Origin of the sequence: Kitasatospora sp. NPDC048365, from assembly GCF_043200835.1 — a bacterium.
Taxonomy (GTDB): domain Bacteria; phylum Actinomycetota; class Actinomycetes; order Streptomycetales; family Streptomycetaceae; genus Kitasatospora; species Kitasatospora terrestris.
Genome location: NZ_JBICYJ010000024.1, coordinates 54,579 through 107,387, shown reverse-complemented (window position 1 = coordinate 107,387; position 52,809 = coordinate 54,579). Strand labels below are relative to the sequence as shown.

Below are 52,809 nucleotides of genomic sequence, written 5' to 3'. Positions count from 1 at the left end.
TGGCTGCCCACGCCCTGAGCAGCGTGCTTCGGGGGGTGCCGCTACGGCGTGCTGTGCAGGGTGCCGTCCAGCACGGTGACCGCGTGGCCGGAGAGCAGGACGCGGTCGCCGAGCAGCCGGCACGCCACCAGGCCGCCGCGGACCGACGCCTGGTAGCCGGTCAGCTCGGTGCGGCCCAGGCGCTCCGCCCAGAACGGGGCGAGCGCGGTGTGCGAGCTGCCGGTCACCGGGTCCTCCGGGATGCCGACCGACGGGGCGAAGTTGCGCGACACGAAGTCGTAGCCGCCGCCCGCCGGGTCGTCCGCCCGGGCGGTGACCACCACGCCCCGCAGCGGCAGCAGCGCGAGCGCGCCCAGGTCCGGGGCGAGCGCCCGCACCGCGTGCTCGCTCGCCAGCACCACCAGCAGCTCGCCGAGCCCGGGGACCGCGTACGCCTCGGTGACCGGCCGGCCCAGCGCCTCGGCCAGGCCCGCCGGCGGCTCGGCGGCTACGGCGCCGTTGGCGGGGAAGTCCAGGGTGATCGAACCGTCCGGCTCGGTCCGGGCCCGCAGTTCGCCGCTCCGGGTGGCGAACCGCACCTGCCCGTCCGACCCGTCGAGCAGGCCGTCGCCGCGCAGCGCGTGCACCGTGGCCAGCGTGGCGTGGCCGCACAGGTCCACCTCCTCGGTGGGGGTGAACCAGCGCAGCGCCCACGCGCCCGGCTCGCCGGACGGGCGGGCGAAGGCGGTCTCCGGCAGGTTCATCTCCGCCGCGACCCGGCGCAGCCAGCGCTCCTGCGGCCACTCGGGCCCGTCCAGCAGGCAGACGGCGGCCGGGTTGCCGGCGAACGGGCGGTCGGTGAAGGCGTCGATGATCCGGAGGCGCATGCTTCGAATCTAACGCCCGGGCCCACCGGGCCGTCAGCCCACCCGGCACAAGCGGCCCGCGGCGGGCGGGCGGCGCAGCAGCCGGTCGACGTGCCACCTGAGCAACCCCTGCCCCGGGTCGACGGGCACCAGCAGCCGGTCGCGGCGCAGCAGCGAGTTGCGCACCAGCCGTGGCGGGATGCAGTCGTCGACCCAGGCGAACGGCCGCCCGGCGGCGTACCGCAGGATCGGCGCCCACTTGCGGGCCGAGAACAGCTCCATCAGCGGCACCCGCGGATCGCCGGGCTGCGGCACGTACCCGGTGAAGCGGACCACCGGCAGCTGCGGCAGGCCGAGCAGCGGCGCGACGTGCGCGTTCGCCTGCTCCTCCCAGGTGGTCGCCCACACCAGCTCGTAGCCGTCCGCGAGTTCGCGCAGCCAGTCGCCGTGCCGGCCGGAGAGCAGGACGGTGTAGCCGAGCAGGCTGTGGCTGTCGAAGTCGGCGTCCGGATGCGGACAGACCGGGTTCAGCACCCCGTCGATGTCGAGGAACAGCAGTGGTTTGGGCATGCGGTCTCCCCCGGAAGACGACCTTGTCATCTGGTCCGACGATTCTGCGGCGGAGACGGTTGCCCTCTGTCACCCGGAAGTGACGGATTCCGCTTCCGGTACGGGGGTCGGGGCGGCCGGGGCCTGTGGGGTCTCCGGGGTCTCCGGGACGGCACGGGTCAGGCGCCGCACCTCGGGAGCCGCCAGCACCGCCGCCGAAAGGGCGAGGATCACCGCGGTGCACGCCCACAGCGCGCCGGTCAGACCGAGCGCGTCGGCCGCCGGACCGGCCAGCGCGGTGCCCAGCGGCAGCAGCGCGAACGACCCCAGCGAGTCGTACGCGGAGATCCGCGACACCAGCTCGGACGGGATCTCCTGGTGCAGGGTCACCATCCAGCCCACCGAGAAGACCGTCACCCCCACGCCCGACAGGAACATCGCGGCGACGATCACCGGGACCGGCGCGGTCAGCGCCAGCGCGACCGCCGGCAGCGCGAACAGGAACACCCCGTTGTTGCCCGCCAGCAGCAGCCGGCGCGGCTGCCAGCGGGTCATCAGCACCCCGCCCGCCAGCATGCCGACGCTCAGGGCCGCCATCGCCAGACCCCAGTCCCCGGCGCCGCCGAGCCGCTGCTCGGCCACCACCGGGCCGTACACCGCCTCGTACGCGAGCACGCACGCGTTCACCAGGCCGAACTGCACCACCACCGCCCACAGCCAGCGGCGGGATCGGAACTCGTGCCAGCCGACCCGCAGTTCGTGCACCATGCCGTGGTCGGCCGACGGCCGGTCGGCGGGCTCCACCCGCAGCAGGACGCGCAGCGCCGCGGCCACCGCGAAGCAGCCCGCGTCCAGCGCCAGCACCCAGCCCGGACCGACCAGGCCCACCAGCGCGCCGCCCAGCGCCGCGCCGCCGATCTGCGCGGCGTTCACCGCCATCTTGAACACCGAGAACGCCTTGCCCGCGTGCTCGGTCGCCACCGACTGCAGGATCAGGCCCTCGGCCGCCGGAGCGTAGAACGCCTGCCCGGCGCCACCCGCCGCGGACAGCACCATCAGCGGCCACAGCGCGTCCTGACCGCTCAGTACCAGGGCCGCCAGGCCCGCCTGCGACAGCGCGTTGAACGCGTTCGCGCCCACCATCACCCGGTGGCGCGGCAGCCGGTCCGCGAGCGCCCCACCGAGCAGCAGGAACAGCACCAGCGGCACGCTGCGCGCCGCCGTCACGTACCCGACCTCGGCCGCGCCGCCGCCCTGCCCCAGCACCGCGAACGCCGTCGCGATCGGCGCGGCGGCGTTGCCCAGCCCGCTCACCACCGTCGCGGCCGTCTGGATCCGGTAGTTCCGCCCCGCCCAGGGAAAACGCTGCGTACGCTGCTCACTCACCGCGCGACTATGCGCCGCCCGCGCGCCGCCTGTCGACCCATTTACTCCACGAAGGGACGAGCCGGCTTCGTCCACTGCCGGAGCCCCGCCACCCGGTCGACCCGGTCCGTGCCGGCAGCCTAGGGGCGGGCGCGCCGGGCGAGCCGGCCGTACTCCATGCCCCAGGACCAGCCGGCTTGGTTCTCGGTGCGGCCGGTGAGCTTGATGCCGCCGGTCCGGTGCTGCACCGAGGTCAGCCGGATGATGTCGCTGCCGTAGTTGTGCGAGAGCTCGACGATGTCGCCGGGCTGGAGGTCTTCGGCGGGCACGTCGTCAAAGATCATGTCGGCGATGGTACCGGCACGCGGCAGGTCCTCACGGTCAACCCAGGTGGGCCCAGAGGAAGGCGAGGGTGCGGCGCCAGGCGGTGTCGGCCTGGAGGGGGTCGTAGGTGGAGGGCTGCTTCTCGTCGTTCATGAAGGCGTGGCCGGCGGGGTAGAAGTGGATCTCGGGCCGGCGGTCGGTGGCCTCGCCGATGCGGATGGCGGCCTCGTCGACGGTGGCGGCGGGCAGCGAGGCGTCGTCCTCGCCGAAGTGGCCGAGGACGTGGGCGGTCAGGCCGCGGTAGTCGAAGTCGGGGTCGTCGGGCAGGCCGTAGAAGGGGACGACCGCGGCGATCCGGTCGCCCTGCTGGGCAGCCAGGCGCAGGGCGAGGCCGCCGCCCATGCAGAGGCCGGTGGCGCCGATCGCGTCGCCGACGGTCTGCGGGTGGTCGAGGAGGAAGCCGACGGCCCCGGCGAGGTCGCGGGCGGCCTGCTCGGCGGGCAGCTCGGCCTTGAGCTTGCTCGCCTCGGCCGGGTCGTGGGTGGTGGTGCCGCCGTACAGGTCGGGGGCGAGGGCGACGAAGCCCTCGGCGGCGAGGCGGTCGGTGAGGTCGGCGATGTGGCGGGTGAGGCCCCACCACTCCTGGACGACCAGGACGCCCGGGCCGAGGCCCTTGGGCGGCAGGGCGAGGTAGCCGTGCGCGGTCTGCCCGTTGCTGGGGAAGGTGACGTTCTGGCGGCGGGTGCCCATGGCCTCTCCGTCGGCTCGTCGGGGTCGGGCGGTGGCGGCCCGGTCAAGGCGATGCTAGAGCGTGACGGGCCGTCAGCCCATCTCTTCCAGGGCACGACCCTTGGTCTCCCTGATGCAGAACGCCACAAAGGGGATGGACAGGAGCGCGAAGCCCGCGTAGATCGCGTAGGTGGCGGAGAGGTTCCAGTCGGAGAGGTTGGGGAAGCTGACGGTGATCGCCCAGTTGGCGATCCACTGGGCGGAGGCGGCGACGGACAGGGCGAGCGCCCGGATGTGGTTGGGGAACATCTCGCCGAGCAGCACCCAGACCACCACGCCCCAGGAGAAGGCGAAGCAGAAGACGAAGACGTGCGCGGCGACCAGCGCGACGGTGGCGTAGGCGTCGTCGAGGGTGGCGGTGTCGCCGGTGCCCTGCCGGAAGGAGAAGGCCCAGGCGGCGACGCCGAGGGCGACCGCCATGCCGGCCGAGCCGGCCAGGGCGAGCGGCTTGCGGCCGATCCGGTCGACCAGGGCCATCGCGACCACGGTGCCGATCACGTTGATGATCGAGGTGGAGAGGCTGATCAGCAGCGAGTTGGACTCGTCGATGCCGACCGACTGCCACAGGAAGGACGAGTAGTAGAAGATCACGTTGATGCCGACGAACTGCTGGAACACCGAGGCGCCGATGCCCACCCAGACGATCGGCAGCAGCCCGAAGCGGCCGCCGAGCAGGTCCTTCGCGCGCGGCTTGTGCGAGGTGTCGAGGACGGCGCGGATCTCGGCGATCCGGGCGTCCAGGTCGACGTCGGGGCCCTCGACCTCGGACAGCACCTCGCGGGCCTGCGCGTCCCGGCCGTCGGCGATCAGGTAGCGCGGCGACTCCGGGATGGCGAGCGCCATCAGCCCGTACACCAGGGCCGGGACGGCCTCCACGCCGAGCATCCACTGCCAGGCCTGGACGCCGCCCAGGTGGTTGGTGGACTCGCCGCCGGCCGCCTGGTTGAGCGCCCAGTTGGCCAGCTGCGAGACGGTGATGCCGAGCACGATGGCCAGCTGCTGGAAGGAGGCGAGCCGGCCCCGGTACGCGGTCGGGGCGACCTCGGCGATGTAGGTGGGGGCGATCACCGAGGCGATGCCGATCGCGATGCCGCCGACCACCCGCCAGAAGCCGAGCACCTCGATGGTGGGCGGGAACATCGAGCCGACGCCGCTGATCGCGAACAGCACCGCGGCCAGCAGCATGGTCCGCACCCGGCCGAGGTGGTCGGCGAGCCGGCCGGCGATCACCGCGCCGGCCGCCGAGCCGAGCAGCGCGATGGCGACCACGAACGCGGTCTCCCCGTTGCCGACCCCGAAGTGCTCCTGGATGCCGGTCACCGCGCCGTTGATCACCGCGCTGTCGTAGCCGAAGAGGAAGCCGCCCATCGCGGCGGCCGCCGAGATGAAGACGACGTGGCCGAGGTGCTCCTGCGCGGCCGGCGCGGCGGCGGGGGACGGTGAGGAGGACAGCGGGTGCTCCCGGGAGGACGGCGGCCCACCTGCGCGGCCGGGCGGACGGAGATCACCTCACATTCCATCAGCAGACCGGACGAACCGGGGCGATCCGCCACGCCGGGCCGACGATTCGTCAGTCGATCGGACAACCCGCCGCCCGGGCCGCGTTGCGCCGCATCACCTGGGCCCTGACGGCGGCGTCCAGGCCCTGCCCTCGCTCGGCCAGCCGTTCGGCGATCGCGGCCTGCTGCTCGGGGGTCTTCTTGTCGTCGTACTTGAACTTCGCCCGCACCCGGTGAACGGTCAGCCGCAGCCCGCGCAGGCCGGTCAGCAGCGGGCCGTACGGCTCGGCGCCGGGTTCCACCCGGTCCTCGGGGTGCTCGGGCTGGAAGTGCGCGAGCTGCCGGTTGAGGATCTCCGCCTTGCCGGCCGCGTCCTCGACCACCTCGGCGGTGCAGGAGAACTGCACCGAGGCGTAGTGGCTGGTGGGCACGCCGCCGCGCCAGGGCCCGGGGATGAAGGCGTAGTCGTCGGTGACCGCCAGGGTGACCCGCGGGTCGGCGCGTACCGCGGCCAGCAGCGGATTGGGTGCGGCCAGGTGGAGCAGGACCTCGCCGCGGTCCGGGTCCAGCAGGAAGTGGGTGGGGACCAGTACCGGGCCGTCCGGCCCGTTGGCGGCGAGGGTGCCGAAGTCGCGCCCGGCCATGAACGCGCGCCACTCGGCCTCCGAGCCCCGGTCCCAGCCGCGGACGAGCACCGGTCAGCCCTCCAGGTAGGCGGGCAGCGGGACGGTGGTGTGCGGGGAGGCCTGCGGCGCGCCGTACGCGGGGGCGACCGGGACGACGCCGGCCCAGTACGGCAGGTCGAGGTCGTCCTCGTCGTCGTTGACGCCGCCGGTGCGGGACTTGGCGGACACCTCGTCCAGTTCCAGCCGGATCACCCGGGTCGCCGCGCGCTCCTTGGCGTTGGCGGGGCGGGTGTCGCCGGAGCGGCCTCGGACGGCCTGGTCGACCAGGGCGTTCAGCGCGAGCGTCAGCTCGTCCGGGTCGGTGACCTGGTACGCGGTGCCGTGCGCCACCACCGAGCGGTAGTTGACGGAGTGGTGGAAGGCGGACTTGGCCAGCACCAGGCCGTCCAGGTGGGTCACCGTGACGCAGACCTGCAGGCCCTCGTCGTCGGCGGCGCCGCGCATCGGGCGGCTGCCGGTGGAGCCGTGCAGGTAGAGCGCCTCGCCGACCCGGGCGTAGATGGTGGGCAGGACGACCGGCGCGCCGTCGGCGACGAACCCGAGGTGGCAGAGGTAGCCGGCGTCGAGAATGGCGTTGACCGCGTCCTTGTCCCAGCTGGCGCGCTCCTTGGAGCGGGTGGGCGTGGTGCGGTCGTTGCGGGTGTAGGTGGCGGTCGACATGGCATCCCCCTCTGCACTAGTGCATAATTGGCTTTGTGCTAGGAGAATATCGGATCACTGGTCGGCGCGCCAACGAGATCGCCGCCGACATCGAACGCGCGGTCGGCGCCGGCGAGCTGGAACCCGGCACCGCGCTGCCACCGCTGCGCGACCTGGCGACCGAGCTGGGCGTCAACCCCAACACCGTCGCCGCCGCCTACCGGCTGCTGCGCGAACGCGGCGTCATCGAGACCGCCGGCCGCCGCGGCAGCCGGATCCGGCCCCGCCCCGCCACCACCCCGCGCGACGAGGTCCGCATCCCCGTCCCGCCCGGCGCCCGCGACCTCTCCCAGGGCAACCCCGACCCGGCCCTGCTGCCCCCGCTCGGCCCCGCCCTGGCCGTCGCCGCGGCCGGCGAGACCGTGCTCTACGGCCACCCCGCCGCCGACCCCGAACTGCTCGCCCTGGCCCGCGCCGCGTTCCGCGCCGACGGCGTCCCCGACGGCGCGCTCGCGGTCTGCTCCGGCGCCCTCGACACCATGGGCCGGGTGCTCTCCGTCTCGCTGCGCCCCGGCGACCTGGTCGCCGTCGAGGACCCGGGCTGGGGCAGCGTCCTCGACCTGCTGCCCGCCCTCGGCCTGCGCACCGCCCCCGTCGGCGTCGACGACCAGGGCCCGCTGCCCGGCGCCGTCGCCGCCGCGCTGGAGGCCGGCGCCCGCGCCCTGATCGTCACCAGCCGGGCGCAGAACCCGACCGGCGCCGCGCTCACCCCGCACCGCGCCGCCGCGCTGCGCGCCGTCCTCGCCGCCCACCCGGACACCCTGCTGATCGACGACGACCATGGCCACGGCATGGTCGACCAGCCCTTCCAGCCGCTGGCCGCCGGCCCCGACGGCGCCGCCACCGTCCGGCGCTGGGTGCTGGTCCGCTCCTTCGCCAAGGCCTACGGCCCCGACGTGCGGGTCGCGGTCGCGATCGGAGACGAGGAGACCGTCGGGCGGGTGCTCGGCCGCCAGCGGCTGGACGCCGGCTGGGTCAGCCACCTGCTCCAGCGCGCCGTCGTCCAGCTCTGGCGGTCCGGCGCCGCGCCGGTCGCCGAGGTCGCCGCCGCCTACCGGGCCCGCCGGGACGCCCTGCTCACCGCGCTCGCCGCCCGCGGCGTGACCGCGCACGGCGAGAGCGGCCTGAACGTCTGGCTCCCGGTCGCCGACGAGACCGCGGTCACCGCCGCCCTGGTCCAGCGCGGCTGGGTCGCCGCCCCCGGCGCCCGCTTCCGCCTCCAGTCGCCCCCCGGCATCCGCCTCTCCGTCGCCACCCTCCACCCCGGCGAGGCCCCCGCCCTCGCCGCCGACGTCGCCGCCGTCCTCGGCCCCCAGGGGGGAACATCGCGCCTGGTGTGAGCAGTCGGCGGAACGCTGTGTCACCACGAACGGGCCTTGATTACCAAGGGTGTTGGGGGGACTCCCAGCAGCTGACGCGGTGCTTCGTCGGGGTCAGTCTGGAGGGGAGGGGGGCCGTTCCGAAGCAACTCGGGGACTCGCCATGAACAACCCGAACCATCCCGACTGGACCCTCACCGAGGAGCGGCCGGCGCAGCCGCCGGAGCGGAAGAAGCGCCGGGTCTTCTGGTGGGTCTTCCTGGCGATCCAGCTCCTCTTCCTCGCCTGGGTCATGGCGGGCTGCGCGTCCTCCGCTGGCACCCCGACCGACTGCGAGTCGCTCGACCCGGCGACGTGCAACGACGTGGAGAGCGTCGGCACGGCGATCGGCGTGGGCGTGGTCATCGCGCTCTGGGTGGCCGTGGACGTCATCGTCGGCGCCACCTACGCGGTCTACCGGTTCACCCGGCGCGAACGCTGATCGAACTCGGCGGTAACACAGGGAGAAGGGTGGTGACGCTGCGAATTAGGCGTGTGAGATACCTAGCGGTAACAACCGTGCGCATGTCACATTCTTCGCGCCACCGGCCGGCGGCATCACCCTCACCAGTGCCTCGCGTGCCCACACGCGCGGGGCCGTTCGCAGGAGTTCCGCCGTGCCCAAGAGCCGACGCACAACACCGAGAACACTCGCCCTGCTCACCGCAGCGGCGCTCACCCTGCCCGCGTACGCCCTCGCCACTCCCGCCGTCGCCTCCTCCGGGAGCGGGACGACCGCGACCGTCTCCATGGGCGACAGCTACATCTCCGGCGAGGCCGGGCGTTGGAAGGGCAACAGCGACACCACCAGCGGCAGCCGGGACGGCACCGACCGCGCCTGGACGGGCAGCGGCTACGACGGCAGCAGGGTCTACGGGACCACGTTCGCGAGCGGGTGCGACCGCTCGGACGTGTCCGAGGTCCGCAGCGCGCCGACCGTCAACCAGGCGCAGATCAACCTGGCCTGCTCCGGCGCCGTCTCCCAGAACGTCTTCCGCGCCGCCAGCGGCGGCCAGTCGTTCAAGGGCGAGGCCCCGCAGGCGGACCAGCTCGCCTCGGTCGCCGCGAACTACGACGTCAAGCTGATCACCCTCTCGATCGGCGGCAACGACCTGGGCTTCTCCGACGTGATCTCCACCTGCGTGCAGGACTACATGGTCTGGTGGTCGTACTGCAACGACGACCAGCAGGCCGCGGTGGACGGCAAGATGGCCGGGGCGATGGCCGGGGTCGGCAAGTCGATCGACGAGATCCGCGCGGTGATGGCGAACGCCGGGTACGCGTCCGGCAGTTACCGCATCGTGCTGCAGTCCTACCCGTCGCCGATCCCGCGCACCGCGGAGAACCGCTACCCGGAGAGCGGCTGGTCGCGCACCAACACCGGCGGCTGCCCGTTCTGGAACCAGGACGCCGACTGGGCGCGCGACTCGCTCGTCCCGCAGATCTCCAATGCGCTGGCCGGCGTCGCCGCCGCGAAGGGCGTGCAGTTCCTCGACCTGCGGGACATGCTGCAGGGCCGCGAGGTCTGCTCCAAGTCGACCCGCCTGGCGACCCCGACCACCGCGCCGTCGGCGACCACCAGCGAGTGGGCCCGGTTCCTGGACTACGGCACCACCGTCCAGGGCGCCACGCAGGAGTCGTTCCACCCGAACTACTACGGCCAGCTGGCGCTCGGCCGCTGCCTGACCCTGGTGAACGCCAAGACCTCGGGCAACTGGGCCTGCCGCAACACCGCCGGGCAGGACGCCACCGGGATGTACCTGACCGCCAAGTAGCGGGCGGCACACGGCGCTCCCGCCCCGACCCGGGCGGGAGCGCCGCGCGCGCCGCGGTGCGGCGGGTCAGCCCTTGGCGAGCAGCGCCTGGGCGTGCTCGCGGACCTGGTCCTTGGTGAGGTACACGTCCGTGTACTCGAAGTCGCGCAGCCGGGCGGGCTGGCGGGCCAGGAAGCCGGTGCGGACGAAGTCGTCGCCGGCGGTCGCGTTGAGCAGCCAGTTGGCGGCCGTCCGGTACTTGGCGGCGTTGGTCCGCATCGCCATCACGTGGTAGCCGCGGGCCACCAACTGGGCGGGGACACCGTGCAGTTCGATGCCGACCGGCTTGGAGACCGCGTCCTTGCCGCCGAGGTCGACGACCAGGCCGAGGTCCTTGTGGAAGTACGGCTGCAGCGGCTGGCCGCGCAGCGCGGCGACCAGGTTGTCGGCGACCGCCTTGCCCTGCCGGGCGGAGTGCTGGGCGGTGGGCGGGCAGACCGCGCCGTCGCCCTTGGCGAGGTCCGGGACGGCGGCCGCGTCGCCGAGCGCGAAGACGCCCTCGAACTGCGGCACCCGCATCTCCGCGGTGACCGCGATCCGGCCGCGCACCGTCTCCGCGTCCAGGGTGCCGATCAGCGGGCTGGCCGCGACGCCGGCGGTCCAGATCAGGGTGCGGCAGGGGAGGGTCCGTCCGTCGGTGAACTTGACGCTCTCCGCGCCGACTTCGGCGACCGAGGTGCCGAGCGAGACGTCCACGCCGCGGGACCGGAGGATCTTCATCGCGGTGTCGCCGAGCTTGTCGCCGAGTTCCGGCATCAGCTTCGGGGCGATGTCGATCAGGTGCCACTTGATCTGCCGGGCGTCGAGGCGCGGGTAGCGGCGGGCGGCGGCGGTGGTCAGCCGCTGCAGGCAGGCCGCCGTCTCGGTGCCCGCGTAGCCGCCGCCGACCACCACGAACTGCAGCCGCGACTCGCGCTCGCGCTCGTCCATCGACGTGGACGCCAGGTCGAGTTGGGCGATCACGTGGTCGCGGATGTAGGTCGCCTCGGCGAGTGTCTTCATGCCGCGCGCGTAGTCCGGCAGGCCGGGGATGTCGAAGGTGCGGGTCACGCTGCCCGGGGCGAGCACCAGGTAGTCGTACCGCTCGGCGGTCACCTCGTCGGTGATCTTCCGGACCACGGCGACCTTGGAGCGCGGGTCGATGCCGATCGCGCCGCCGGGCACGATGTGGGTGCGGCGCAGCGACCGGCGCAGCGAGATCGCCACCGACTGGGGGGTGAGCACTCCGGCCGCGACGTGCGGCAGCAGGGGGAGGTAGAGCTGGTAGCTGAATGGCGTGACCAGCGAGATCTCCGCCTCCGCGGGCGCGAGCTTGCGCTCGAGCCGGCGGGCGCACTCCAGGCCGGCGAAGCCGCCGCCGACGATCAGGATCCGAGGTCGCTCCATCGTTCATCCCCTACCGTGGATGGTCCGTGCCGTGTCAGGACACGTGTCAGGACAACTGCTCGCCACACTCGCACGGCCCAAGCACGGTTGCCACCGGAGGGGCCCGATAGGCTTTCCGGATGCTCCCCGAGGTGACGGCGGTCCGGTACGTGACGCCACTGCGTGAAGGCGGCTCCATGCCGGGCCTGGTCGAGGCCGGCGACCGGCGGCTGTACGTGCTCAAGTGGTGCGGTGCCGCGCAGGGCCGCAAGGCGCTGGTCGCCGAGGTGCTGGCCGGTGAGCTCGGACGCGGTCTCGGGCTGCCGGTGCCGGAGCTGGCGCTGCTCGACCTGGACCCGGTGCTGGCACGCAGCGAGCCCGAGCAGCAGATCCAGGAGCAGATGCGGGCCAGCGGCGGCGCCAACCTCGGCATGGCGTTCGTCGGCGGGGCGCTCAACTTCGACCCGCTGTGCTTCGAGGTGGACCGCGAACTGGCCGCGCGGGTGCTGTGGTTCGACGCGCTGATCGGCAACGTGGACCGGTCCTGGCGCAACCCCAACCTGCTGGTCGCGGCGGGCGGGCTGCGGCTGATCGACCACGGCGCCAGCCTGATCTTCCATCACCACTGGGCGGGCGCGGCGGGCTGGACCCGCAAGCCGTACGACGCCTCGGACCACGCGCTGGCCCGGGCGGTCGACGACCTGAAGGCGGCCGACGAGGAGCTGGCGCCGCTGGTGCCGGAGGCGCTGGCGAGGGCGGTGGCGGCGATCCCCGAGGTGTGGCTGGTGGACGAGCCGGGCTTCGAGGCGCCCGACGCGGTGCGCGAGGCGTACACCGCGCAGCTGACGGCCCGGCTGGCGGGCCCGCGCGACTGGCTCCCGGAGGTGGGCGGCTGATGGACACCACGGCGAAGGACGGCACGGCGACGGACGGCGGGTCCGGGGAGCCGCACGACTACGAGTACGCGGTGATCCGGGCGGTGCCCCGGGTCGAGCGCGGGGAGTGCGTCAACATCGGGGTGCTGCTGTACTGCCGCTACACCGGGTACCTGGGCGCCCGGACCCACCTGGACCAGGCGCGGCTGCTGGCGCTCGACCCGGTGGTCGACGTCGCCGGGGTGCGGCGGGCGCTGCACGGCATCGAGGCGGTCTGCGCGGGCGGCGAGGCCGCCGGGCCGGCCGCGCAGGACGGCGCGGGGCAGCGCTTCCGCTGGCTGACCGCGCCGCGCAGCGCGGTGGTGCAGCCCGGGCCGGTGCACACCGGGCTCACCGCGGACCCGGAGGGGGAGCTGCGGCACCTCTTCGACCAGTTGGTGCTGTGAGGGTCCGGTGCGGGTGAGGTAGTTGCCGGGGTCAACACTGGAGGCACTGAACCATTGGGCGTAACCTGGACGTCATGGGCACCACAGGGATCGGCACCGCGCCGACGACCGCCGAGCTGATGGAGACGGTCGCCGCCGTCGGTACCGCGTACTTCCAGGACTTCGCCGCCGCCGCGGCCAAGCACGGGCTGAACTCCTCGCAGGCCAAGGCGCTCAAGTCGGTGCTGGAGCCGGTCCCGATGCGGGCGCTGGCCGGGCGGCTGGGCTGTGACGCGTCGAACGTGACCGGCATCGTGGACCGGCTGGAGGCGCTCGGCCTCGCCCACCGCGAGGCGGCCGCCGCCGACCGCCGGGTCAAGATCGTCACCATCACCGACGAGGGCCGGAGCGTGCTGGAGCGGATCCGCCTCGACATGACCCGCGCCCAGGCCGCCTTCGACAGCCTCGACGAGCCGCAGCGGATCATGCTCGACCGGCTCTGCCGGCAGGTCCTGCCGCTGCTCGCGGTTCAGGACCGCACCACCCCGTAGCCCCGCCTCCGCTGTCGGTGCCCCCGGATAGGGTCGGCGGACGGAGGTGGTGTGCGGGTGTGGACGGTCACCGGGCTGCGGTGGGTCGACGGCCAGGCGTTCCTCGCGGCCGGTGACGGGCGGCGCGAGCACGTCCGGGCGCTGAGCGCCGGGCTGCGGGTCGGCTGGCGGATCGGCGGCCCGCGGCGGTGCGTCGGCGTGTGGAGCGCCGGCCGGCAGCGCCCCTGCCCGTACGGCGAGAGCGTCGCCGCGGAGGCCAAGAACGCGCAGTGCCCGACCTGCCAGAGCGCCGACCGGGGCCTGGCGCTGGCCCGCGACCAGATCTTCGACGACGGGCGGACGTACCGGCTCTACCTGGCGTGGTTCGGCGAGGGTCTGCGCAAGGTCGGCCTGACGGCCGAGGAGCGCGGCACCGCCCGGCTGCAGGAGCAGGCCGCGCTGGCGTACACCTTCGTCGGGCGCGGCCGGCTGCCGGCCGTCCGGCGGGCCGAGCTCACCGTCGCGCAGGCCGGGCTGGCGCGCGAGCGGATCCCGTCCGCGCTCAAGGGCGCCGCCTGGTGGTCGCCGGCCGAGGAGGCGGAGCGGCGGGCGCAGATCGTCGCGCTGCGCGCCGAGGTGCTGCGGCTGCTCGACGGCCACGGCCTGGAGCTGCTGGCGGACGGCCCGGTCGTCGACCAGGTGGCGATGTACGGCCTCACCGGCGGGGTGCCGGATGCGTACGGCGAGGTGAAGGTGCTGGCGGACGGCGCGGTGCTGGCCGGGGCGCTGCGCCCGGCGATCGGCGGGCACCTGTTCGTCGATCCGCTCGACGGCGGCGACGGGGAGAGCGGCGGGCCGCTGCTGCTGGACAGCCGGCTGCTCACCGGGTGGGCGGTGAGCGCCGTCCCCGCGCAGCGCTGCGCGGGGATCGAACCGGTGCCGCGGGCCCGCCCGGTGGCGGAGGCGGAGCAGGACTCGCTGTTCTAGCGGCCTAGTTGCCGCCGCGCTCGCGCTTCTGGCGGGCGCCGAGCGGGGCCAGGGAGAGGTCCTGGGCGGTGGAGCGCAGGTTCTTGTACCCGTAGCCGCGGTCGGTCAGCCACAGCTCCGCGGCGGTCTCGGCGCGGACGGTCGCCGCCGCGATGTCCTCCTCCCGCTCGCCGTGCTCCAGCACGCGGAAGGTGAAGAACGGCCGGGCGGCCAGGTCGTAGCTGAGGTGGCCCTCCTCGGTGAACGCGGCGGTGAGCACGTCGTGCTCGGCGGCCTCGGCGAGCAGCTCGGCGCGCTGCCCGTCGGTGAGGGCGTCGAAGGAGCCGCGGACGAGGATGCGGAAGGTGCGCTGGGTCATGCGCCCGACGGTAGCCCGCGGGCCGGGGTGCCGCGTACCGGTTTTCCGCGACCGGCCCGCGCACCCGATCTTCACCGGGCGGCCTCGCGGAGTTCTGCCTGACCTCGACTGTTAGGCTTGCGAAGCGTGAGCGCGAAGCCCAAGATCCCCAATGTCCTGGCCTCCCGGTACGCCTCGGCGACCCTGGCCCAGCTGTGGTCCCCCGAGCACAAGGTGGTCCTGGAGCGCCACCTGTGGCTCGCCGTCCTGAAGGCGCAGAAGGACCTCGGCATCGAGGTTCCGGCCGACGCGGTCGCCGACTACGAGCGCGTGATCGACCAGGTCGACCTGGAGTCGATCGCCGCCCGTGAGCGGATCACCCGCCACGACGTGAAGGCCCGCATCGAGGAGTTCAGCGACCTCGCCGGCCACGAGCAGATCCACAAGGGCATGACGTCCCGGGACCTCACCGAGAACGTCGAGCAGCTGCAGGTGCGCCAGTCGCTGGAGCACGTCCGCGACCGCACCGTCGCCGTGCTGGTGCGCCTGGGCCGGCTCTCCGCGCAGTACTCCGAGCAGGTCATGGCCGGCCGCTCGCACAACGTCGCCGCCCAGGCCACCACCCTCGGCAAGCGCTTCGCCACCGTCGCGGACGAGGTGCTGGTCGCCTTCCGCCGCCTCGAGGAGCTGATCGCCCGGTACCCGCTGCGCGGCATCAAGGGCCCGGTCGGCACCGCCCAGGACATGCTCGACCTGCTCGGCGGCGACGCCGGGAAGCTCGCCGACCTGGAGCAGCGGGTCGCCGGCCACCTCGGCTTCGACAACGTCCTCGTCAGCGTCGGCCAGGTCTACCCGCGCTCGCTCGACTTCGAGGTGGTCAGCGCCCTGGTGCAGCTGTCCGCCGGCCCGTCCAGCCTGGCCAAGACCATCCGCCTGATGGCCGGCCACGAGCTGGTCACCGAGGGCTTCAAGGAGGGCCAGGTCGGCTCCTCCGCGATGCCGCACAAGATGAACACCCGGTCCTGCGAGCGGGTCAACGGCCTCGCCGTCATCCTGCGCGGCTACGCGTCGATGACCGCCGAGCTCGGCGGCGACCAGTGGAACGAGGGCGACGTCTCCTGCTCCGTGGTCCGCCGGGTCGCGCTGCCGGACGCGTTCTTCGCCTTCGACGGCCTGCTGGAGACCTTCCTGACCGTGCTCGACGAGTTCGGCGCGTTCCCCGCCGTCATCGAGGCGGAGCTGGACCGGTACCTGCCGTTCCTCGCCACCACCAAGGTGCTGATGGGCGCGGTGCGGGCCGGCGTCGGCCGCGAGACCGCGCACGAGGTCATCAAGGAGCACGCGGTCGCCTCCGCGCTCGCCATGCGCCAGGGCGCCCGGGAGAACGCACTGCTCGGCCGCCTCGCCGAGGACGAGCGGATCCCGCTCGACCGGGCCGCGCTCGACGCGCTGCTCGCCGACCGGCTCTCCTTCACCGGCGCGGCCGGCGCCCAGGTCGCCGAGATCGTCCGCCGGATCGAGGCCGTCGCCGACGCCTACCCGGCGGCCGCCAAGTACGCCCCCGGCGACATCCTCTAGCTCCACCCCCACCGACAGGGGCGCGCGGGATCCCGCGCGCCCCTGCCGTGTTTCCCGTCTACCGGGTGTCGTGCTGCCCGGGCTGTTCCTCGGGGGCGGGGTGGCAGGTCGGGCATTCGTGACCGGGGTCCAGGGGCGGGGTGGTGGGGGCCGCGTGCCAGTCGCAGTCGGGTTCGGCGAGGGGCTCGGTGTGGTCGAGGACGTTGCCGTGGACGGTGGCGACGGCGATCAGGCCGCCGCCGGCGAGCAGGGCGGCGCAGATGAGCATCGCGGTGTGGAAGGCGTCGTCGACCTCGGCCGGGACGCGGTAGGCGTCGCCGGTGAGGCCGGCCAGGGCCGGGAGGGCCGCCACGGCGAGCAGGCCGGCGGCGCGGGCCGCGGCGTTGTTGACGCCGCTGGCGATGCCGGCGTGCCGGACCTCGACGGCGGCGAGCACGGTGGCGGTGAGCGGGGCGACCAGCAGCGTCATGCCGCAGCCCAGCACGACCACGGCGGGCAGCACGTCCGTCCAGTACGAGGCGGTCGGGCCGATCCGCAGCATCAGCAGTACGCCCACCGCGCAGATCATCGGACCGAGGGTGAGCGGCAGCCGCGGGCCGATCGCCCGGCCGAGTTTCCCGGCGCGGCTGGAGAACGCCAGCATCAGGAGGGTGATCGGGATCAGGGCGACGCCCGCCGTCAGCGGGCTGAAGCCGGAGACGATCTGCAGTTGGACGGTCAGCAGCAGGAAGATGCCGCTGAACGCCGCGTACACGCACAGCGTCACCAGGTTGATCGCGGTGAACAGGCGGGAGCGGAACAGCTCCAGCGGCAGCATCGGGTTGGCCGAGCGGCGCTCGACCAGGACGAACCCGACCGCGCAGAGGACGCCCGCCACGCCGGTGACCGGGGCGAGGACGCTGCCCGGTTCGGTGAGGGTGTAGGTCACCCCGGCGAGGGCGAGGGCGGCGAGCACCGCGCCCGGGACGTCGAAGCGGCCGGTGGCCTCGGGGTCGCGGGTCTCCGGGACGTGCCGGGCGGTGACGACGACGACCACGGCGGCGAGCGGCACGTTCAGCAGGAAGATCCACCGCCAGCCGGGCCCGTCGACCAACCAGCCGCCCAGGAACGGCCCGATCGCCGCCGCCACCCCGCCCAGCCCCGACCAGGCGCCCACCGCGCCGGCCCGGTCGTCCGGATGGAACACGGCCTGCAGCATCGCCAGCGAACCCGGCGTCAGCAGTGCCCCGCCGATGCCCTGCAGCGCCCGCGCCGCCACCAGCACCCCGACGGAGGGCGCGGCCGCGCAGGCCGCCGACGCGACGGCGAACCAGCACACCCCGATCAGGAACACCCGGCGCCGCCCGTACCGGTCGCCGAGCGAACCGCCGAGCAGGATCAGCGCCGCCAGGGTCAGCAGGTAGGCGTTGACCGTCCACTGCAGGTCGGCGAGCGAGGCGCCGAGGTCCTCGCCGATCCGGGGCAGGGCGACGTTGACCACCGTCCCGTCCAGCATCGCCATGCCCGAGCCGAGCACGGTGGCCAGCACCACCCACCGGCCGGGCGCCGTCCCCAGCCGGATGCCGCCGGCCCTGCCCGCGTCCACCGTCGCGTCCACCCCCCGATCGTCCGCCCGCGGCGCGCCGAATGCCAGCGGCCGTGCCGGACCCCGGGCGAGCCGCGGCGACCGGGGACGGCAGAATTGATCCATGGCCGCACCCCACCCCGACATCAGCAGCCGTGACGTCACCGGCCGCCCGGCCGGACGGACCGACCGGTGGTGAGCCCGGACGGCGCGCAGGGCGCCGGATTCGGCTTCGTCGGGCGCCAGCGGGAGCTGGACCGGCTGGTCGAGGCGATGGTCGGCCCGCCCGCCGTGGTGCTGGTCGAGGGCGAGGCCGGGATCGGCAAGTCCCGGCTGGTCGCCGAGGCCGCCGCCGCCGTCCGGGGCCGCCCGGTGCTCACCGGCTACTGCCACCCGCTGCGCGAACCGCTGCCGTTCGGCCCGGTGGTGGACGCGCTGCGCGCCATCGGCCCGCTGCTGCCCCCCGTCGACCGGATCCCGCCCAGCGCCGGGGCGCTGGCACCGCTGCTGCCCGACCTCGCCGACCGGCTGCCCCCGCCGCCACCCGTCGCCGGCGCCGCCCCGAACGACCGCCACCGGCTGGTGCAGGCCGTACGCGCCGTGCTCGGCGCCATCGGCGAAGCGGTGCTGGTCGTCGAGGACGTCCACTGGGTCGACGACGCCACCCGCGAGCTGCTCCTGCTGCTCGCCCGCGACCTGCCGCCCGGCCTGGCCCTCGTCCTCACCTACCGCGGCGAGGACCTGCCGCCCGACACCCCCGTGCTCGGCGCCGCCTACCGGCGGCCGCCCGGCGTCGGCGGCGCGCTGATCCGGCCCGCGCCGCTCGCCGAGGCCGAGGTGCACGAACTCGCCCGCGCCGCCCTCGGCCCCCGGGCCACCGCCGCGCTCGCCCGGGTGCTCTTCGACCGCAGCGAAGGCCTGCCGCTGGTCGCCGAGGAGGACCTGATCACCCTCTGCGAGGAAGGCCGCCCCGGACTCACCGACGCCGCCGACCTCGCCTCGGACCTGGAGCACTCCGAAGTGCCCCGCGGCCTGCACGACGCCGTCACCGAACGGCTTGCCGCGCTCGGCCCGACCGCCGGCGCGGTGGTCGAGGCCGTCGCGGTGCTCGGCGTCCCCGCCGACGAGGAGCTGGTCGCCGCCGTCGCCGGACTCGACGGCGCCGCCGCGGCCGAAGGCCTGATCGAGGCGCTGCGGGTCGCCGCCCTGCACGAGGCCGCCCCCTCGCGGTACGCCTTCCGGCACGCCCTCGCCCAGCAGGTCGCGTACCGCAGGATCCCCGGCCCGCAGCGCGCCGCGCTGCACCGGCGGGCCGTCCGCGCGCTGGAGACGCGCGAGCCGCGACCGCTCGTCCAGATCGCCCACCACACCCAGGCCCTCGGCGACCGGCGGGCCTGGCAGGTGGTCGCCGAGGCCGCCGCCGACCAGGCGGTCGCGCTCGGCGACACCGGCAGCGCCGGCGCGCTGCTGCGCCGGCTGCTCGCCGAGCCCGACCTCGACGCCGAACAGCGCGGACGGGCCGCCCTCGCGCTCGCCCGGATCGCCGCCAACGGCGTCGACCTGCGGGAGAGCGCGCGGATTCTCAACAGCATCATCGCCGACCCCCGGCTGTCGACCGCCGACCGCGGCGAGATCCGGTTCAGCCTCGGCATGCAGGTCGCGGTGCACGGCGGCGACCGGGCCGGCTTCGCCGAGATCGAACGGTCCGCCGAGGAGCTGCTGGCGGACCGGCCCGCCCGGGCCGCCCGGGCCCTCGTCGCGCTGGCCATGAACGAGCGCGACGGCGGCGGCGCGCGCGCCCGCGGCCTGCTCGACCGGGCCGGCGCCCTGCTCGCCGCCAGCCCCGAACCCGAGGTCGCCGCGGCCGTCCTCGCCACCCGGCTGACCATCCTCGCCCGGGAGGGCGACCCGGCCGTCTGGGCCGAACTCGAACCGCTGCCCCGCACCTCCGACAACCCCGAGATCGTCCGGCAGACCACCCGGGCGCTGTACAACGTCGGCGACATCGCCGTCGACCTCGGCCACGACGCGCGGTCCGGCCTGCTGCTCGCCGAGAGCCGGCGGCTCGCCCGGCTCGCCGTCATCCCCTACCTCGAGTGCTACAGCCGGATCGTGCTGCTGCGGCTCGACGGGCTGGCCGGCCGGTGGGACGGCATCGAGGAGCGGTTCGCCGCGCTCGGCGCCGAGTTCCCCGACCTGGCGCTCGCCGGATCGGAGCGGGCCCTGCTGCTCGGGCGGCTCGCCGCCGCCCGCGGCCGGCTCGCCCTCGCCCAGGAGGAGTACGCGGCGGCCGCCGAGTACGGCGAGCGGGAGTCGCAGGTCACCACCGCGCTGCGGGCCGCCGCCGGGCTCGCCGCCCTGCGCCTCGCCGAGGGCGACGCGGCGCGGGCCGCCGAGGTCGTCGTGCCGGCGGTGCGGGCCCTGCGGGACGCCGCCGCCTGGGCCCGCTCCGGGGAGCTGCTGCCGGTCGCGGTCGAGGCGCTGCTCGCCGTCGGCGACCTCGCCGGCGCCGAGCGGCTCGTCGCGGACGCCGCGACCGGGCTGGCCGGCGTCGACGCGCCCGCGGCGTTCGCCGCGCTGGCGCTCGCCCGAGGCCTGCTCCTGGAGGCGGGCGGCGAGACGGCCGACGCCCCCCTGGACGGGGCGGCCACGGGGTCGGCCGGCTTCGGGGCGACGGGCGCGCCTGCGGCGGAGCGGGAGGGCCCGGCTGCTCTGCCTGAGGGGGTGTCCGCGGGAGAGTCCGGCCGGTCCGGTGACGGGGCGACGGACGGGCCCGGGGATGCGCGTGCGGCGGGGCCGCAGGAAGTCGGCCAGGAGCCGGGCGGCCGTTCCGGTGCCGCCGGGCGGGCGGCAGGGCCGCGCGGGGCCGATGCGCGCGAGGCGGCGGCGCTGGAGGCGTTCCGGGAGGCACGGGACCGGTGGCGCGGGATCGGGCGGCCGTACGAGGCGACCCGGGCCGAGGAGCGCGTCGCACGGGCGCTCGCGATGACCGACCCCGCCGCGGCGGCGGACCGGCTGGTGGACGTCGAGGACGCGTACACCGCGCTCGGCGCGGCCTCCGACGCGGCCCGGTGCCGGCACGCCCGGCGCGACCTCGGCCTCGGCCGGACCGCCTCGCCCGGGCGGCGCGGCTACGGCGAAGGGCTGTCGCCCCGCGAACGCCAGGTCGCCGAACTGGTCGCCCAGGGCGCCAGCAACCAGGACGTCGCCCAGGCGCTCTTCCTCTCGCCGCGCACCGTCGAGCACCACGTCGCCAACGTCCTGCGCAAGCTCGGCGTCGGCCGCCGCGACCTTCGCGACGCGCTCGCCCGCCACCCGGCCGACGGCGCCTGACGGCGGACGGCGGCCCACGGCGGCGGGGGCCCGGCCGCGGGTCAGGACGCCGGTCCGCCGCCGGGGGCGAAGGTGGTGCGGGCGAACCAGGACCGGGTCTCGTCGGCGGACAGGACGCGGGTGAGTTCGGCCGTGCCGGGGAGCAGGGGGAAGAACCGGTCGGCGTTCCAGGAGCGCCGGTAGGCGGGTGTGTCCAGGACGAGCAGGCGGCGGCCCTCGACCACGGGGATGTCGTCCGGCAGGCCCTCGTTCCAGATCCGGTCGCCGTTCGGGGCGAGGAGCTCGAAGGCGCCGGTGGCGACGGCTCCGCTGCCGCCCCGGGCGGGTGCGGGATCGGTGGCGAGCCGGACGCTCTCCGCCGAGGGCGCGGCGCCGGGCAGGTGGCCGCCGCCGACCAGGACGTGGGCGAGCAGGGTGTGCAGCTGGAAGTTGTCCGCGACGGCGCCGATCCGCAGCTCGAAGCCGCGCCCGGTCGGCCGGTGCAGCACGACCACCGGCTCGTCGTCGAGGAGCGCCAGCGCGTACGCGAGGCACTTGAGGTCGTGGTGCCCCAGGGCCGCCAGGTCGCGGCAGGCGGGAAGGAGCGCGGCCGCGTGGCGGCGGCGGACCTCGGCGCTGCGGCACAGGACGGCCAGCGCGGGGGCCTGCCACTCCTCGACCGCGCACCAGGCCAGGGCCAGCCGGGTGGCGTGCTGCGGCTCGCCGCCCAGCAGCGTCAGCAGGGCGTCGTCGATGTTCGCCTCGTCGGGCTCCGGCGGTTCGGCGCCGGCGGCGGCCAGGCGGCGGGCGAACTCCAGGGCGTCGCGCAGGTCCTGGTGGACCGCGTCGAGGATCGGCCCGGCGCAGGCGAGCGGGTCGGCCCCGCGCTCCACGCAGAAGCCCGCCGCGGTCGCCAGGGTCGGCCGCGGTCCGGTCGGCGGGAAGCCCGGCAGCAGGGCGGCCAGCCGGGGGCCGGCCTGGACGAGGTCGCTGTCCTGCGCCGACCGGAGGGCCTGGAACACGGCGTCGAAGGCCTGCCCGGTGCGGCCGCCGTCGCGGGCGGCGACGCCCTCCTCCAGCTCGGTCAGGGCGGTGCCGAGTGCCGCGGCCTTGGGCTTTCGCTTGAAGATCATCGGCACACCATAAAACCCCGGTCCGGGTACCCAGTGTTCGGGGGCGGGGATGGGTAGCGGTACGGATTGATCATGGGGGGCGTCGGCGGGTTTGCTGGTGGGCACGCCAGCCCGTGCGATTAGCGGAGGTTCGCCGATGAGACTACGAGTGCTGTCCGGGATGCCCGAGGCCGCGGAGACGGTGCCGTACGGGCTGCCGGGGGCGGCGGGGCGGCGGGAGCGGTTCCGACGGTACGCGCGGGAGCACTTCGTGGACGCGGGGGAGGCGGGCGCGACCCTGCGCCACCTGGTGCCCGCGCCTCGGTGCGGGGGGCGTCCGGTGACGGCGTCCGGGGAAGTGGCGCGGGTGCGGCCGGCCCGGCGGCGGGCCGCGGGGCGTTCGGTGGCGCTGGTGCGCCTGGCGAGGTTGAGCCGCCTGTCGGCCGGTGCGGTCGGCTGACGGGCTTCCCCACGGGGGATCGCCGTCCGGTGGCCGTGCCGTCACCGCCGCCGCCCGCGGTCTCCGCCGGGCGGGCGGGGCGGGACGGGGAATGCGCGGTGCGGCCGTCGGACGGTACGGGGAGACGGGCCGGCGGGCGGCGAGGTGGTGTGGGCCCCTCCCGTCCGCCGGCGCCCCGGAGCGGGGTGACGGCCCGTCACCCGGTCGGCCGGGTGCGTGCTGCCGGGGTGCGGGGCGGGGCGGCGCTAGCGTGGGGCGGCATGGACGCGGGTGATCCGGCGGCGGGGCCGGACTGGGCGGTGTGGGCGCCCGAGTGGGATCCGGCGGGGCGCAGCGCGGAGGACGACGCGCTCGCCGAGGAGGAGCTGGCGGCGATCGGCCGGACAGCGGGCCGGGTCGCGGGCGGCGGGATCCGCGCGGCGGTGCTCGGGGTGAACGACGGGCTGGTGACCAACCTGTGCCTGATCCTGGGCGTGGCGGGCGCCTCGGTGGACGCGGGCACGGTGCGGCTGTCGGGCGTGGCGAGCCTGGTGGCGGGGGCGCTGTCGATGGCGGCCGGCGAGTGGGTGTCGGTGCGCAGCCAGTGGGAGGTGGCGCACGGCATGGAGGACGCGCTGCACCGGGCGTGGCACCGTTCGCCGCCGGTGGTGATGACGCAGTTGGCGCGCCGGATGCGCGAGCGCGGGCTGGACGCCGCGACGGCGGCGAAGGCCACCCGGGGCGTCGTCCAGCACCGGCGGACGGCGCGTGAGACGAGTCTGCGGATCCTGTACGGGGTGAGTGCGAGCGACGCGGGGTCGCCGGTGGTGGCGGCGGTCAGTTCGCTGCTGCTGTTCGCGGTGGGGGCGCTGGTGCCGCTGCTGCCGTGGTTCTTCACCGAGGGCGGTACGGCGGTGGCCTGGTCCGCCGGGGTGACGGCGGCGGCCTCGCTGGTGGTGGGCGCGAGCCTGGGGTACGGCTCGGGCCGGGGCGCGGTGTGGACGGCGGTGCGGCAGCTGCTGATCGTGGCGATGGCCTCGGCGGTGACGTACGGGGTCGGTGAGGTGGCGGGCACGGCGGTGATGTGACGGCGTGCGGCCTCGCGGTGGGTCGGCGTCAGCGCAGCAGGGAGGCGCGCCGCCACATCTTCTCGACGGTGTGGTCGATGACGCCGAGTTCGGTGAAGAACTCGACGGCCTTGCGGGCCCAGTCGATGCGGGCCTCGCGCCAGTGCGGGTTGGCGGCGGCGACGCGCTGCGCCTCGCGCGGGTCGAGGCCGGCCAGGGCGTACACCCGGGGGTGGACGATCTCCAGGACGGCCTGGTTGGCGAGGACGGCGAGGGCGCGGCGGAACAGCGCGCGGCGCGGGGCGCCCATCGCGGCCCAGCGGCGTTCGAACTCGGGCTTGGCGTAGCCGATGTGCCGGGCCTCCTCGATCACGTGGATCCGGGCGACGGAGCGGGCGAGCGGCTGCAGGCTGTCGTCGCGGATCATCTCGCGCTGCATCGCGTCGGTGAACTCCTCGACGAATATCGCCCCGGCGAAGGTCATCGTGGTGTCGTTGATCAGGAAGTGCAGCTTGCCGAGCCGGTCGGCGCGGCGGGTGGGCCGGGCGGACGGGTAGCCGGTGGCGCTGATGTACCGGGCGAACATGGTGGAGTGCCGGCACTCGTCGGCGACCTCGGTGAGCGCGTACTGGGCGTGCCGGGTGGTCAGGTCGCCGGCGTAGACGTGCCGGATCAGGCCCTCCATCAGGACCAGCTCGAACCAGATGCCGGCCGAGGTGGTGCTGGCGAACTGGTGGACGCTGAACCGCGCCTGCTGCCGGGGCGTCAGGCGCTCCCAGAGCGGCGTGCCGTAGAGCGAGAGCCGGTGCGGGGCGACCGCGAACTGGTCGGGGTCGACGGGTGCGTCCCAGTCGATCTCGGTCAGCGGGTCGTAGGAGTGCTTGGCGGAGGCGCGCAGCAGGCGGGTGGCGTTCTGCTCGCGGTCGGCCAGGCGGTCGGCGGCGGCCGTGGTGGGGGCGGTGGGCTGCGGCATGCGGGCTGCTCCGGAGGGCGCGAGGGTGAGGGCTCCAGGAGGAGTAAAGCAATTAGACCGCGTGTCAACAAGGCCCCGGGCGCGATTCGCCCGCAGCGCGCCCCCTGCCGTCCGCGGCGAGACTGGCCGCATGGACCCGGTCACCGCGCTCGAACGGATCGCCTTCCTGCTGGAACGCGAACAGGCCTCCCCGTACCGGGTGAAGGCCTTCCGCACCGCCGCCGACGCGGCCGCCCGCCTGCCCGACGGACCGGTCGACGCCGCCCGCGCCGAACGCCTGCCCGGCATCGGCAAGGTCACCGCCCAGGTGGTCGCCGAGGCGTCGGCCGGCCGGGTGCCCGCCTACCTGACGGAGGTCGCGGCGCGGGCCGTGATCGAGCCGCCGACCGGCGCGGCGGGGGAGCTCCACGCCGCGCTGCGCGGCGACTGCCACCTGCACTCGGACTGGTCGGACGGCGCGAGCCCGATCGCGCTGATGGCCCGTACGGCCCGCGAGCTGGGACACGAGTGGGCGGTGCTGACCGACCACTCGCCGCGGCTGACGGTCGCCAACGGCCTGAGCGCGGAGCGCCTGCGCGGGCAACTGGAGGTGGTCGAGGCGCTGAACGCGGACCTGGCGCCGTTCCGGCTGCTGACCGGGATCGAGTGCGACATCCTCGACGACGGCTCGCTGGACCAGGAGGAGGACCTGCTGGCCCGCCTGGACGTGGTGGTGGCCTCGGTCCACTCCAAGCTGCGGATGGACCGCGCGGCGATGACCCGGCGGATGCTCGCGGCGGTCCGCAACCCGCTGGTGGACGTGCTGGGCCACTGCACCGGCCGGCGGCTGGGGGACAAGCCGCGGCCGGAGTCGGCGTTCGACGCGGAGCAGGTCTTCGCGGCCTGCGCGGAGGCCGGGACCGCCGTGGAGATCAACTGCCGGCCGGACCGGCAGGACCCGCCCGAGCCGCTGCTCGCCCTGGCGGTGGAGGCGGGCTGCCTGTTCTCGATCGACACCGACGCCCACGCGCCCGGGCAGCTGAGCTGGCAGGACAACGGCTGCGTCCGGGCGGCGCGGGCGGGGATCGGCGCGGACCGGGTGATCACCACCTGGGAGGCGGAGACCCTGCTGGACCGCTAGCCGGACTCCCGGGGACGGTCAGGAGGTGAGGCGCTCGCGGAGGCTGTCGAGGGTCTCGTCCTTGAGGCCCAGTCCGGCGCGGGCGTAGCTGTCGACGTCGCCCCAGTACTCGGTCATCGTCTCGATCGCCGCCGCCAGGTAGGCCGGGCGCACCGAGAACACCGCCTCGGCGATCGCCGGGTCCCCGCCCGCCGCCACGAACGCGTCGGTGAGCGGTGCGAACTCCGCCCGCACCGCCGGGTTCACCGCCAGGTACTCGGCCTGGACGGTCTGCACGTCCGCGCCGAGCAGCAGCAGCACCAGCGCCGCGCCCCAGCCGGTGCGGTCCTTGCCCGCGGTGCAGTGGAACAGCACCGGTCCGCCGCCGCGGTGCGCCAGCGCGGTGATCAGCTGCTTGTACGCCTGGCGGGCGGACGGGCTGGTGACGAACGCCCGGTAGTCCTCGACCAGGGCGCGTTCGGCGCCCCCGTTGCCGAGCAGCAGGTTCGCCGTGCCCGGGTCGGCCATCGCCGAGGCGAGCGCGGCGGTCGCGCCGCTGCCGGAGGCGTCCGCCAGCACGTCCGCGACCAGCAGGTGCGCCCCGCCGGGCACCCGGTCCGGCCGGGCGGAGCGCTCCGCCTCGGTGCGCAGGTCGATCACCGTCCGGATGCCCAGCGCGGTGAACAGCGGGTCGCCGGACGCGTCGAAGCGGTCCAGCTGGCCGGAGCGGAAGGCGATCCCGGGCGTGACCCGGGCGCCGCCCGGGAGGTCGATGCCACCCAGGTCCCGGAGGTTGGCGACGGTGGCGGACTCCACGATGTGTGCGTACTGCATGACGACCTCCGGCGGCGACGGACCCTACCGGAACGCTAGGCGCGGCCCGGGCCCGGCGCCCGTGGAGCGCGTCCGCTCGGGGCGCGCTCTCCCCGGGGGCTCCGCGCGCCCTATTGCCCGACGGCTCGTCAGGCGGCAGGGTGGCACGCGGCTCCCCTCGGGGTGCCGGGGATCATCGGGCGGACGAAGGGACGGAACCACCGGTATGGCAGCACGGATTCTGATCGTCACCGGCGACGCGGCCGAGTCGCTGGAGGTCTTCTACCCGTACCAGCGCCTCGTCGAGGAGGGCTACCGGGTCGAGATCGCGGCGCCCAGCCGCAAGCGGCTGCAGTTCGTGGTCCACGACTTCGTCGAGGGCTTCGACACCTACACCGAGAAGCCCGGCTACACCTGGCCCGCCGACCTGGCCTTCGCCGAGGTGGACCCCGCGCAGTACGCGGCGCTGGTGCTGCCCGGCGGCCGCGCCCCCGAGTACCTGCGCAACGACCCCGAGGTGCAGCGGATCGTCCGGCACTTCTTCGAGGCGGACAAGCCGGTCGCGCAGATCTGCCACGGCCCGCTGATCACCCTGCGCGGCGGCACCCTGTCCGGCCGCACCACCTCCGCGTACCCGGCGCTGGAGCCGGACGTCGAGGCGGGCGGCGCGGTCTTCGCCGACGGCGACGCCGTGGTCGACGGGCTGCTGGTCTCGGCCCGGGCCTGGCCGGACCACCCGGGCTGGATGCGCGCGTTCATCGAGGTGCTGCGCGAGAAGGCGCCGATCGACTAGGAATCGGCTGCGGGGCGGAGGCGGGGGACGGCGGAGTCGGCGTCCCCCGCCTCCGCCGCGTCCTGGGCCGCCATCACCTCGTCGCCGTGCTCGAAGCCCCAGGCGCCGACGGCCCCGATCGGCGTCAGCAGGGTGCGGCCCAGGTCGGTGAGGCGGTACTCGACGTGTGACGGCCCGTCCGGGGCCTCCCAGCGTTCCACCAGGCCGTTGAACCGCAGCCGCCGCAGCGTCTCGGTGAGGACCTTGGAGCTGATCCCGCCGATCCGCTCCCGCAGCTCGACCGGGCGCCGGGGGCCGTCGCGCAGCGCCCAGAGCACCACGGCGTTCCAGGTGTTGGCGAGCAGGTCGAAGGCGAGGCGGGCGCGGCAGTCCGCCAGGTATACATCGGTCGGCACGTACCACATGGTGCCCGAACGGCCCCCTAGCGTCGGTGCGAACGGTCGAACCGGCACGGATGAGGGAGCACATGATGAGGATCGGCGTCCTGGGCACGGGCAGCATGGCCGACGCGCTGGCCGGCCACTGGGTGCGGGCCGGGCACGAGGTGACCGTCGGAGGGCGGGACGCGGACCGGGCGGCGCGGCTCGCGGCCCGCCTCGGCGGCGGCGCGCGGCCGGCCGGACTGCGGGCGGCGGCCGAGGGCGCCGAGGTGGTGCTGGCGGCGCTGCCGTTCGCGGCGGGGGCGGACGTGGTGCGGGGGCTGCGCGCGGAGCTGGCGGGCACGGTGCTGGTCGACTGCTCCAACCCGGTCGGGCCGGGGTTCCGGCTGCTGACGGACGGTGGGCCGTCGGCCGCCCGGCTGCTCGCCGCGGCGGCGCCGGAGGCGCACGTGGTCAAGGCGTTCAACCTCTGCCACGAGGACGTGTGGCGGATGCGCCCGCCGGTGTTCGGCGGGCGGCCGCTGGCGGTGCCGGTGTGCGGGGACGACGCGGCGGCCCTGGCCCGGGTGCGCGGGCTGGTGCGCGACGCGGGGTGCGAGCCGGTGGCCGGCGGGGGTCTCGACCGGGCGGGGCTGCTGGAGGCGACCGCCGCGCTGTTCATCGGGCTGTGGGTGGGGGAGGGGGCCGACGCGCAGGCGATCGCCCCGCCGCTGGCGTACGCCACCGGTCCGGCCCGCCGGTAGGCACCCGGTCGGTGCGGGTCCTTGGGCCGTCCGGGGGGTGGCGGTTGCCGCGGCCGGGGATGGGGGGAAGCGTGGAGCCATGGCACGAGGAAGCAGTGAGGACGAGCAGGAGCTGCTGCGGCTGCACGCCGGGGCGCTGGAGCGGTTCGGTCGGCTGGTCGCGGAGGCCGGCGCGGGGCAGTGGGAGGACCCGACGCCGTGCAGCGACTGGACGGTGCGGGACCTGGTGAACCATGTGACGGTCGAGCAGCTGTGGGTGCCGGCGATGCTCGCCGGGTCGTCGGTGGCCGAGGTCGGCGACCGGTACGACGGCGACGTGCTGGGTGACGACCCGGCGGCGGCCTGGCGGGCGGCTGCGGCGGCGGCGCTGGCCGCGTTCGCGGAGCCCGGCGCGCTCGGCCGGACGGTCCACCTCTCGTACGGGGACCGGCCGGCCGAGGGGTACTGCCGGGAGATGACGGTCGACGCGGTGGTGCACGGCTGGGACCTGGCCGTCGGGCTCGGCGCGGACGCGCGGATGGCGGCGGACGCGGCGGAGTTCGCGCTCGCCGAGGTCACGCCGTACGCCGACGCGCTGGTCGCGTCGGGCCTGTTCGCGCCGCCCGTCGCGGTGCCGGTCGGGGCCGACGTGCAGACCCGGCTGCTGGGGCTGGTCGGCCGGGACGCGACGGACCCGTTCGGCTCGGACCGGTGATCACGCTGCGGGGCCGGACGGTGGCGTTCCTGACGGCGCCGGCCGGGGTCGAGCAGGTGGAGCTGACGGCGAGCTGGCAGGCGGTGCTGGAGGCCGGCGGCACGCCCCGGCTGCTGTCCACCCGGCCCGGGCGGGTGCAGGCCTTCCGGGGCCTCGACCGGGCGGACACCTTCGCCGTGGACACCGTGGTCGCCGAGGCCGAACCCGCCGGGTACGACGGGCTGGTGCTGCCCGGCGGGGTGGCCAACCCGGACCGCCTGCGGACAGCGCCCGAGGCGGTCGACTTCGTCCGGGAGTTCGTCGGCCTCGGCCGGCCGGTCGCGGTGATCTGCCACGGCGGATGGACGCTGGTCGAGGCGGGCGTGGTGCGCGGCCGGACCATGACCTCGTGGCCCTCGATCCGCACCGACCTGGAGAACGCGGGCGCCACCTGGGTCGACGAGCCGGTGCACGTCTGCACGGACGGGCCGAACACGCTGGTGTCCAGCCGAAAGCCGGCCGACCTGCCGCAGTTCTGCGACACCTTCGTCAGCCGCTTCGCCCGGCCCGGGGCCTGAGGACGCGGACCGCGCGGTCAGCAGTCGCGGAGTTCGGGGCTCTGGTTGAGGAGTTGGGCCCGGACGGAGGTGAACTTCCGGTAGGTGGCGGTGGTTTCGGCGCCCGGGCGGAAGACGGCCACCCGGTGGCAGTTCTGGAAGGCCAGCTTGACGGAGAAGTGCCGCTCCAGGGCGCCGCGGATCGCGTCGCTGGCCAGGGCGCGCAGCAGCTGGGCCCGCTCGGGTTCGCTCGGGGCGAGCGTGTTGTCGGCGAACTCGGCTTCGGTGGTGGCGAGTTCGCCGGTGAGGGTGTCGATCAGGCGGTAGGCGTACGGCAGTGAGGTACGGACGGCGTCGACGAACTCGGTGTCGGCGACCTGGTCGAGTTCGGCCTTGGCGAGCAGCGCGGGGGAGACGTCGAGGGACATGGGGGTGCGGCCTTCCTGGTCGGCTTGATGGTAGTGAAATTCGTTTCCACTTGTGGTGGTGTCCGCGATGTTCCCCGCCGGCCTGACGGGATGTCAAGCCGGTGTCGGCCGTCCGGGTGGGTGCGGGCGTGCCGCCGCTCGCGCCGGGCCGGGGCGGTTCCTAGAGTGGAAGGGGAGGTGCGCCGTGGATGACCAGGGCAGGACCGCAGGAGGCGCCGACCGCCGGATTCTGGAGCGGATCGGCGAGATGGTCGACGAGGAGCGCAGGCTGCGCGCCGCGCTGGCGGAGGGCCGGATCGACCCGGAGACCGAGCAGCGCGAGCTGAAGGGCATCGAGGAGCAGCTCGACCAGTGCTGGGACCTGCTGCGACAGCGGCGGGCGCGGGTCGAGGCCGGCGAGGACCCGGACCGGGCGTCGGTGCGCAGCGTGGCGGAAGTGGAGCGGTACGAGTCCTGAGCGGGCTCGTCAGACCGCCGCGTCGAGCGCGGTGGTGACCCGGTCGAGCAGGGTGCGCAGGGTGCGGACGTCGTCGAGCGGCAGGCCGGTGGCGGCCATGATGCGGCGCGGGACCTGCAGTGCCTCGGTGCGCAGCGCGGTGCCGGCCTCGGTGGGGGTGACGGTGACCGAGCGCTCGTCCTCGGGGCTGCGCTCGCGGCGGACCAGGTCGGCCGCCTCCAGGCGCTTGAGCAGCGGGGAGAGGGTGCCGGAGTCCAGGCGCAGGTACTCGCCGATCTGCTTGACCGGCAGCGTGCCGTGCTCCCAGAGCACCAGCATCACCAGGTACTGCGGGTAGGTCAGGCCGAGGTCCTTGAGGATCGTGCGGTAGACGCCGCCGAAGGCCCGCGAGGCGGCGTTCAGCGAGAAGCAGATCTGCAGGTCCAGGCGCAGCAGGTCCTCGTCCGGCACCTCGGGGAGCGTGGTCATGCCTCCCAGGGTATCGGGCCGTCGTGCGGACCATTTAGTTGTGCGCAATTGAATTGTGTGCTCTACTTCTGGGTGTAGGGCGGCCCCGTGGCCGCCGAGGCGAAGAAGGGATTGCTCGCATGGACGCGCTGTACACCGCCGTGGCCACCGCCAACGGACGCGAGGGCCGCACCGTCAGCTCCGACCGCCAGCTCGACCTGGCGCTGGCGATGCCGCCCGCGCTCGGCGGCAACGGCCAGGGCACCAACCCGGAGCAGCTGTTCGCGGCCGGCTACGCCGCCTGCTTCGCCAGTGCGCTGGGCCTGGTCGGCCGGCAGGCCCGGGTGGACACCGGCGACATCTCGGTGACCGCGGAGGTGACCATCGGCAAGGACGAGACCAGCTTCGGCCTGGCCGTCGTGCTGCGGGTCGAGCTGCCGGACGAGCTGGACGGCGAGACCGGCCGGCTGCTGGTGAAGCAGGCGCACGAGGTCTGCCCGTACTCCAAGGCCACCCGCGGGAACATCCCGGTCGAGCTGATCGTCGAATAATCGGGGACCGGAGAACGCGCGAGCGGGCCGAACCACGTGGGGGTGGTCGGCCCGCTCGCGTCCGTACGTCCGGGGTCAGAGCGGCAGCAGCTCCGGGCGCTTGGCCTCGACGTGGTCGCCGGAGGACTCGCCGCGCAGCCGGCGGCCGACCCACGGCAACAGGTAGGTGCGGGCCCACTGCAGGTTCTCGCGGCGCTGCTCCGCGGCGGTCGGCTCCGGACGGGCCGGCCACGGGGCCTCCGGGTCGGCCGCGGCCGGCAGGCCGAGCGAGCGGGCGGCCAGCAGGGCGACCCGCTGGTGGCCCTCGGGGGACAGGTGCAGCCGGTCGTCGCTCCAGGCGCGGCGGTCGTGCACCGAGCGCAGCGACCACAGGTCGGCCACCTGGCAGTCGTTGCGGTCGGCGATCGCCCGCAGGTGCGCGTTGTAGGTGGCGATCTTGCCGCGCAGGTGGCGCAGCACCGGCACGTCCTTGGTGTCGAAGCCGGTGCAGATCAGCAGGGTGCCGGTGTGCTCGCGCAGCTCGACGACGGCCGCCTCGAAACGCTCGGCGGTCAGGTCCGGGTCGCTGCCCGGACGCAGGATGTCGTTGCCGCCCGCGCAGAGGGTCACCAGGTCGGGCTGGATCCGGCGGATCTGCGGGACCTGCTCGGTCGCGATCTGGTCCAGCAGCCGGCCGCGGACCGCCAGGTTCGCGTAGCGGAAGTCGCCGTCCGGGCGCCGCGCGGCCAGCATCCCGGCCAGCCGGTCGGCCCAGCCGGCGAACGCCCCGTCCGGGCCGGGGTCGTTGAGCCCCTCGGTGAAGCTGTCCCCGAGGGCGGCGTACGAGCTGAAGTCAAGGGTCTCCTGGTAGTCAGCCATGCAGGAGATACTTCACTGTCTGAAGTGACCTACGCCACCGTAGGTGGCCGGTCGCGGTGGGTGATCTCCGCCACGGCCCGGCCGCGCGGGGCCGGGCCGTACGCTGGTGGGCATGACCACGGACGCGGTGACCGAGGAGAAGACCCGGCGCAGGGCGATGATGGTCCGGGCGACGATCTACATCGCCGGGACGCACCTCTTCGCGGGCTTCGTCATCCTGCTGTTCGCGCTCGGCGGCCGCGGCAAGTAGCCCGCGGGCCCGGGGGAGCTCAGCCGGTGGGGCGCAGGACGAAGACGCCCCAGCCCAGGTACGGGCGGCGGTAGGCGAGGTGGCCGTGGCGGCGCTCGGCCAGGTAGCGGTGCAGTGCGGGGGTGTCCGGGTCGTCCGGGTTGGCCCGCAGCCAGTCGCTCAGGGTGCGCCACTGCGCGGCCTCGTACCGGTCCCAGCTGTCCGGGTCCGCCAGCACCATCTCCAGCAGCTCGCAGCCCGCCTCCTCGAAGCGCGGCAGCAGGCCCGGCAGCGTGGTGAAGGTCTCGGGCGTGGCGCCGAAGTCGGCGTACGCCTCCGCCGGGGGCTCGGCGTGCAGGAACGGCTCGCCGACCAGCAGCAGACCGTCCGGGGCGAGCGCGGGCTTCATCAGCTCCAGGGTGCCGACCAGGCCGTCGCCGATCCAGGTCGCGCCGATGCAGCTGACCAGGTCGAAACCGCCCGGCTCGGCCCCGTACGCCGCCGCGTCCCCCTGCACGAACTCGATCCGGTCGGCGACCCGCAGCTCGGCGGCGCGCTCGCGGGCCGCGGCCAGGAACACCTCGCTCAGGTCGACGCCGGTGCCGCGGGTGCCCCAGCGGGCCGACCAGGAGGCGAGCAGCTCGCCCTTGCCGCAGGCCAGGTCGAGGATCCGGGCGCCGGGCCGCAGCCGGCAGAGCTCGCCGAGCAGGGCCAGCTTGGCCTCGGAGAACGGGTTGAGGATCCGGTGCGAGGACTCGGCGATCTCGTGGAAGCGCAGTGACATGCCGCGCAGTCTCGGCCCAAGTCGGCCTCGCGGCAACCGGATTAACGCTCGGTGCCGGACCGGTCGACGCGGGACCGGTCGGCGCGGGACCGCTCGGTGACCGCGTCGAGGTGGGTGCGGAAGCGCGCCGCCGGGTCCGGGTCGATCCGGGCCAGCGCCACCATCGCGGAGACGATCACGTCGCAGAGCTCGGCGGAGACGTCGTCCCAGGTGTGCGACCGCCCCTTGCGGGGGTTGGCCCCCAGTGCGCCGATCACCGCCTGCGCGGCCTCGCCGGCCTCCTCGCCGATCTTCAGCACCTGCAGCACGCGCTGCATCTCCGGCGGCCGCGAGCTCCCCTCGGTCAGCCACGCGTTCAGGCCGGCCACCGCCTGCCAGACGTCCTCGTCCACGGCTCTCCCCCCGGGTCGTCACGGATCTGGTGCGACCGTACAGGGCGGATCGGGCCTTTGGTCCCGATTCGTGGAGAATCGGGCCTGGCCCGGGGCGGCGGCGGTCGGTGACCATGGACGGACCGGCGGCATCCTCCCCTGGCCCGTCGGCCGAGCACCAGGAAGAGCATGTCGCAGCAGAACGCCCCCTCCGCAGGCCATGCGCTGGTCGAACAGCACGGCGTCGACACCATTCCGGAGGCGGAGCGCACCAGCTCGCCGAGGGACGTGCTGTCGATCCTGGTCGGCTCCAACCTGGCCTTCGGCGTGGTCGTCTTCGGCTGGCTGCCGGTCTCCTTCGGGCTGTCGTTCTGGGCGGCGGCCACCTCGGTGCTGATCGGGACGGTGCTGGGCATCGCGCTGACCGCGCCGCTGGCCCTGGTGTCGCTGCGTACCGGGACCAACCTGTCGACCAGCTCCGGCGCGTTCTTCGGCGTCCGGGGCCGGCTGATCGGCTCGGTGGTGGGTCTGCTGCTCTCGCTCGGCTACACCGCGCTGGCCCTGTGGGTCGGCGGCGACGTGGTGGTCGGCGCGCTGAACCGGATGCTGGGGCTGCCGACCGGCGGCGCCGCGTACGTCGTCACGTACACCGTGCTGGCCGGGCTGAGCGCCACGGCGGCGGTGTTCGGCTACCGGCTGCTGCTGAAGCTGGAACGGGTCCTGATGTGGGCCATGGGCGGGCTGCTGCTCGCCGGGCTGCTGGCCTTCGCGCCGCACTTCGACGCGGGAGCGCACGGCGAGTACCTGCTGGGCGGGTTCTGGCCGACCTGGCTGCTGTCCGTGGTCGCCGCCGGGCTGAGCGGGCCGATCGCCTTCATCACGCTGCTGGGCGACTACACCCGGTACGTCTCGCCGGTGCGCCACTCCGGGCGGCGGGTGCTGTGGTCGACGGCCGGCGGGCTGTTCCTGGGGCTGCTGATCCCGCAGCTGTTCGGTACCTTCACCGCGGTGGCGACCGGCGTCGGCGACGACTACGTGGGCGGACTGATCGCCGGGGCGCCGGTCTGGTTCCTGCTGCCGCTGCTGCTGAACGGGCTGCTGGGCAGCGCCGGCAACACCGGCCTGATGCTCTACAGCATGGGCCTGGACCTGGACGCCATCCTGCCGCGCGCCAGCCGGCGGCAGGCCACCAACGTGGTCGCCGCGGTCGCCGTCGCCCTGGTGTTCCTGGGGCACTTCGTGTGGAGCGCGCAGGACGCGGTGACCTCCTTCGTCCTGGTGCTGACCGCGATCGGCACGCCGTGGGCGGTGATCACCCTGATCGGCCACCGGCGGTGCCGCGGCGACTACGACCGCAGCTCGCTGCAGGTCCTCAACCGCGGCACCCGGGGCGGCGTGTACTGGTACCGGGGCGGGTGGAACGTGCCCGCGACCACCGCCTGGGCGGCCGGCAGCGCCGTCGGACTGCTGGGGATCGACACGCCCGTGTACCGGGGGCCGCTGCTGGCCGCCACCGGCGGGATCGACGTCAGCTTCCTGCTGGCGGGCGGGGTGGCCGCCCTGCTGTACGTCGGGCTGTCGCGGCGCACCCGGGGGCTGGCCGGGCCCGAGCTGGTGCCCGCCGCGGCGGACGGGCAGCGGGTCGGCTGAGCCGGCGCGGCACTCAGTGCAGGTGCTGCTGCCAGTCGGCGGGGACGCGGTCGCGCGGGCCCGGGGCGGGCTGGTCGACCGGATGGGCGAGCGGCGGGTGCAGCGCCGGGCCCCGGTAGTACTGCTCGGTCTCGACGTTCCACAGCCAGTCCTCGCCCGGCTCGAAGCTGGCGAAGAAGGGATGGCCGGCGGTCCGGGCGTGCGCGGTGGCGTGCTGGGCCGGCGAGGAGTCGCAGCAGCCGACGTGGCCGCACGCCGCGCACCGGCGCAGGTGGAACCACCAGCCGCCCGCGGACAGGCACTCGGCGCAGCCGTCCCCGCTCGGCGGGACGTCCGGGTCGATGCCGGGAACGGTGTCGTCGGCCATGGGGACCACCTCCGGTTCGCATGCTAAGCGGGGTGGCGGGGGCGGGCGAGAGCAAGCGTGGCCCGGACGGTCTCAGCGGGGGCCGACGACGGGGTCGTGGGTGTCGCAGGGCACCCGCCGGGGCGGCACGCGATAGGCGGACCGCTCCCTCAGCCGCCCCGCCCAGGGCTCCGACCCGGAGGGCCGGCGGATCATCACGTGGCCGCTGGTGCCCGCTCCCAGCCCGGCCCGGTACTCGGCGAGGAGCTCGGGCCGCTCGCCGAGCAGGGCCCGCAGCTGCTCCTCCACCAGGCAGAACCGGCACTCCGCGCCCGGCAGCACCCGGTACTGCCGCAGCGCGGACGCCTCGAACGCGTCGGCGGCGGTGACCATGAGCACGCCGGTCGGCAGCACGGACAGGCCGATCCAGGCGGCTCCGTCGCTCGCCGCCGCGGCCGCCACCAGGGCGCGCAGCCCGGGCGGATCGAGCCGCCCGATCCTGGAGGCGTCGTACCGCCGGCCGACGCCCGCGCACAGCACGGACACCGCGATCCCGGCGGGCAGGGCCCAGCCGGGGCCCTTCGAGAGCTCCCAGAGGAAGAACGCGTTCATCGCGAGCGTGTACACCGCGACGCTGCCCGGCCCCAGCCCGCGGATCAGCCGCGGCGGCAGGTATGTGGCGGCCAGCAGGCAGAGCAGGACGGAACTGTGGACCCACGAGGACGCCATGCCCCACCCCTCGGTCGTCGTCGGCGCCGTCCGCGAGCATGCCCACTGCGGGGTGCCGCCAGTCCTGGAGCGGTCGTGATCGTGTTGCCAGAAGAAGTACGATTTCGTAATATCCGAAAGCGTGAAATCCGAATCCGTATCACCGGGCGGGTCGGTGCTGCTGTCCCTGCAGCGTGCGACCCATGCCACCCTGCAGCTGATCGCCGCCGAACTCGTCGATCTCGACCTGACCGCGTCCGAGATCAACGCGCTGGCCAACCTCGCCGACGGCCGCGGCCGAACCGTCTCACAGCTGGGGGCCGCGGTCGGTACCCGGCCGACCACGCTCACCAGCGTGCTGGACCGGCTGGAGCGCCGCGGGCACATCACCCGCGGGACGCGGGCCGGCGACCGTCGGTCCGTCCTGATCGAGCTGACCGACTCGGGGCGGGCGGCGGCCGAGGTCATCACCCTGACCCTGGCGGGCATCGAGCGCCGCGCGCTGGACGGTCTGCCCGCCGCGGCGGTCGCCGACTTCCACTCCGTGTTGGACGCCTTGGTGAAGGAGGGGTCGTGACGGCGCCCGGCGACGGTCCGCACGGCGGGTCGGCGGTGTTCGACGGGCTGCTGGCGGAGGTCATGGCGACCGCCGAGCGGTTCGGGCACCGCCAGCACGTCCAGCTGACCTGGCTGGCCGTCCGGAACCACGGTACGGCCGCGGCGATCGACCTGATCAGCGACGGCATCCGGCGCACCGCCCGGTACGCGGGTGCCCCGCAGAAGTACAACGCCACGGTCAGCCGGGCCTGGGTCGAACTGGTCGGCCACCACGTCGGGCGGTCGGACGCCGCCGACTTCGACGCGTTCGCCGAGCGGCACCCCGCGCTGCTCGACAAGAAGCTGCTCACCCGCTTCTACCGTCCCTCGACGCTGGCGGGCGACCCGGCCAGGACCGGGTGGGTCGAACCCGACCTGGCTCCGTTCCCCGGATAGCCGCCCGGCCGGTCAGCGCTTGGAGGCGTCCACGATCACCGGTGCGCCGCCCTGGCCCGAGCCGCACGGGCTCGCGTAGACCGGGTTCTTCTCGGCGGCGGCCCGGAAGGCCTCGTAGCACTGGCTCTGCAGGATCCGGTCGGTCAGCGAGTTGGCGATCGTGGTGTTGGCCGCCGCGGTGCTCTCCGCCTCGATCCGGCGCTTCTCCGCCTCCGCCTTGGCGGTCAGCACCGCTGCCTCGGCCTGCTGGGTCGCCTGGTCCTGCTGGATCTTCTGGTCGATCGCCTTCTGCAGGACCTCGCTCGGCTTGACGTTGCGCAGGTTGACGCTGTTGACGACGATCCCCCGGGGGGACAGCCGGTCGGTGATCAGCTTCTCCATCTCCGCGCTGATCGCCTCGCGCTGCGAGGCGTAGCCCTCGACGCTGGTGTGCTTGGCGAAGACGTTGCGGACGATCTCCCGGGTGTCCGGGTAGACCAGGCGCTGCTGGACGTTGGCCGCGCTGCCGGAGAGCTTGTACAGCGCGAGGGTGCGGTCGGGGTCGATCGCCCACTTCACGGTGAGGTCGACGTAGAGCACTCCGCCCTCGGAGGAGCGGACCTCCACGGTGTCGTCCCCGGTGAGGTTGAGGTCCGAGGGCCGGGTGGAGAAGGTCGTGACCTCCGTCAGCGGCGACTTGAGGTGCAGGCCGGGCTGCCAGGTGTCGCCCACCGAGCCGAGCGAGGTGGGGACCCCGACTTCGTAGGGTTCGACGACGTAGGTGAAGGAGCCCAGTGCGAACAGCAGCCCCACGCCGCCGACGAGCAGGCCGGTGAGGGTGGCGAAGCGGAAGTCGACGATCGAGCGCCGCTTCAGCACGAGCAGCGTGACGGCGGCGATCAGGAGCAGGACGGAGAAGTAGAACACGGTGCGTCCCCCCGGACGGTGGTGCCCGGAAGGCTTTCCGGGCACCACCGGTGATGCCCGGTCAGGTGGCGGCGAACCCCGGGGCCGGGCGTCGGACCCGCGCGGGAGGTGCCGGTCGGCGGTCCGCCGGTTCGCGCGGATTCCCGGGGCGATCTCGACGGGGCCGCGGCGGTCGGGATAAGGTGGCATTCTGGTCTAGACCACTGGCCATTCGGGCCGCGATTCAGAACGGTGCAGTCATGGAGATCGTCATCCTCCCCGATGCCGCGGCCTGCGGTGAACTCATCGCCTCGGCGATGGCCGAGCTGGTGGAGCGCAAGCCCGACGCCCTGCTCGGGGTCGCCACGGGCTCGACGCCGCTGCCGGTGTACCAGGCGCTGGCCGCGAAGGTGCGCGGCGGGTCCGTCGACGTCTCGCGGGCGCGGATCTGCCAGCTGGACGAGTACGTCGGCCTGCCCACCGGCCACCCCGAGTCGTACCGCTCGGTCGTGCTGCGCGAGGTCGTCGAGCCGCTCGGGCTGACCGAGGAGTCCTTCTTCGGCCCCGACGGGGCCGCCGAGGACGTCGCCGCCGAGGCGATCGCCTACGACCGGTCGCTGGCCGCCGCGGGCGGCGTCGACCTGCAGCTGCTCGGGATCGGCACCGACGGGCACATCGGCTTCAACGAGCCGTGCTCCTCGCTCGCCTCGCGGACCCGGATCAAGACGCTGACCCGGCAGACCCGGCTCGACAACGCGCGCTTCTTCGACAGCCCGGAGGAGGTGCCGCACCACGTGATCACCCAGGGCATCGGCACCATCCTGGAGGCCCGGCACCTGGTGCTGCTGGCCACCGGCGAGGGCAAGGCGGACGCCGTCGCCGCCGCCGTCGAGGGCCCGCTCTCCGCGCTGGTGCCGGCCTCGGCCCTCCAGCTGCACCCGCACGCCACGGTGGTCGTGGACGAGGCCGCCGCGTCCCGTCTGAAGCTGGCCGACTACTTCCGCGCCACGTACGCGGCGAAGCCGGACTGGCAGTCCATCTGATCCCTGGCCGGTCGTGCCCACGGGGCCGGCCGGAGTGCGGACGCCGATCGCGGTGACCGCCCTCCGGTCGGCCCCGTCGCTGCTCTGCGGGGCGTGGTCAGCGCGGCGGCCCCCGGTGGGCCAGGCGGACCTCTTCGATGTCGAGGTGTGCCTGCAACTGGAGCAGGACGTCGTCGTCGATGCGACGGGCGTCGCGGAGTTCGATGACCGCGGCGCGCTTGTGGGCGAGGAGGGCGAGCCGCAGGTCGACGTCGTCGCGGTGGCGCCGCAGCAGCGGCTCGGACTCCTCGGCGGCGGTGTCGGAGGCCCGCAGGGTCTTGAGGTGGGTCTCGTACTCGGCGCGCAGGCGGTCGGCCACGCCCGGGTCGGTGCCGAGGTCGGCGGCGACGTCGGACATGGCGGCGAGGGCTGCCTCGGTGGCGGTGGTGCGGGCCAGCCGGAGTTCCCGTTCCTCGTCGGTGGCGTGCGGGAGGTGGGCCCAGCGGGCGACGCCCGGCAGGACGAGGCCCTGGACCACCAGGGTGGTGACGACGACGCCGGCGGTGACGAACACGATGGTGTCGCGGTCGGGGAACGGCGATCCGTCGTCGACGGTGTAGGGCACGGACAGGGCGAGGGCGAGGGAGACGGCGCCGCGGAACCCGGCGAGGGAGCTGACCGCCCGGGCGCGGTGGCTCATCCGCCGTCGGCGCTGCTGGGGGCGGCGGTCCAGGATCCGGATCAGGTACGCGAACGCGGTCAGGAACGTCAGACGGGCGACGGCGAGCGTCAGGGTGACGGCCGCGACGATGATCAGCGCACCGGCCAGATCGGCGCTGGACAGGGCGTGGACGGCGGCCTGCGCCTCCAGCCCGACGAGCACGAACAGGAAGCCGTTGAGCAGGTAGATCGCGAGCGACCAGAACGCCTCGGTCTGGAGGCGGGCGTCGGCCCAGCCGACTCGCGGACCGGCCTGGCTCATGATCAACCCGCAGATGACCACGGCGAGCACGCCGGATGCCCCCACCGCCTCCGCGAGCAGGTACGCGGTGAAGGGGAGCAGCAGGATCGCGAGGTTGCTCAACAGCGCGTCGTCCAGGGGGCGGAGGCGCCCGCGCAGACGGATACCGGCCAGCGCCACGACGACTCCGGCGGCGATTCCGCCGCCGTAGGAGAGCAGCAGCCTGCCGCCGGTGTGCAGGGCGCCCAGCTGCTCGGAGCCCGCGGTGACGGCGACGGCGAGGCTGTAGACGACCAGGGCGGTGCCGTCGTTGATCAGGCTCTCGGCGCGCAGGATGGTGACGTTGCGGCTCGGCAGGAGCCGGGCGACCACGCCGACGGCGGTGGCATCGGTGGGGGCGACGGCCGCGCCGAGTACCCAGGCCGGGCCCCAGGGCAGGCCGAGACCGTGGGCGACCGCCGCCACCGCCCAGGCGCTGACGGCGACCAGCGCCGTTCCGCTGAGGACGATGCCGCGCAGGTCGCGTCGGATCGCCCGCAGCGAGGTGGTCAGGCTCTCCCAGTAGAGCAGGACCGGGAGGAAGACGAGGAGCAGGATGTCCGGCGGCAGTTCGGTCCCGCGCAGCCAGGGCACGAAACCCAGCAGGACGCCCGCGGCGAGCTGCAGGATCGGCGGGGCGATCGGGAAGCGGTGGGCGAGGACGCCGCTGACCAGCAGGGCGATCCCCAGGATCACGACGAATTCGAGTGCCTTCACGGGTCACCACCGGACCGGGGCCGAGGCAGTGGTCCCTGTCGGCATGAGCGCGCTCCCCGGTCCGGTGGCGAGTGGTCGGTGATCATTACTGTGCCCCCGCGGACCGGGACGCGCACGGCGAAGCCGGCCACCGTGCGGCAGACGGCGACCGCGTCCTGATCGGGTGACCGGCCGGCCAAGGCCCGCCCGAGGCGTCAGAGCGGGGTGGTGACCTTGAGGATCAGGAGCAGGGCGCCGGCCGCGTTGAGGGCCGAGACGGCGGAGACGGCGGTGCCCGCGGCGGCGAACATGGTGGCGAGGGTGGCCGGGCTGTGCGCCGGGGGCCAGGCGTGCGGGACCGGGCCGAGCAGGGCGGCCACCCGGCGGGGGACCGGCCCGGGGGCGGCGAAGGCGGGCAGACCGGCCGGGTGCGGGGCGGAGATCAGCGCGGCCCGGGCGACCGCGCGGGCGGTCAGCCGGCGGTCGCCGACCGCGTGCGCGGCCACCTCGTCGGCCCACCGCTCGGTGTTGTAGGCCACCGCGTGGTGCAGCGGCCGCAGGAACGGGTTGACGCAGCCCGCGAGCCGGGTGACCAGCAGGTGGCGGTGGTGGCGGTGCGTCAGGTGGGCGCGCTCGTGGGCGAACAGTGCGGTGCGCTCGTCCTCGGCGAGGCCGCCGAGCATGCCGGTGGAGACGACGATCCGTCCGCCGTCCGGGCCGGGGAGGGCGTAGGCGTACGGCTGCGGGTCGGGCAGCACGGCCGGGCCGGGCCCGGTGGGCAGGCCGGCGACGGCGCGCAGCGCGTCGAGGCGGACCCGGCGGTGGCGGCGCAGCGTCCGGGCGCAGGCGGCGACCACCGCGGTCAGTGCGACGATCGCGCCGCTGCCCACCGCCTGGTGGAACGGGACGGCGTCGCGCACCTCCGGGTCGGACCAGCTGTCCGGCAGCGGGTTGCCGGGGATGTGCGCGGTGCCGACCACGAACAGCAGGGCCAGGCTGACCGCGCTGCACAGCGCCATCGCCGCGGCGATCGTGGTGAGCAGGCGGGCGGCGGCGCGCGGGTGCAGGTGGTGGCCGGCCAGCCGGGCGATCGGCAGCGCGGTCAGCGGCAGGACGAGGGGGAGGAAGACGGCCGTGCCCACGGGTCAGCTGCCGCCGTCCGTCGCGGCGTCCAGGAGCTGGCGCAGCAGCTCTTCGTCCTGCGGGAGCAGGGCGGTGACGAAGCTGGCGAGGACCGCGTCCCGGTCGGCGTGGGTGTCCAGCACGCGGCGCATCCGCAGGGCGGCCAGCCCGGCCGCGTCGGCGGAGGCGAGCCAGCGGTAGGAGCGGCCCGAGCGGGCGCGCGAGACGGCGCCCTTGGCGTGCAGCCGGGACAGGATCGTCATCACCGTGGTGTACGCGAGGTCGCCGGGCAGCCGGTCCTGCACCCAGTGCGCGGTGACCGGGCCGGGCGCGGCGCGCAGCGCGTCCAGGACCTGGGCCTCCAGTTCGCCCTGGCCGCGTCGGCGGGGGCGGGCGGACAGGTCCAGGTCCTCGCTCATCGGCTCTCCCTCGGTGGCTGGTTGCGCGCCATCCTACGAGGCGCCGATGTCCGCGCGGATGACGGGTCGTGCGGTTGACGGGTCGTGCGGTTGACGCGGCGTCGGTGCGGGGTGCGTGGTGGATTCCGCCGCGATCTACAGTGTTGTAGATTCGAAGGACTGACGGGGAGAGCAGCTGGAGGGAACCATGGGAGTCACGCTCGCCAAGGGCGGCAACGTCTCACTGACCAAGGAGGCCCCGGGCCTCACCTCGGTCATCGTCGGTCTCGGCTGGGACGTCCGCGCCACCTCCGGAGCCGCCTTCGACCTGGACGCCAGCGCGCTGCTGTGCGACGCGTCCGGGCGGGTGCTCAGCGACCAGCACTTCGTCTTCTACAACAACCTGCGCAGCCCCGAGGGTTCGGTCGAGCACAGCGGCGACAACCTGACCGGTGGCGGCGACGGCGACGACGAGCAGATCCGGGTCAACCTGGCCGCCGTGCCGCCGACCGTGGCCAAGGTGGTCTTCCCGGTCTCGATCTACGATGCCGACCAGCGCCGGCAGAGCTTCGGACAGGTCCGCAACGCCTTCATCCGGGTGGTCAACGAGGCGGACGGCAGCGAGGTCGCCCGCTACGACCTCTCCGAGGACGCCTCCACCGAGACCGCGATGGTCTTCGGCGAGCTGTACCGCTACGGCACCGAGTGGAAGTTCCGGGCGATCGGCCAGGGCTACGCCTCCGGCCTGCGCGGGATCGCGCTGGACTACGGCGTCAACGTCTGATCCGGGTCAGTCGCCGGACGACGGGAGCGGCTCGGCGTGCATCGGCGTGCGCGGGGTCTGGTGGCCGCCGGTGGCGAGCATCCGGACCTCGCCGCGGTCGCTGATCTCCGCCCGGACGATGCCGGAGGCGTCCGCGTAGACCGGGTGACCGCCCGGTCCGGTCGCGCCGGTGGCCTCCACCACGACCACGTCCTGCTTGGCGTGGCCGCCGGGCTCGCCCGGGAAGGTGAGTGCGAAACGTCGGGCCATCACGAGCCTCCTTGTCGGCCTCGGTCCCATCGTAGGCGTACCGGGGTGGACCGGCCGGGAGGAGCGGGCGCACGGCGGGGCGGGTCGGAGCCGGTCGTGGCGGGTCGGAGCCGGTCGTGGCCGTCAGGGCAGCAGGCGCAGGTGCTGCGGGGCGATCGCCAGGTGGACGGTCTGGCCCCAGGTGAGGTGCAGCGCGTCGGACTCGATGCCGTCACCGAACGCCACCAGGTGGTCGGACTCCACGGTGAGCGCGAGCCGGTCACCGCCGGTGAGCAGCCCCTGGACGTGGGTGGTGCCGGTGACCGGCGACGGCCACGCCTCGCGGACGAACCAGCTGAGCGCCGGGGTCGTCGGGTCGGGCAGGGCCAGCGCGCTGCCCCGCTCCAGCCAGGTGGAGCGGCACCAGCCGGTCGCGCCGGTGCCGGTGCCGACCAGCACCCCCGAGGACGCCTGGGACTCGTCCGCGCCGCCCGGCGGGGAGAGCCGGTACCGGGCCGTCTGGTGGCCGCTCTGGCCGAAGTAGATCTCGTTGAGCGCCAGCAGCCGCTGGGTGTCGTCCGCCACCGCCTCGACCATGGTGCGTTCCTCCAGTCGGGCGTCCGCGCCGGGCGAGGCCGCCGCGCGCAGCAGCGCGGCGGCCCGCTCGGGCCGGTGGCGGACCAGCACGCCGGCGTTGCGGCCCGGATCGGCGTCCACCCCGATCACCGGCTGCCCGGTGAGGTACTTGGCGGTGTTGGCGACCAGCCCGTCCTGGCCGACCACCACGACGACGTCCTCCGGCCCGAAGAGGAAGCGGTCGAGGTCGGAGCGCTCCACCCGGGTGCGGCGCCAGTCGAGCGGGATCGCCGCGGCCACCTCGGCCAGCGCGGCGTGCGTCCGGTGGTGGCGCTGCTCCGTCTCGGCGAGCGAGCGGCCGCGGGAGTTCAGGAAGAACTCGGCCTGGCCGCGCGAGCCGTGGTGGGCCAGCAGCTCCTCGTACTCGGTGCGGCGGTGGACCAGCACCACCCGGGGCGCGAGGCTCACCGCTGCTCCCCGGCGGCGGGCGCGGCGCCGAGCCGGCCGAGCAGGCCGGTGAGGACGTCCGGGGTGAGGGTGATGCTGTCGATCCGGGGCAGGTGCTCGGCCAGCCGGATCAGGGCCAGCGCCTGGAGGACCTCCGGGCCCGCGGTGCGGTGCGCCTCCAGCCAGGCGGCCTCGGTGGCGGCCTTCGCCTCGCCGAGCGCGCGGTCGGCCTCGGCCTTGGCGGCGGCGAGCAGCCGGGCGGCGTCCGCCTCGGCGGTGGCGAGGCGGGTGCGGCGGACCGCCTCGGCCTCGGCGCGGACCGCGTCGGCGGCCGCGTTCTGCTCCGCCTCGCGGCGCGCGTTGGCACCCTGCTGGTCGACCAACTGCTCCTCGCGGCGGGCGAGTTCGATGCGGTTGGCGAGCTCGTTCTCGGCGATGGCGCGCTCCCGCTCGACCGCGAGGGCGCGGCGCTCGTAGGTCGCGCGGTCGGCCTCCTGCTGGACCAGCTCGCGGGCCGGGGTGCGCAGGGCGCGCTCCATCTCGGCCTCCGGGCGGACCGAGGTGACGCGGACGGCGATCACCGCGACGCCGATCTCGGCGAGCCGGGGCTCGGCGGCCAGCCCTTCGGAGACCCGGGCACGGACGGCGGTGACGCCGTCGACCAGAGCGGTGGCCAGCGGGGTGCGGGCGATCAGCTCCAGCGCGTGCTGCTGGGCGGTCTCGGTGAGCAGCGTGCCGAGCTGGTCGAGCGGCTCGCCGCGCCACACGCCGGTGTCCGGGTCGATGCCGAAGTCCAGGCGGGTGGCGGCCGTCGTGGGGTCGCTGATCCGGTAGGTGACGGTGGCCTGGACGGTGAGGTCCTGGAAGTCGGCGGTGGTCGCGTGGAACAGCATCGCCAACTCGCGGTCGTCCGCCGGGATCTCCGAGATGGCGGAGGTGAGCGGGCGGAACCAGAAGGTCAGTCCGGTGCCCTCGTGGGCGAGTTGGCCGCGGCGCAGGTGGCGGACGTGGGCGGTGGGTGCGGCGCGCAGGTGGCGGAAGCCGAAGCGGCGGGTGATGTCGGCCATCGGGGACTCCTCTTTTCGTCGTTGTGACGATAAGCGGTCTTGGCGGTTCTCGTCAAGGGGACGATAATGGGGGGGCGGGGGGATCGACTCGGAGAGGGTGGTTGCCGATGGTGCGGGTGGAGAAGGACGGCCCGGTGTGGACCGTGGTACTGGACCGGCCGCAGGCGCGGAACGCGGTCGACGGGCCGACCGCGGCGGCCCTGGTCGCGGCGTTCGAGGAGTTCGACGCCGACGCGAGCGCCGCGGTTGCGGTGCTCTGGGGGGACGGCGGGACCTTCTGCGCGGGCGCCGACCTGAAGGCGGTGGGGACGGAGACGGGCAACCGGCTGGCGGCGGACGGCCCCGGGCCGATGGGCCCGACCCGGATGCGGCTCGGCAAGCCCGTCATCGCCGCGATCGCCGGCCACGCGGTGGCCGGCGGCCTGGAGTTGGCGCTCTGGTGCGACCTTCGGGTGGCGGGCGAGGACGCCGTGTTCGGGGTGTTCTGCCGGCGCTGGGGCGTCCCGCTGATCGACGGCGGAACGGTACGACTGCCGAGGCTCATCGGGGAGAGCCGGGCGATGGACCTGGTGCTCACCGGGCGGCCCGTCGACGCCGCCGAGGCCGAGCGGATCGGACTGGTCAACCGCCTGGTGCCGGCCGGCGAGGAGCTCGCGGCGGCCCGCGAACTGGCCGCGCAGCTGGCCGCGTTCCCGCAGGTCTGCCTGCGGCACGACCGGCTCTCGGTGCGCGAGCAGGACGGAATGACCGAGCCCGAGGCGATGGCCAACGAGTGGCGGCACGGCGCGTACGCGCTGGGGGCGGAGACCGTGGCGGGGGCGCGCCGGTTCGCGGCGGGGGAGGGGCGGCACGGGGAGTTCCGGTGACCGCCGGGAGGTGCCACTCGGGGTGGGGGCATGTCGAACCCCTGGCCGGGGAGGTGGAATCCGCCGGGCGACCCGGAGTGATCCTCCGTCGTGCGGGGCCGGATCCGGCCGTTCGGGGTCAGGCCTTGCGGGCGCGGGAGGTCTCGGCGAGGGCGGCCAGGTCGTGGCCGCCGCGGCCGTCGGCGATCGCCTGCCGGAGGGCGTCGCCGAGGACCTCGGCGAAGGGGAGGGCGACGTCGGAGGCGGCGGCCGTGTCCAGGGCGAGGGTGACGTCCTTCAGGCCGAGGGCGAGCCGGAACCCGGCGGGCTCGTAGCGGCGTTCGGCGATCAGGGCGCCGTAGCCGGAGTACACCGGGCCGGGGAAGACCGTGTTGGTGACCACGTCGAGGAGGGCGGCGGCGGGGATGTCGTTCGCCTCGGCGAGGGCGGTCGCCTCGGAGAAGGCCTCGATGGCGGAGGCCAGCATGAAGTTGGTGCAGATCTTGGCGACGTTCGCCGCCTCCGGGCGCTCGCCGAGGTGCCAGGTGCGCTGACCCATCGCCTCGAACAGCGGTGCGGCCAGGGCGAGATCCGCCTCGGCGCCGGCGGCGAGGATGTTCAGCCGGCCGGTGGCGGCGACGTCGCTGCGGCCGAGGACCGGCGCGGCCAGGTAGCCGACCCCGTGCCGGGCGTGGAGCTCGGCGGCGCGGCGGGCCAGGTCGGGGGAGACGGTCGCCATGTTGACGTGGACCGCGGCCGTCGCGGCGGCGAGCAGCTCGTCGTGGAGCAGCAGGTCCGCCACGGCCCGGTCGTCGGCGAGCATCGAGACCACGGCGTCGCAGGCGAAGGCGTCGGTGGGGGAGTCGGCGCGCCCGGCGCCCTCCGCGACCAGGGCCTCGACGGGCTCGGGCGAGCGGTTCCAGACGGTCAGGGTGTGGCCGGCGGCCAGCAACTGACGGGCCATGCCGCGGCCCATGGCGCCGAGTCCGACGAATCCGACGTGCACGGTGACGCTCCCGGTGGTGGAAATGGTACGGGCACCAATCAGCCTACGGCGTCGGCGGCGAGGGGCGAGGATGGACGGCATGAGTCTTGTGGTGAGGTCCGTGCACACGGCCGACCTGGCACCGGACGACCTGGCCGAGGCGCGGCAGCTGATGGAGGACGTGTTCGAGGGCGAGCTGACGCCCGAGGACTGGGACCACTGCCTCGGCGGGCTGCACGTGCTCGGCCGGGAAAACGGGGAACTGGTCGGCCACGCCGCGCTGGTGCAGCGGCACGTCGCGTACAACGGCCGGGCGCTGCGCGCCGGTTACGTCGAGGGCCTGGGAGTGCGGGCGGACCGGCGGCGGCGCGGGTACGCCGGGGTGCTGATGGCCGAGGTCGAGCGGGTGATCGACACGGCGTACGACCTGGGCGCGCTCGGGGCGAGCGAGGACGGGATGCCGTTCTACCGGCAGCGCGGCTGGCTGCCGTGGACCGGGCCGACCTCGGCGCTCACCCCCGGCGGGGTGGTGCGGACCGCGGACGAGGACGGCTGGATCCTGGTCCGTCCGGGGGCGGTGGCGCTGGACACCGCGGGCGGGGCGCTGATGGTGTGCGACTGGCGGGACGGGGACGTCTGGTGACGGTCCGTCGGAACGCAGGATGTTCGCCGTCGGCGGAATTTTAGGTCGTGTGCACGTCAGGGTGGGTGCGGTGCCGGATCGGCCGCCCCCGGCCGGTCCGAAGACCCGGAACCGGTCCAACCGGGGGTGTTCAGCGGCGTGTTGACCCCGTTAGGTTCACCGCGACCGAAGTGGACCCAGAGGAGGGTGTATGCGCAGGACGCTCGGATGGCTGCTGTCGCTCGTGGTGCTGATCGGCACCGTGGGCGCGGCCGGCTTCACGGCACAAGCGGCCACCGCCGCGGAGTCGGCCGCCGCGGTGGACATCAAGGACCGGATCCTCGGCATTCCCGGGATGAGTCTGATCGAGGAGAAGCCGTACCCCGGCTACCGCTTCTTCGTACTGACTTTCGAGCAGCCGGTCGACCACCGGCAGCCGTGGAGGGGCACCTTCCAGCAGCGCCTGACCCTGCTGCACAAGGACGTGTCGCGTCCGACGGTGTTCTTCACCTCCGGCTACAACGTCAACACCAGCCCCCGCCGCAGTGAGCCGACGACGATCGTCGACGGCAACCAGGTGTCGCTGGAGTACCGCTTCTTCACGCCCTCGCGGCCCGACCCGGCCCACTGGGACGACCTGACGATCTGGCAGGCCGCGGCCGACCAGCACCGCCTCTTCACGGCCCTGAAGCGGATCTACGCCAAGAACTGGCTCGCCACCGGCGGCAGCAAGGGTGGCATGACGGCGACGTACTACGAGCGCTTCTTCCCGCGCGACATGGACGGCGTCGTCGCCTACGTGGCACCCAACGACGTGGTGAACAAGGAGGACTCGGCCTACGACCGGTTCTTCGCCGCGGTCGGCACCAAGGAGTGCCGCGACCGCCTGAACGCCGTGCAGCGCGAGGCGCTCGTGCGCCGCGAGCCGCTGGAGGCGAAGTACGCGGCGGCCGCCGCCGGGAACGGCTGGACCTTCGGCACCGTCGGCAGCCTCGACAAGGCCTACGAAGCCGTCGTGCTCGACTACGTGTGGGCCTTCTGGCAGTACAGCCTGCTCGCCGACTGCGCGGCGATCCCCGCCGCCGCCACCGCGAGCGACCAGGAGATCTGGGACACGGTCGACGCGATCTCCGGGTTCTCCGCCTACACCGACCAGGGTGTGGAGGCCTTCACGCCGTACTACTACCAGGCGGGCACGCAGCTCGGCTCGCCGGACATCGAGCAGCCGCACCTGGCCGGCCTGAGCCGCTACGGCTACCAGCCGCCGCGCAACTTCGTGCCCCGCGACATCCCGATGACCTTCCAGCCCGCGGCCATGCGGGACGTGGACACCTGGGTGCGGAACAACGCGGACCGGATGCTCTTCGTCTACGGGCAGAACGACCCGTGGGGTGCCGAGCCGTTCCGCCTCGGCCACGGGGCGCACGACAGCTACGTGATGATCGCGCCGGGCGCCAACCACGGGGCGAGGGTCGCCGGACTCGTCGACGGCGAGCGGGTGCTGGCCACCGCGAGGATCCAGCAGTGGGCCGGGGTCGCCCCGGCCTCCGCGCCCTCCCTCACGGGTGGTGCGACGCCGACGGCACAGCCACTGGCCGCGCCGGACGCTGTGCTCGACCAGGTCGACCTGAGGCGCGAGCCGCAGCTGCGGCCGTAGCCACGGAGCCGGTGTCGCGGAGCCGGTGTCGCGGGGCCGGTGTCGCGGGGCCGGTGTCGCGGGGCCGGTGTCGCGGGGCCGGTGCCCGCGTCGCCGGTGCGCGGAGGGGGTCTCCCGGGTCCGTCGGCGACGACGGTCCGGGGGGCCCTCGAGCACGTCCCGGCCCGGCCCCTCAGGCCGAGGCGACCGGGGTGTCGGGCCGGTCGGAGGCGGCCGGCGCCGGGCGGGGCAGGCGGCCGAGGGCGGCCGCGGTGCGCCGGTCGGCGGTGGCGTCGAGGCGGGCGGCGGTGCCCCGCAGCAGGTGACGGGCCTCGCCGGCGGCGAGGGCGAGCAGGCCGGGCAGCAGGTCGGTGGAGCGGGCGGCGACCCAGCGGGTGCCCTGGGTGGCCATCCACCAGAGGTCGGCGGCCGCGCCGGGCGCGGTGGTGGTGACCGGGCCGACCGGCGGCCCGACCGGGTGGCCGGCGGCGGCGAGCAGGGCGTGGAACTCGGCGGCGATCAGCCGGTGGCCGGTTGCGCTGGGGTGCAGGCGGTCCACGCTGAGCAGGGCGCGCTCGCGGTGCCAGGGGAGGTCGGCGAGGTGCAGGTGGACCGCCCCGTGGCGAGTGGAGAGCTCGTGCACCACGGCGTTGACGGCGCGCATCCGGCGGGCCAGCGGCCGGGCGAGCAGCGCGGGCAGGCCGAGCAGCCGCCCCGGGTCGGGCAGGCACCCGGTCAGCACCACGGCCCCGGCGGCGGTGAGCGAGGAGAGCGCGGCGTCGAGGTGGCGGGCCGTCAGGTCGAGGTCGAAGGAGGCGCGCAGGGTGTCGTTGCCGCCGATCAGCACGGCGGCGACGGCCGGGCGCAGGGCGAGCGCGGCGGGCACCTGGCCGACCAGCAGGTCGCGGCTGAGCGCGCCGCTGGTGGCGAGGTTGCGGAACTCCACCGGCCCGGGGGAGAGCGTCGGGGCGAGCATGGTCGCCCAGCCGCGCCAACCCGAGGGGACCGGGTCGCCGATCCCCTCGGTGAGCGAGTCGCCGAGGGCCGCGAAGCGGACCGCCGTCATCGCTGCTCCCCGACGGCGGGGGCGGGAATGGCGGGGCGGGGCGCGGTGGGTCCGGGTGCGGGCGTGGTGGGCCCGGGTGCTGGCGCGGGTGCGGGTGCGGGCGTGGTGGTGCGGCGGGGCGGGGCGTCGTGCGCGGCGAGGAAGGCGGCGGTGGCCGCCGCCCAGCTGAACGTCTCGGCGCGGGCCCGGGCGGCGGTGCGCCGATCGGTCTCCGGCCGCTTCAGCAACTCCCGTACCGCGCGGGCGAATCCGGGCCCGTCGTCGGACGCGGCCAGGCCGCCGCCGCCGATCACCTGCGGCAGCGCGGAGGAGCGGCTGACCGCCACCGGCGTACCGCAGGCCAGGGTCTCCAGCGCGGCCAGGCCGAAGGTCTCCACCGGGCCGGGCGCGATCACCGCGTCCGCGGTGGCGAGCAGCGCGGCGACCTCGGAGCGGTCGGCGAGGTGGCCCAGGAACCGTACCGGGAGCCGTAGTTGCTGGGCCCGGTGCTCCAGGCGGCGGCGCAGCGGGCCGGTGCCGGCGACGGCGAGGACGGCCGGGATCCGGTAGCGGCGGCGCAGTTCGGCGAGGGCCTCCAGGGCGCGTTCGGGCTTCTTCTCGCCGGAGAGGCGGGAGCACATGACCAGGAGCACCTGGCCCGGTTCGGCGAGGCGGGCGCGCAGCTCCGGGTCGTACCGGTCGGGGTGCATCACGTCCAGGTCGACGCCGAGCGGGGCGTGCACCAGGTTGGTCGTGGCGATCCGGCGGAACTCCTCGGCGGCCCAGTCGGTGGTGCACAGCACGGTGTCGTACGCGGCGGCCGTGCGGGTGTTGAGGCGGTCGGCGATCCGGCGGGCGAGCAGCGGGGGCAGGCCGTTGGCGCCCAGGACGCCGGTCGCGGACTCGTGGGAGACCATCATCGCGCGGACGCCCCGCTCCCGGGCCCAGTGCCCGGTCCAGCGCAGGGTGGTGCGGTCGGAGACCTCCAGCCGGTCGGGCAGCAGGTCGGCGAGGACGCGGGAGACCCGGCGGCGGTCGGTGAGCACCCGGTAGCCGCCGCTCGCGGGGACGCGGCGGCCGGGCAGGGTGATCACCCGGCCCTGTTCGGTCCACTCGTCGCGGTGCTCGGGGCCGGGGACGATCAGGGTCGGCTGGTGGCCGGCGGCCAGGTAGCCGGCGCCGAGGTGGCGCAGGGCGGTGCGGAGGCCGCCCGAGACGGGGGTGACGAAGTTCGCCACCCGGACGATGCGCAGCGGTCTGCTCACGCCGGCTGCTCCTCGGCGAGCGAGGTGGGCGAGGGGAGGGCGGCGGCGGGGGCGGCAGCGGGGGCGGTGTCGGTGAGCGGCGCGGGGGCGGACGTGGCGGTCCGCGGGGCGGGGATCGCGGGGACGGCGGCGGTGGTGACGGTGGTGACGGGGGCGCCGGCCGCGGCGAGGACGTCGTGGTAGTGCTGGATCAGCTGGTCGCCGACGGCCTCCCAGGTGCGGTCGGTGACGTCGGCGCGGCCGGCGGCGCCGTACTCGGCGCGCAGCTCGGGGTCGGCGGCGAGGGTGGCGACGGCGTGGGCCACGGCGGCGGCGTCGCGGGGTGCGACCAGCAGGCCGGTGCGGTGGTGGCCGACCAGGTCGAGCGGGCCGCCGACGGCGGGGGCGACCACGGGCAGGCCGCTGGCCATCGCCTCCTGGATGGTCTGGCAGAAGGTCTCCAGCGGGCCGGTGTGCACGAAGACGTCCAGCGAGGCGTACAGCCGGGCGAGTTCCTCGCCGGTGCGGCGGCCGAGGAAGAGCGCGCCGGGCATCGCGGAGCGCAGGGCGGGGGCGCTCGGGCCGTCGCCGATCACCACGACCCGGACGCCGGGGAGGCGGGAGGCCTCGGCGAGCAGGTCGACGCGCTTCTCGGGGGCGAGCCGGCCGACGTAGCCGACCAGGACCTCGCCTCCGGGGGCGAGGCTGCGGCGCAGGGCCTCGTCGCGGCCGGAGGGGTGGAAGCGGGCGGAGTCGACGCCGCGGGCCCACAGCCGGACGTTGGGGACGCCGTGCGCGGTGAGGTCCTGGGCGGCGGGGGTGGACGGGGCGAGGG

The 52,809-nt window shown here is 74.9% G+C and carries 61 protein-coding genes (2 of these 61 running past the window's edge); 28 read left to right on the top strand and 33 right to left on the bottom strand.

The annotated features are described in order from the left end of the window. Positions 1–18 carry the 3' end of a CPBP family intramembrane glutamic endopeptidase gene (locus tag ACGFX4_RS24160; protein WP_393078007.1) on the top strand. It extends 774 nt beyond the left edge of the window, so 18 of the gene's 792 nt are visible here — the last part of the coding sequence; the start codon falls outside the window, past its left edge; the stop codon is at positions 16–18. Positions 19–41: 23 nt separating this feature from the next. Here the strand turns inward: ACGFX4_RS24160 and ACGFX4_RS24155 are convergent, their stop codons facing one another. The 8 genes from ACGFX4_RS24155 to ACGFX4_RS24120 all read right to left on the bottom strand — a co-directional run bounded on the left by ACGFX4_RS24155 (position 42) and on the right by ACGFX4_RS24120 (position 6,717). Further along, on the bottom strand, positions 42–866 hold the full coding sequence (locus ACGFX4_RS24155; protein WP_393078004.1) for a PhzF family phenazine biosynthesis protein: 825 nt from the start codon (positions 864–866) through the stop codon (positions 42–44). A gap of 33 nt (positions 867–899) precedes the next feature. Continuing rightward, on the bottom strand, positions 900–1,415 hold the full coding sequence (locus ACGFX4_RS24150; RefSeq protein WP_393078001.1) for an HAD domain-containing protein: 516 nt from the start codon (positions 1,413–1,415) through the stop codon (positions 900–902). 69 nt (positions 1,416–1,484) lie between these two features. Continuing rightward, positions 1,485–2,780 carry an MFS transporter gene (locus ACGFX4_RS24145; RefSeq protein ID WP_393077998.1) on the bottom strand — a complete coding sequence of 432 codons (1,296 nt, stop codon included), beginning with the start codon at positions 2,778–2,780 and terminating at the stop codon, positions 1,485–1,487. Between the two features lie 119 nt (positions 2,781–2,899). Next, positions 2,900–3,103, bottom strand: coding sequence for a hypothetical protein (locus tag ACGFX4_RS24140; protein WP_393077995.1), 204 nt, complete (start codon positions 3,101–3,103; stop codon positions 2,900–2,902). Positions 3,104–3,140: 37 nt separating this feature from the next. Further along, positions 3,141–3,833: a dienelactone hydrolase family protein gene (locus ACGFX4_RS24135; RefSeq protein WP_393077992.1), complete on the bottom strand. Its 693-nt coding sequence runs from the start codon at positions 3,831–3,833 to the stop codon at positions 3,141–3,143. Between the two features lie 72 nt (positions 3,834–3,905). Then, positions 3,906–5,324, bottom strand: coding sequence for a sugar porter family MFS transporter (locus ACGFX4_RS24130; RefSeq protein WP_393078051.1), 1,419 nt, complete (start codon positions 5,322–5,324; stop codon positions 3,906–3,908). Positions 5,325–5,442: 118 nt separating this feature from the next. After that, the gene (locus ACGFX4_RS24125; RefSeq protein ID WP_393077990.1) at positions 5,443–6,066 is read right to left on the bottom strand and encodes an FMN-binding negative transcriptional regulator; all 624 of its coding nucleotides are present in this window, start codon (positions 6,064–6,066) and stop codon (positions 5,443–5,445) included. 3 nt (positions 6,067–6,069) lie between these two features. Then, a complete protein-coding gene (locus tag ACGFX4_RS24120; protein WP_393077987.1) occupies positions 6,070–6,717 on the bottom strand; it encodes a pyridoxamine 5'-phosphate oxidase family protein in 648 nt (215 codons plus the stop codon). Positions 6,718–6,752: 35 nt separating this feature from the next. Here ACGFX4_RS24120 and ACGFX4_RS24115 point away from each other — a divergent pair, with 35 nt between their 5' ends. The 3 genes from ACGFX4_RS24115 (at position 6,753) to ACGFX4_RS24105 (ending at position 9,889) form a co-directional block, all read left to right on the top strand. Continuing rightward, positions 6,753–8,096 carry an aminotransferase class I/II-fold pyridoxal phosphate-dependent enzyme gene (locus ACGFX4_RS24115; RefSeq protein WP_393077984.1) on the top strand — a complete coding sequence of 448 codons (1,344 nt, stop codon included), beginning with the start codon at positions 6,753–6,755 and terminating at the stop codon, positions 8,094–8,096. A gap of 142 nt (positions 8,097–8,238) precedes the next feature. Then, positions 8,239–8,556 (top strand): hypothetical protein, encoded by a 318-nt coding sequence (locus ACGFX4_RS24110; RefSeq protein WP_393077981.1) that lies wholly within the window; start codon positions 8,239–8,241, stop codon positions 8,554–8,556. A 175-nt stretch (positions 8,557–8,731) separates the two neighbouring features. Beyond that, complete coding sequence (locus ACGFX4_RS24105) at positions 8,732–9,889, top strand: GDSL-type esterase/lipase family protein (RefSeq protein ID WP_393077978.1); 1,158 nt, start codon at positions 8,732–8,734, stop codon at positions 9,887–9,889. Positions 9,890–9,955: 66 nt separating this feature from the next. On the opposite strand, the gene ACGFX4_RS24100 is transcribed toward ACGFX4_RS24105, so the two are convergent. After that, positions 9,956–11,314, bottom strand: a complete 1,359-nt coding sequence (locus ACGFX4_RS24100; protein ID WP_393077976.1) for an NAD(P)/FAD-dependent oxidoreductase — start codon at positions 11,312–11,314, stop codon at positions 9,956–9,958. Between the two features lie 119 nt (positions 11,315–11,433). On the opposite strand from ACGFX4_RS24100, the gene ACGFX4_RS24095 reads away from it, so the two are divergent. The 4 genes from ACGFX4_RS24095 to ACGFX4_RS24080 all read left to right on the top strand — a co-directional run bounded on the left by ACGFX4_RS24095 (position 11,434) and on the right by ACGFX4_RS24080 (position 14,110). Then, positions 11,434–12,189: a HipA family kinase gene (locus ACGFX4_RS24095; protein WP_345696070.1), complete on the top strand. Its 756-nt coding sequence runs from the start codon at positions 11,434–11,436 to the stop codon at positions 12,187–12,189. Next, positions 12,189–12,614: a DUF3037 domain-containing protein gene (locus ACGFX4_RS24090; protein ID WP_393077972.1), complete on the top strand. Its 426-nt coding sequence runs from the start codon at positions 12,189–12,191 to the stop codon at positions 12,612–12,614. The genes ACGFX4_RS24095 and ACGFX4_RS24090 overlap by 1 nt, the downstream gene beginning before the upstream one ends. A gap of 74 nt (positions 12,615–12,688) precedes the next feature. After that, complete coding sequence (locus tag ACGFX4_RS24085; protein ID WP_393077970.1) at positions 12,689–13,144, top strand: MarR family winged helix-turn-helix transcriptional regulator; 456 nt, start codon at positions 12,689–12,691, stop codon at positions 13,142–13,144. A gap of 51 nt (positions 13,145–13,195) precedes the next feature. Then, positions 13,196–14,110: a DUF2797 domain-containing protein gene (locus tag ACGFX4_RS24080; protein WP_393077968.1), complete on the top strand. Its 915-nt coding sequence runs from the start codon at positions 13,196–13,198 to the stop codon at positions 14,108–14,110. A 4-nt stretch (positions 14,111–14,114) separates the two neighbouring features. On the opposite strand, the gene ACGFX4_RS24075 is transcribed toward ACGFX4_RS24080, so the two are convergent. Continuing rightward, positions 14,115–14,468, bottom strand: a complete 354-nt coding sequence (locus ACGFX4_RS24075; RefSeq protein ID WP_393077966.1) for a DUF6204 family protein — start codon at positions 14,466–14,468, stop codon at positions 14,115–14,117. A 117-nt stretch (positions 14,469–14,585) separates the two neighbouring features. On the opposite strand from ACGFX4_RS24075, the gene purB reads away from it, so the two are divergent. Beyond that, positions 14,586–16,025: an adenylosuccinate lyase gene (purB, locus tag ACGFX4_RS24070; protein ID WP_393077964.1), complete on the top strand. Its 1,440-nt coding sequence runs from the start codon at positions 14,586–14,588 to the stop codon at positions 16,023–16,025. A 58-nt stretch (positions 16,026–16,083) separates the two neighbouring features. Here purB and ACGFX4_RS24065 read toward each other — a convergent pair whose 3' ends face one another. Next, positions 16,084–17,715 carry an MFS transporter gene (locus ACGFX4_RS24065; RefSeq protein ID WP_393077962.1) on the bottom strand — a complete coding sequence of 544 codons (1,632 nt, stop codon included), beginning with the start codon at positions 17,713–17,715 and terminating at the stop codon, positions 16,084–16,086. Positions 17,716–17,781: 66 nt separating this feature from the next. On the opposite strand from ACGFX4_RS24065, the gene ACGFX4_RS24060 reads away from it, so the two are divergent. Continuing rightward, positions 17,782–20,922, top strand: coding sequence for an AAA family ATPase (locus tag ACGFX4_RS24060; RefSeq protein ID WP_393077960.1), 3,141 nt, complete (start codon positions 17,782–17,784; stop codon positions 20,920–20,922). Between the two features lie 41 nt (positions 20,923–20,963). On the opposite strand, the gene ACGFX4_RS24055 is transcribed toward ACGFX4_RS24060, so the two are convergent. Further along, on the bottom strand, positions 20,964–22,034 hold the full coding sequence (locus ACGFX4_RS24055; protein WP_393077958.1) for a hypothetical protein: 1,071 nt from the start codon (positions 22,032–22,034) through the stop codon (positions 20,964–20,966). Positions 22,035–22,170: 136 nt separating this feature from the next. Here ACGFX4_RS24055 and ACGFX4_RS24050 point away from each other — a divergent pair, with 136 nt between their 5' ends. Together ACGFX4_RS24050 and ACGFX4_RS24045 are read left to right on the top strand one after the other, a co-directional pair. Then, positions 22,171–22,473 (top strand): hypothetical protein, encoded by a 303-nt coding sequence (locus tag ACGFX4_RS24050; protein WP_393077955.1) that lies wholly within the window; start codon positions 22,171–22,173, stop codon positions 22,471–22,473. Positions 22,474–22,733: 260 nt separating this feature from the next. Then, complete coding sequence (locus ACGFX4_RS24045; protein ID WP_393077952.1) at positions 22,734–23,540, top strand: VIT1/CCC1 transporter family protein; 807 nt, start codon at positions 22,734–22,736, stop codon at positions 23,538–23,540. 28 nt (positions 23,541–23,568) lie between these two features. Here the strand turns inward: ACGFX4_RS24045 and ACGFX4_RS24040 are convergent, their stop codons facing one another. Next, a complete protein-coding gene (locus ACGFX4_RS24040; RefSeq protein WP_393077949.1) occupies positions 23,569–24,492 on the bottom strand; it encodes a diiron oxygenase in 924 nt (307 codons plus the stop codon). A gap of 130 nt (positions 24,493–24,622) precedes the next feature. On the opposite strand from ACGFX4_RS24040, the gene ACGFX4_RS24035 reads away from it, so the two are divergent. Continuing rightward, a complete protein-coding gene (locus ACGFX4_RS24035) occupies positions 24,623–25,612 on the top strand; it encodes a PHP domain-containing protein (protein WP_393077947.1) in 990 nt (329 codons plus the stop codon). 18 nt (positions 25,613–25,630) lie between these two features. Here ACGFX4_RS24035 and ACGFX4_RS24030 read toward each other — a convergent pair whose 3' ends face one another. Further along, a complete protein-coding gene (locus tag ACGFX4_RS24030) occupies positions 25,631–26,425 on the bottom strand; it encodes a tyrosine-protein phosphatase (RefSeq protein WP_393077944.1) in 795 nt (264 codons plus the stop codon). Between the two features lie 205 nt (positions 26,426–26,630). Here ACGFX4_RS24030 and ACGFX4_RS24025 point away from each other — a divergent pair, with 205 nt between their 5' ends. Next, complete coding sequence (locus ACGFX4_RS24025) at positions 26,631–27,197, top strand: DJ-1/PfpI family protein (RefSeq protein ID WP_345696055.1); 567 nt, start codon at positions 26,631–26,633, stop codon at positions 27,195–27,197. Here the strand turns inward: ACGFX4_RS24025 and ACGFX4_RS24020 are convergent. Further along, positions 27,194–27,592, bottom strand: coding sequence for a winged helix-turn-helix transcriptional regulator (locus tag ACGFX4_RS24020; protein ID WP_393077941.1), 399 nt, complete (start codon positions 27,590–27,592; stop codon positions 27,194–27,196). The two genes, ACGFX4_RS24025 and ACGFX4_RS24020, sit on opposite strands and share 4 nt — an antisense overlap. 74 nt (positions 27,593–27,666) lie before the next feature. On the opposite strand from ACGFX4_RS24020, the gene ACGFX4_RS24015 reads away from it, so the two are divergent. The 3 genes from ACGFX4_RS24015 to ACGFX4_RS24005 all read left to right on the top strand — a co-directional run bounded on the left by ACGFX4_RS24015 (position 27,667) and on the right by ACGFX4_RS24005 (position 29,571). Then, positions 27,667–28,320 (top strand): NADPH-dependent F420 reductase, encoded by a 654-nt coding sequence (locus tag ACGFX4_RS24015; RefSeq protein ID WP_393077938.1) that lies wholly within the window; start codon positions 27,667–27,669, stop codon positions 28,318–28,320. 79 nt (positions 28,321–28,399) lie between these two features. Then, positions 28,400–29,014: a TIGR03086 family metal-binding protein gene (locus tag ACGFX4_RS24010; RefSeq protein WP_393077936.1), complete on the top strand. Its 615-nt coding sequence runs from the start codon at positions 28,400–28,402 to the stop codon at positions 29,012–29,014. After that, a complete protein-coding gene (locus tag ACGFX4_RS24005; RefSeq protein ID WP_393077934.1) occupies positions 29,011–29,571 on the top strand; it encodes a type 1 glutamine amidotransferase domain-containing protein in 561 nt (186 codons plus the stop codon). Before ACGFX4_RS24010 ends, ACGFX4_RS24005 begins: the two co-directional genes overlap by 4 nt. Positions 29,572–29,588: 17 nt before the next feature. Here ACGFX4_RS24005 and ACGFX4_RS24000 read toward each other — a convergent pair whose 3' ends face one another. Further along, positions 29,589–29,978, bottom strand: coding sequence for an SCO5389 family protein (locus tag ACGFX4_RS24000; RefSeq protein WP_393077932.1), 390 nt, complete (start codon positions 29,976–29,978; stop codon positions 29,589–29,591). 184 nt (positions 29,979–30,162) lie between these two features. On the opposite strand from ACGFX4_RS24000, the gene ACGFX4_RS23995 reads away from it, so the two are divergent. Next, positions 30,163–30,435 carry a DUF2630 family protein gene (locus ACGFX4_RS23995; RefSeq protein WP_393077930.1) on the top strand — a complete coding sequence of 91 codons (273 nt, stop codon included), beginning with the start codon at positions 30,163–30,165 and terminating at the stop codon, positions 30,433–30,435. A gap of 9 nt (positions 30,436–30,444) precedes the next feature. On the opposite strand, the gene ACGFX4_RS23990 is transcribed toward ACGFX4_RS23995, so the two are convergent. Further along, positions 30,445–30,903, bottom strand: coding sequence for a MarR family winged helix-turn-helix transcriptional regulator (locus ACGFX4_RS23990; RefSeq protein WP_393077928.1), 459 nt, complete (start codon positions 30,901–30,903; stop codon positions 30,445–30,447). Positions 30,904–31,022: 119 nt separating this feature from the next. Between ACGFX4_RS23990 and ACGFX4_RS23985 the strand changes: the two genes are divergently transcribed. Next, the gene (locus ACGFX4_RS23985; RefSeq protein WP_393077926.1) at positions 31,023–31,433 is read left to right on the top strand and encodes an organic hydroperoxide resistance protein; all 411 of its coding nucleotides are present in this window, start codon (positions 31,023–31,025) and stop codon (positions 31,431–31,433) included. 75 nt (positions 31,434–31,508) lie between these two features. On the opposite strand, the gene ACGFX4_RS23980 is transcribed toward ACGFX4_RS23985, so the two are convergent. Next, the gene (locus ACGFX4_RS23980) at positions 31,509–32,291 is read right to left on the bottom strand and encodes an SGNH/GDSL hydrolase family protein (protein WP_393077923.1); all 783 of its coding nucleotides are present in this window, start codon (positions 32,289–32,291) and stop codon (positions 31,509–31,511) included. A 112-nt stretch (positions 32,292–32,403) separates the two neighbouring features. Between ACGFX4_RS23980 and ACGFX4_RS23975 the strand changes: the two genes are divergently transcribed. After that, a complete protein-coding gene (locus tag ACGFX4_RS23975; protein ID WP_345696045.1) occupies positions 32,404–32,541 on the top strand; it encodes a DUF6126 family protein in 138 nt (45 codons plus the stop codon). Between the two features lie 19 nt (positions 32,542–32,560). Here the strand turns inward: ACGFX4_RS23975 and ACGFX4_RS23970 are convergent, their stop codons facing one another. Continuing rightward, on the bottom strand, positions 32,561–33,304 hold the full coding sequence (locus tag ACGFX4_RS23970; RefSeq protein ID WP_393077920.1) for an SAM-dependent methyltransferase: 744 nt from the start codon (positions 33,302–33,304) through the stop codon (positions 32,561–32,563). 41 nt (positions 33,305–33,345) lie between these two features. Next, complete coding sequence (locus ACGFX4_RS23965; protein WP_393077918.1) at positions 33,346–33,696, bottom strand: MazG-like family protein; 351 nt, start codon at positions 33,694–33,696, stop codon at positions 33,346–33,348. Positions 33,697–33,864: 168 nt separating this feature from the next. Between ACGFX4_RS23965 and ACGFX4_RS23960 the strand changes: the two genes are divergently transcribed. Next, positions 33,865–35,325 (top strand): cytosine permease, encoded by a 1,461-nt coding sequence (locus ACGFX4_RS23960; protein ID WP_393077916.1) that lies wholly within the window; start codon positions 33,865–33,867, stop codon positions 35,323–35,325. Between the two features lie 13 nt (positions 35,326–35,338). On the opposite strand, the gene ACGFX4_RS23955 is transcribed toward ACGFX4_RS23960, so the two are convergent. Then, positions 35,339–35,692 (bottom strand): UBP-type zinc finger domain-containing protein, encoded by a 354-nt coding sequence (locus ACGFX4_RS23955; RefSeq protein WP_393077913.1) that lies wholly within the window; start codon positions 35,690–35,692, stop codon positions 35,339–35,341. Positions 35,693–35,764: 72 nt separating this feature from the next. Continuing rightward, entirely contained in the window at positions 35,765–36,400 is a 636-nt protein-coding gene (locus tag ACGFX4_RS23950) for a hypothetical protein (RefSeq protein WP_393077911.1), read from the bottom strand. Between the two features lie 121 nt (positions 36,401–36,521). Here ACGFX4_RS23950 and ACGFX4_RS23945 point away from each other — a divergent pair, with 121 nt between their 5' ends. Together ACGFX4_RS23945 and ACGFX4_RS23940 are read left to right on the top strand one after the other, a co-directional pair. Further along, a complete protein-coding gene (locus ACGFX4_RS23945; protein ID WP_393077908.1) occupies positions 36,522–36,956 on the top strand; it encodes a MarR family winged helix-turn-helix transcriptional regulator in 435 nt (144 codons plus the stop codon). Continuing rightward, complete coding sequence (locus ACGFX4_RS23940) at positions 36,953–37,372, top strand: hypothetical protein (protein ID WP_393077906.1); 420 nt, start codon at positions 36,953–36,955, stop codon at positions 37,370–37,372. The genes ACGFX4_RS23945 and ACGFX4_RS23940 overlap by 4 nt, the downstream gene beginning before the upstream one ends. Before the next feature lie 12 nt (positions 37,373–37,384). Here the strand turns inward: ACGFX4_RS23940 and ACGFX4_RS23935 are convergent, their stop codons facing one another. Continuing rightward, positions 37,385–38,278 (bottom strand): prohibitin family protein, encoded by an 894-nt coding sequence (locus ACGFX4_RS23935; protein WP_393077903.1) that lies wholly within the window; start codon positions 38,276–38,278, stop codon positions 37,385–37,387. A gap of 239 nt (positions 38,279–38,517) precedes the next feature. On the opposite strand from ACGFX4_RS23935, the gene nagB reads away from it, so the two are divergent. Further along, positions 38,518–39,300 carry a glucosamine-6-phosphate deaminase gene (nagB, locus tag ACGFX4_RS23930; RefSeq protein WP_393077900.1) on the top strand — a complete coding sequence of 261 codons (783 nt, stop codon included), beginning with the start codon at positions 38,518–38,520 and terminating at the stop codon, positions 39,298–39,300. A 97-nt stretch (positions 39,301–39,397) separates the two neighbouring features. Here the strand turns inward: nagB and ACGFX4_RS23925 are convergent, their stop codons facing one another. The 3 genes from ACGFX4_RS23925 to ACGFX4_RS23915 form a co-directional block, all read right to left on the bottom strand. Beyond that, on the bottom strand, positions 39,398–40,996 hold the full coding sequence (locus ACGFX4_RS23925; RefSeq protein WP_393077898.1) for a Na+/H+ antiporter: 1,599 nt from the start codon (positions 40,994–40,996) through the stop codon (positions 39,398–39,400). Between the two features lie 194 nt (positions 40,997–41,190). Continuing rightward, the gene (locus ACGFX4_RS23920; RefSeq protein WP_393077895.1) at positions 41,191–42,117 is read right to left on the bottom strand and encodes a M48 family metalloprotease; all 927 of its coding nucleotides are present in this window, start codon (positions 42,115–42,117) and stop codon (positions 41,191–41,193) included. A 3-nt stretch (positions 42,118–42,120) separates the two neighbouring features. Then, positions 42,121–42,516 (bottom strand): BlaI/MecI/CopY family transcriptional regulator, encoded by a 396-nt coding sequence (locus ACGFX4_RS23915; RefSeq protein WP_393077892.1) that lies wholly within the window; start codon positions 42,514–42,516, stop codon positions 42,121–42,123. A gap of 187 nt (positions 42,517–42,703) precedes the next feature. On the opposite strand from ACGFX4_RS23915, the gene ACGFX4_RS23910 reads away from it, so the two are divergent. Beyond that, positions 42,704–43,279 carry a TerD family protein gene (locus ACGFX4_RS23910; RefSeq protein ID WP_393077890.1) on the top strand — a complete coding sequence of 192 codons (576 nt, stop codon included), beginning with the start codon at positions 42,704–42,706 and terminating at the stop codon, positions 43,277–43,279. A gap of 6 nt (positions 43,280–43,285) precedes the next feature. Here ACGFX4_RS23910 and ACGFX4_RS23905 read toward each other — a convergent pair whose 3' ends face one another. The 3 genes from ACGFX4_RS23905 to ACGFX4_RS23895 form a co-directional block, all read right to left on the bottom strand. Next, positions 43,286–43,528, bottom strand: a complete 243-nt coding sequence (locus tag ACGFX4_RS23905) for a DUF6296 family protein (protein WP_393077888.1) — start codon at positions 43,526–43,528, stop codon at positions 43,286–43,288. 123 nt (positions 43,529–43,651) lie between these two features. Then, entirely contained in the window at positions 43,652–44,551 is a 900-nt protein-coding gene (locus ACGFX4_RS23900; RefSeq protein ID WP_393077885.1) for a hypothetical protein, read from the bottom strand. Continuing rightward, complete coding sequence (locus ACGFX4_RS23895) at positions 44,548–45,597, bottom strand: SPFH domain-containing protein (RefSeq protein WP_393077882.1); 1,050 nt, start codon at positions 45,595–45,597, stop codon at positions 44,548–44,550. The genes ACGFX4_RS23900 and ACGFX4_RS23895 overlap by 4 nt, the downstream gene beginning before the upstream one ends. Before the next feature lie 107 nt (positions 45,598–45,704). Here ACGFX4_RS23895 and ACGFX4_RS23890 point away from each other — a divergent pair, with 107 nt between their 5' ends. Beyond that, positions 45,705–46,463 carry a crotonase/enoyl-CoA hydratase family protein gene (locus ACGFX4_RS23890; RefSeq protein WP_393077880.1) on the top strand — a complete coding sequence of 253 codons (759 nt, stop codon included), beginning with the start codon at positions 45,705–45,707 and terminating at the stop codon, positions 46,461–46,463. 118 nt (positions 46,464–46,581) lie between these two features. Here ACGFX4_RS23890 and ACGFX4_RS23885 read toward each other — a convergent pair whose 3' ends face one another. Further along, positions 46,582–47,448 carry an NAD(P)-dependent oxidoreductase gene (locus tag ACGFX4_RS23885; protein ID WP_393077877.1) on the bottom strand — a complete coding sequence of 289 codons (867 nt, stop codon included), beginning with the start codon at positions 47,446–47,448 and terminating at the stop codon, positions 46,582–46,584. 79 nt (positions 47,449–47,527) lie between these two features. On the opposite strand from ACGFX4_RS23885, the gene ACGFX4_RS23880 reads away from it, so the two are divergent. Further along, positions 47,528–48,070, top strand: a complete 543-nt coding sequence (locus ACGFX4_RS23880) for a GNAT family N-acetyltransferase (RefSeq protein ID WP_393077874.1) — start codon at positions 47,528–47,530, stop codon at positions 48,068–48,070. A 190-nt stretch (positions 48,071–48,260) separates the two neighbouring features. Further along, complete coding sequence (locus ACGFX4_RS23875) at positions 48,261–49,706, top strand: aminopeptidase (RefSeq protein ID WP_393077871.1); 1,446 nt, start codon at positions 48,261–48,263, stop codon at positions 49,704–49,706. A 172-nt stretch (positions 49,707–49,878) separates the two neighbouring features. Here the strand turns inward: ACGFX4_RS23875 and ACGFX4_RS23870 are convergent, their stop codons facing one another. The 3 genes in view from ACGFX4_RS23870 to ACGFX4_RS23860 are tightly spaced (each overlapping or abutting the next) and all read right to left on the bottom strand, a layout consistent with a single transcriptional unit that may run on beyond the window. Beyond that, positions 49,879–50,751 (bottom strand): SGNH/GDSL hydrolase family protein, encoded by an 873-nt coding sequence (locus ACGFX4_RS23870; RefSeq protein WP_393077869.1) that lies wholly within the window; start codon positions 50,749–50,751, stop codon positions 49,879–49,881. Next, positions 50,748–51,995: a glycosyltransferase gene (locus tag ACGFX4_RS23865; protein WP_393077867.1), complete on the bottom strand. Its 1,248-nt coding sequence runs from the start codon at positions 51,993–51,995 to the stop codon at positions 50,748–50,750. The genes ACGFX4_RS23870 and ACGFX4_RS23865 overlap by 4 nt, the downstream gene beginning before the upstream one ends. Then, positions 51,992–52,809 carry the 3' portion of a glycosyltransferase family 4 protein gene (locus tag ACGFX4_RS23860; protein WP_393077864.1) on the bottom strand. 478 nt of this gene lie beyond the right edge of the window, so 818 of the gene's 1,296 nt are visible here — the last part of the coding sequence; its start codon lies off the right edge, out of view; it ends in the stop codon at positions 51,992–51,994. The genes ACGFX4_RS23865 and ACGFX4_RS23860 overlap by 4 nt, the downstream gene beginning before the upstream one ends.

What these genes read in the sequence shown, in the direction of transcription:
- ACGFX4_RS24155 (WP_393078004.1), bottom strand. Translation starts at nt 866, where the DNA reads ATGCGCCTCCGGATCATCGACGCCTTCACCGACCGCCCGTTCGCCGGC.
- ACGFX4_RS24150 (WP_393078001.1), bottom strand. Translation starts at nt 1,415, where the DNA reads ATGCCCAAACCACTGCTGTTCCTCGACATCGACGGGGTGCTGAACCCG.
- ACGFX4_RS24140 (WP_393077995.1), bottom strand. Translation starts at nt 3,103, where the DNA reads ATGATCTTTGACGACGTGCCCGCCGAAGACCTCCAGCCCGGCGACATC.
- ACGFX4_RS24135 (WP_393077992.1), bottom strand. Translation starts at nt 3,833, where the DNA reads ATGGGCACCCGCCGCCAGAACGTCACCTTCCCCAGCAACGGGCAGACC.
- ACGFX4_RS24120 (WP_393077987.1), bottom strand. Translation starts at nt 6,717, where the DNA reads ATGTCGACCGCCACCTACACCCGCAACGACCGCACCACGCCCACCCGC.
- ACGFX4_RS24110 (WP_393077981.1), top strand. Translation starts at nt 8,239, where the DNA reads ATGAACAACCCGAACCATCCCGACTGGACCCTCACCGAGGAGCGGCCG.
- ACGFX4_RS24100 (WP_393077976.1), bottom strand. Translation starts at nt 11,314, where the DNA reads ATGGAGCGACCTCGGATCCTGATCGTCGGCGGCGGCTTCGCCGGCCTG.
- ACGFX4_RS24095 (WP_345696070.1), top strand. Translation starts at nt 11,434, where the DNA reads ATGCTCCCCGAGGTGACGGCGGTCCGGTACGTGACGCCACTGCGTGAA.
- ACGFX4_RS24090 (WP_393077972.1), top strand. Translation starts at nt 12,189, where the DNA reads ATGGACACCACGGCGAAGGACGGCACGGCGACGGACGGCGGGTCCGGG.
- ACGFX4_RS24085 (WP_393077970.1), top strand. Translation starts at nt 12,689, where the DNA reads ATGGGCACCACAGGGATCGGCACCGCGCCGACGACCGCCGAGCTGATG.
- ACGFX4_RS24075 (WP_393077966.1), bottom strand. Translation starts at nt 14,468, where the DNA reads ATGACCCAGCGCACCTTCCGCATCCTCGTCCGCGGCTCCTTCGACGCC.
- ACGFX4_RS24065 (WP_393077962.1), bottom strand. Translation starts at nt 17,715, where the DNA reads ATGGATCAATTCTGCCGTCCCCGGTCGCCGCGGCTCGCCCGGGGTCCG.
- ACGFX4_RS24055 (WP_393077958.1), bottom strand. Translation starts at nt 22,034, where the DNA reads ATGATCTTCAAGCGAAAGCCCAAGGCCGCGGCACTCGGCACCGCCCTG.
- ACGFX4_RS24050 (WP_393077955.1), top strand. Translation starts at nt 22,171, where the DNA reads ATGAGACTACGAGTGCTGTCCGGGATGCCCGAGGCCGCGGAGACGGTG.
- ACGFX4_RS24045 (WP_393077952.1), top strand. Translation starts at nt 22,734, where the DNA reads ATGGACGCGGGTGATCCGGCGGCGGGGCCGGACTGGGCGGTGTGGGCG.
- ACGFX4_RS24040 (WP_393077949.1), bottom strand. Translation starts at nt 24,492, where the DNA reads ATGCCGCAGCCCACCGCCCCCACCACGGCCGCCGCCGACCGCCTGGCC.
- ACGFX4_RS24035 (WP_393077947.1), top strand. Translation starts at nt 24,623, where the DNA reads ATGGACCCGGTCACCGCGCTCGAACGGATCGCCTTCCTGCTGGAACGC.
- ACGFX4_RS24030 (WP_393077944.1), bottom strand. Translation starts at nt 26,425, where the DNA reads ATGCAGTACGCACACATCGTGGAGTCCGCCACCGTCGCCAACCTCCGG.
- ACGFX4_RS24025 (WP_345696055.1), top strand. Translation starts at nt 26,631, where the DNA reads ATGGCAGCACGGATTCTGATCGTCACCGGCGACGCGGCCGAGTCGCTG.
- ACGFX4_RS24015 (WP_393077938.1), top strand. Translation starts at nt 27,667, where the DNA reads ATGAGGATCGGCGTCCTGGGCACGGGCAGCATGGCCGACGCGCTGGCC.
- ACGFX4_RS24010 (WP_393077936.1), top strand. Translation starts at nt 28,400, where the DNA reads ATGGCACGAGGAAGCAGTGAGGACGAGCAGGAGCTGCTGCGGCTGCAC.
- ACGFX4_RS24000 (WP_393077932.1), bottom strand. Translation starts at nt 29,978, where the DNA reads ATGTCCCTCGACGTCTCCCCCGCGCTGCTCGCCAAGGCCGAACTCGAC.
- ACGFX4_RS23990 (WP_393077928.1), bottom strand. Translation starts at nt 30,903, where the DNA reads ATGACCACGCTCCCCGAGGTGCCGGACGAGGACCTGCTGCGCCTGGAC.
- ACGFX4_RS23985 (WP_393077926.1), top strand. Translation starts at nt 31,023, where the DNA reads ATGGACGCGCTGTACACCGCCGTGGCCACCGCCAACGGACGCGAGGGC.
- ACGFX4_RS23980 (WP_393077923.1), bottom strand. Translation starts at nt 32,291, where the DNA reads ATGGCTGACTACCAGGAGACCCTTGACTTCAGCTCGTACGCCGCCCTC.
- ACGFX4_RS23975 (WP_345696045.1), top strand. Translation starts at nt 32,404, where the DNA reads ATGACCACGGACGCGGTGACCGAGGAGAAGACCCGGCGCAGGGCGATG.
- ACGFX4_RS23970 (WP_393077920.1), bottom strand. Translation starts at nt 33,304, where the DNA reads ATGTCACTGCGCTTCCACGAGATCGCCGAGTCCTCGCACCGGATCCTC.
- ACGFX4_RS23960 (WP_393077916.1), top strand. Translation starts at nt 33,865, where the DNA reads ATGTCGCAGCAGAACGCCCCCTCCGCAGGCCATGCGCTGGTCGAACAG.
- ACGFX4_RS23955 (WP_393077913.1), bottom strand. Translation starts at nt 35,692, where the DNA reads ATGGCCGACGACACCGTTCCCGGCATCGACCCGGACGTCCCGCCGAGC.
- ACGFX4_RS23950 (WP_393077911.1), bottom strand. Translation starts at nt 36,400, where the DNA reads ATGGCGTCCTCGTGGGTCCACAGTTCCGTCCTGCTCTGCCTGCTGGCC.
- nagB (WP_393077900.1), top strand. Translation starts at nt 38,518, where the DNA reads ATGGAGATCGTCATCCTCCCCGATGCCGCGGCCTGCGGTGAACTCATC.
- ACGFX4_RS23915 (WP_393077892.1), bottom strand. Translation starts at nt 42,516, where the DNA reads ATGAGCGAGGACCTGGACCTGTCCGCCCGCCCCCGCCGACGCGGCCAG.
- ACGFX4_RS23910 (WP_393077890.1), top strand. Translation starts at nt 42,704, where the DNA reads ATGGGAGTCACGCTCGCCAAGGGCGGCAACGTCTCACTGACCAAGGAG.
- ACGFX4_RS23905 (WP_393077888.1), bottom strand. Translation starts at nt 43,528, where the DNA reads ATGGCCCGACGTTTCGCACTCACCTTCCCGGGCGAGCCCGGCGGCCAC.
- ACGFX4_RS23895 (WP_393077882.1), bottom strand. Translation starts at nt 45,597, where the DNA reads ATGGCCGACATCACCCGCCGCTTCGGCTTCCGCCACCTGCGCGCCGCA.
- ACGFX4_RS23890 (WP_393077880.1), top strand. Translation starts at nt 45,705, where the DNA reads ATGGTGCGGGTGGAGAAGGACGGCCCGGTGTGGACCGTGGTACTGGAC.
- ACGFX4_RS23880 (WP_393077874.1), top strand. Translation starts at nt 47,528, where the DNA reads ATGAGTCTTGTGGTGAGGTCCGTGCACACGGCCGACCTGGCACCGGAC.
- ACGFX4_RS23875 (WP_393077871.1), top strand. Translation starts at nt 48,261, where the DNA reads ATGCGCAGGACGCTCGGATGGCTGCTGTCGCTCGTGGTGCTGATCGGC.
- ACGFX4_RS23870 (WP_393077869.1), bottom strand. Translation starts at nt 50,751, where the DNA reads ATGACGGCGGTCCGCTTCGCGGCCCTCGGCGACTCGCTCACCGAGGGG.